Annotated in this window: 45 protein-coding genes and 1 pseudogene (1 of these 46 running past the window's edge); 21 read left to right on the top strand and 25 right to left on the bottom strand. The window is 61.8% G+C overall.

What is annotated here, in order from left to right; genetic code table 11:
- From HU715_RS25070 to HU715_RS25045, 6 genes are all read right to left on the bottom strand, one after another.
- On the bottom strand, positions 1 to 564 hold the 5' portion of the coding sequence (locus HU715_RS25070) for a PepSY domain-containing protein (RefSeq protein ID WP_186706017.1). It extends 1,962 nt beyond the left edge of the window; 564 of the gene's 2,526 nt are visible here — the first part of the coding sequence; the start codon lies at positions 562 to 564; its stop codon lies off the left edge, out of view.
- 724 nt (positions 565 to 1,288) lie between these two features.
- Entirely contained in the window at positions 1,289 to 2,452 is a 1,164-nt protein-coding gene (locus HU715_RS25065) for a type III PLP-dependent enzyme (protein WP_186706001.1), read from the bottom strand.
- 484 nt (positions 2,453 to 2,936) lie between these two features.
- Complete coding sequence (locus HU715_RS25060) at positions 2,937 to 4,094, bottom strand: osmoprotectant ABC transporter ATP-binding protein OsmV (protein ID WP_186706002.1); 1,158 nt, start codon at positions 4,092 to 4,094, stop codon at positions 2,937 to 2,939.
- Positions 4,091 to 4,744, bottom strand: a complete 654-nt coding sequence (locus tag HU715_RS25055) for an ABC transporter permease (RefSeq protein WP_030139812.1) — start codon at positions 4,742 to 4,744, stop codon at positions 4,091 to 4,093. The genes HU715_RS25060 and HU715_RS25055 overlap by 4 nt, the downstream gene beginning before the upstream one ends.
- Positions 4,745 to 4,759: 15 nt before the next feature.
- Positions 4,760 to 5,662 (bottom strand): glycine betaine ABC transporter substrate-binding protein, encoded by a 903-nt coding sequence (locus HU715_RS25050; RefSeq protein ID WP_186706003.1) that lies wholly within the window; start codon positions 5,660 to 5,662, stop codon positions 4,760 to 4,762.
- 24 nt (positions 5,663 to 5,686) lie between these two features.
- Complete coding sequence (locus HU715_RS25045; RefSeq protein ID WP_186706004.1) at positions 5,687 to 6,403, bottom strand: ABC transporter permease; 717 nt, start codon at positions 6,401 to 6,403, stop codon at positions 5,687 to 5,689.
- 332 nt (positions 6,404 to 6,735) lie between these two features.
- On the opposite strand from HU715_RS25045, the gene HU715_RS25040 reads away from it, so the two are divergent.
- Positions 6,736 to 8,319 (top strand): peptide chain release factor 3, encoded by a 1,584-nt coding sequence (locus HU715_RS25040; RefSeq protein WP_186706005.1) that lies wholly within the window; start codon positions 6,736 to 6,738, stop codon positions 8,317 to 8,319.
- Between the two features lie 84 nt (positions 8,320 to 8,403).
- Here HU715_RS25040 and HU715_RS25035 read toward each other — a convergent pair whose 3' ends face one another.
- The gene (locus HU715_RS25035; protein ID WP_186706006.1) at positions 8,404 to 8,766 is read right to left on the bottom strand and encodes a nuclear transport factor 2 family protein; all 363 of its coding nucleotides are present in this window, start codon (positions 8,764 to 8,766) and stop codon (positions 8,404 to 8,406) included.
- A gap of 492 nt (positions 8,767 to 9,258) precedes the next feature.
- Between HU715_RS25035 and HU715_RS25030 the strand changes: the two genes are divergently transcribed.
- Positions 9,259 to 9,510, top strand: a complete 252-nt coding sequence (locus HU715_RS25030) for a hypothetical protein (protein WP_186706007.1) — start codon at positions 9,259 to 9,261, stop codon at positions 9,508 to 9,510.
- Positions 9,511 to 9,702: 192 nt separating this feature from the next.
- Here HU715_RS25030 and HU715_RS25025 read toward each other — a convergent pair whose 3' ends face one another.
- The 9 genes and pseudogenes from HU715_RS25025 to HU715_RS24985 form a co-directional block, all read right to left on the bottom strand.
- A complete protein-coding gene (locus HU715_RS25025) occupies positions 9,703 to 10,683 on the bottom strand; it encodes a peptide ABC transporter ATP-binding protein (protein WP_039592281.1) in 981 nt (326 codons plus the stop codon).
- Positions 10,683 to 11,651 carry an ABC transporter ATP-binding protein gene (locus HU715_RS25020; protein ID WP_186706008.1) on the bottom strand — a complete coding sequence of 323 codons (969 nt, stop codon included), beginning with the start codon at positions 11,649 to 11,651 and terminating at the stop codon, positions 10,683 to 10,685. The genes HU715_RS25025 and HU715_RS25020 overlap by 1 nt, the downstream gene beginning before the upstream one ends.
- A gap of 10 nt (positions 11,652 to 11,661) precedes the next feature.
- Entirely contained in the window at positions 11,662 to 12,573 is a 912-nt protein-coding gene (locus HU715_RS25015; RefSeq protein WP_186706009.1) for an ABC transporter permease subunit, read from the bottom strand.
- A gap of 10 nt (positions 12,574 to 12,583) precedes the next feature.
- Positions 12,584 to 13,594, bottom strand: a complete 1,011-nt coding sequence (locus HU715_RS25010; RefSeq protein WP_030139822.1) for an ABC transporter permease subunit — start codon at positions 13,592 to 13,594, stop codon at positions 12,584 to 12,586.
- Between the two features lie 75 nt (positions 13,595 to 13,669).
- Positions 13,670 to 15,265, bottom strand: coding sequence for an ABC transporter substrate-binding protein (locus HU715_RS25005; protein ID WP_186706010.1), 1,596 nt, complete (start codon positions 15,263 to 15,265; stop codon positions 13,670 to 13,672).
- A gap of 74 nt (positions 15,266 to 15,339) precedes the next feature.
- Complete coding sequence (locus HU715_RS25000) at positions 15,340 to 16,755, bottom strand: OprD family porin (protein ID WP_186706011.1); 1,416 nt, start codon at positions 16,753 to 16,755, stop codon at positions 15,340 to 15,342.
- Between the two features lie 170 nt (positions 16,756 to 16,925).
- Complete coding sequence (locus HU715_RS24995) at positions 16,926 to 18,527, bottom strand: ABC transporter substrate-binding protein (RefSeq protein WP_186706012.1); 1,602 nt, start codon at positions 18,525 to 18,527, stop codon at positions 16,926 to 16,928.
- 395 nt (positions 18,528 to 18,922) lie between these two features.
- Positions 18,923 to 20,548: an ABC transporter substrate-binding protein gene (locus HU715_RS24990; protein ID WP_186706013.1), complete on the bottom strand. Its 1,626-nt coding sequence runs from the start codon at positions 20,546 to 20,548 to the stop codon at positions 18,923 to 18,925.
- A gap of 821 nt (positions 20,549 to 21,369) precedes the next feature.
- Positions 21,370 to 22,799 (bottom strand): annotated as a pseudogene (locus HU715_RS24985) (IS1182 family transposase).
- A gap of 1,077 nt (positions 22,800 to 23,876) precedes the next feature.
- Here HU715_RS24985 and HU715_RS24980 point away from each other — a divergent pair.
- Positions 23,877 to 24,260 (top strand): DUF6124 family protein, encoded by a 384-nt coding sequence (locus HU715_RS24980; protein WP_186710780.1) that lies wholly within the window; start codon positions 23,877 to 23,879, stop codon positions 24,258 to 24,260.
- Between the two features lie 186 nt (positions 24,261 to 24,446).
- On the opposite strand, the gene HU715_RS24975 is transcribed toward HU715_RS24980, so the two are convergent.
- On the bottom strand, positions 24,447 to 25,163 hold the full coding sequence (locus tag HU715_RS24975) for an SIMPL domain-containing protein (protein WP_186710789.1): 717 nt from the start codon (positions 25,161 to 25,163) through the stop codon (positions 24,447 to 24,449).
- 332 nt (positions 25,164 to 25,495) lie between these two features.
- Between HU715_RS24975 and HU715_RS24970 the strand changes: the two genes are divergently transcribed.
- The 4 genes from HU715_RS24970 to HU715_RS24955 all read left to right on the top strand — a co-directional run bounded on the left by HU715_RS24970 (position 25,496) and on the right by HU715_RS24955 (position 30,155).
- Complete coding sequence (locus HU715_RS24970) at positions 25,496 to 26,755, top strand: ATP-binding protein (protein ID WP_186710791.1); 1,260 nt, start codon at positions 25,496 to 25,498, stop codon at positions 26,753 to 26,755.
- Positions 26,752 to 27,312 (top strand): response regulator transcription factor, encoded by a 561-nt coding sequence (locus HU715_RS24965; RefSeq protein ID WP_003177957.1) that lies wholly within the window; start codon positions 26,752 to 26,754, stop codon positions 27,310 to 27,312. The genes HU715_RS24970 and HU715_RS24965 overlap by 4 nt, the downstream gene beginning before the upstream one ends.
- A gap of 91 nt (positions 27,313 to 27,403) precedes the next feature.
- Positions 27,404 to 29,131 carry an ABC transporter ATP-binding protein/permease gene (locus tag HU715_RS24960; protein ID WP_186710793.1) on the top strand — a complete coding sequence of 576 codons (1,728 nt, stop codon included), beginning with the start codon at positions 27,404 to 27,406 and terminating at the stop codon, positions 29,129 to 29,131.
- Positions 29,132 to 29,408: 277 nt separating this feature from the next.
- Complete coding sequence (locus tag HU715_RS24955) at positions 29,409 to 30,155, top strand: FadR/GntR family transcriptional regulator (RefSeq protein WP_186710795.1); 747 nt, start codon at positions 29,409 to 29,411, stop codon at positions 30,153 to 30,155.
- A 493-nt stretch (positions 30,156 to 30,648) separates the two neighbouring features.
- Here the strand turns inward: HU715_RS24955 and HU715_RS24950 are convergent, their stop codons facing one another.
- Positions 30,649 to 30,999, bottom strand: a complete 351-nt coding sequence (locus HU715_RS24950; RefSeq protein ID WP_186710797.1) for a hypothetical protein — start codon at positions 30,997 to 30,999, stop codon at positions 30,649 to 30,651.
- A 372-nt stretch (positions 31,000 to 31,371) separates the two neighbouring features.
- On the opposite strand from HU715_RS24950, the gene kdgD reads away from it, so the two are divergent.
- From kdgD to HU715_RS24925, 5 genes are all read left to right on the top strand, one after another.
- Complete coding sequence (gene kdgD, locus HU715_RS24945) at positions 31,372 to 32,283, top strand: 5-dehydro-4-deoxyglucarate dehydratase (protein ID WP_186710799.1); 912 nt, start codon at positions 31,372 to 31,374, stop codon at positions 32,281 to 32,283.
- 129 nt (positions 32,284 to 32,412) lie between these two features.
- Complete coding sequence (locus HU715_RS24940) at positions 32,413 to 33,858, top strand: aldehyde dehydrogenase family protein (protein WP_186710801.1); 1,446 nt, start codon at positions 32,413 to 32,415, stop codon at positions 33,856 to 33,858.
- A gap of 85 nt (positions 33,859 to 33,943) precedes the next feature.
- Positions 33,944 to 35,308 (top strand): MFS transporter, encoded by a 1,365-nt coding sequence (locus HU715_RS24935; protein WP_039592259.1) that lies wholly within the window; start codon positions 33,944 to 33,946, stop codon positions 35,306 to 35,308.
- Positions 35,309 to 35,320: 12 nt separating this feature from the next.
- Positions 35,321 to 36,874 (top strand): galactarate dehydratase, encoded by a 1,554-nt coding sequence (garD, locus tag HU715_RS24930; RefSeq protein WP_186710803.1) that lies wholly within the window; start codon positions 35,321 to 35,323, stop codon positions 36,872 to 36,874.
- Between the two features lie 583 nt (positions 36,875 to 37,457).
- Complete coding sequence (locus tag HU715_RS24925; protein ID WP_186710660.1) at positions 37,458 to 38,399, top strand: AEC family transporter; 942 nt, start codon at positions 37,458 to 37,460, stop codon at positions 38,397 to 38,399.
- 143 nt (positions 38,400 to 38,542) lie between these two features.
- On the opposite strand, the gene HU715_RS24920 is transcribed toward HU715_RS24925, so the two are convergent.
- From HU715_RS24920 to gatC, 6 genes are all read right to left on the bottom strand, one after another.
- Positions 38,543 to 38,923, bottom strand: a complete 381-nt coding sequence (locus tag HU715_RS24920) for a carboxymuconolactone decarboxylase family protein (protein ID WP_186710669.1) — start codon at positions 38,921 to 38,923, stop codon at positions 38,543 to 38,545.
- Entirely contained in the window at positions 38,920 to 39,981 is a 1,062-nt protein-coding gene (locus HU715_RS24915; protein ID WP_186710691.1) for a calcium/sodium antiporter, read from the bottom strand. The genes HU715_RS24920 and HU715_RS24915 overlap by 4 nt, the downstream gene beginning before the upstream one ends.
- A 49-nt stretch (positions 39,982 to 40,030) precedes the next feature.
- Positions 40,031 to 40,408 carry a septal ring lytic transglycosylase RlpA family protein gene (locus HU715_RS24910; protein ID WP_122568889.1) on the bottom strand — a complete coding sequence of 126 codons (378 nt, stop codon included), beginning with the start codon at positions 40,406 to 40,408 and terminating at the stop codon, positions 40,031 to 40,033.
- A gap of 184 nt (positions 40,409 to 40,592) precedes the next feature.
- Positions 40,593 to 42,038: an Asp-tRNA(Asn)/Glu-tRNA(Gln) amidotransferase subunit GatB gene (gene gatB, locus HU715_RS24905; RefSeq protein ID WP_186710671.1), complete on the bottom strand. Its 1,446-nt coding sequence runs from the start codon at positions 42,036 to 42,038 to the stop codon at positions 40,593 to 40,595.
- A gap of 10 nt (positions 42,039 to 42,048) precedes the next feature.
- On the bottom strand, positions 42,049 to 43,500 hold the full coding sequence (gene gatA, locus HU715_RS24900; protein WP_186710673.1) for an Asp-tRNA(Asn)/Glu-tRNA(Gln) amidotransferase subunit GatA: 1,452 nt from the start codon (positions 43,498 to 43,500) through the stop codon (positions 42,049 to 42,051).
- A 16-nt stretch (positions 43,501 to 43,516) separates the two neighbouring features.
- Entirely contained in the window at positions 43,517 to 43,804 is a 288-nt protein-coding gene (gene gatC, locus HU715_RS24895; RefSeq protein WP_039592252.1) for an Asp-tRNA(Asn)/Glu-tRNA(Gln) amidotransferase subunit GatC, read from the bottom strand.
- A gap of 214 nt (positions 43,805 to 44,018) precedes the next feature.
- On the opposite strand from gatC, the gene mreB reads away from it, so the two are divergent.
- The 8 genes from mreB (at position 44,019) to tldD (ending at position 55,453) form a co-directional block, all read left to right on the top strand.
- Complete coding sequence (gene mreB / locus HU715_RS24890) at positions 44,019 to 45,056, top strand: rod shape-determining protein MreB (RefSeq protein WP_002555108.1); 1,038 nt, start codon at positions 44,019 to 44,021, stop codon at positions 45,054 to 45,056.
- A gap of 141 nt (positions 45,057 to 45,197) precedes the next feature.
- Positions 45,198 to 46,340, top strand: a complete 1,143-nt coding sequence (mreC, locus tag HU715_RS24885) for a rod shape-determining protein MreC (RefSeq protein ID WP_186710693.1) — start codon at positions 45,198 to 45,200, stop codon at positions 46,338 to 46,340.
- The gene (mreD, locus tag HU715_RS24880; RefSeq protein WP_003197820.1) at positions 46,337 to 46,825 is read left to right on the top strand and encodes a rod shape-determining protein MreD; all 489 of its coding nucleotides are present in this window, start codon (positions 46,337 to 46,339) and stop codon (positions 46,823 to 46,825) included. The genes mreC and mreD overlap by 4 nt, the downstream gene beginning before the upstream one ends.
- Positions 46,826 to 47,027: 202 nt before the next feature.
- Positions 47,028 to 47,624: a Maf family protein gene (locus HU715_RS24875; protein WP_186710675.1), complete on the top strand. Its 597-nt coding sequence runs from the start codon at positions 47,028 to 47,030 to the stop codon at positions 47,622 to 47,624.
- A 56-nt stretch (positions 47,625 to 47,680) separates the two neighbouring features.
- Positions 47,681 to 49,138 carry a ribonuclease G gene (gene rng / locus HU715_RS24870; RefSeq protein ID WP_053118461.1) on the top strand — a complete coding sequence of 486 codons (1,458 nt, stop codon included), beginning with the start codon at positions 47,681 to 47,683 and terminating at the stop codon, positions 49,136 to 49,138.
- A gap of 60 nt (positions 49,139 to 49,198) precedes the next feature.
- A complete protein-coding gene (locus tag HU715_RS24865; RefSeq protein ID WP_186710677.1) occupies positions 49,199 to 53,002 on the top strand; it encodes a YhdP family protein in 3,804 nt (1,267 codons plus the stop codon).
- Between the two features lie 139 nt (positions 53,003 to 53,141).
- A complete protein-coding gene (locus tag HU715_RS24860) occupies positions 53,142 to 54,005 on the top strand; it encodes a carbon-nitrogen hydrolase family protein (RefSeq protein WP_186710679.1) in 864 nt (287 codons plus the stop codon).
- A gap of 5 nt (positions 54,006 to 54,010) precedes the next feature.
- Entirely contained in the window at positions 54,011 to 55,453 is a 1,443-nt protein-coding gene (gene tldD, locus HU715_RS24855; RefSeq protein ID WP_186710681.1) for a metalloprotease TldD, read from the top strand.
- A gap of 153 nt (positions 55,454 to 55,606) precedes the next feature.
- Here the strand turns inward: tldD and yjgA are convergent, their stop codons facing one another.
- Entirely contained in the window at positions 55,607 to 56,131 is a 525-nt protein-coding gene (gene yjgA / locus HU715_RS24850; protein WP_014336624.1) for a ribosome biogenesis factor YjgA, read from the bottom strand.
- Positions 56,132 to 56,239: 108 nt separating this feature from the next.
- On the opposite strand from yjgA, the gene pmbA reads away from it, so the two are divergent.
- A complete protein-coding gene (pmbA, locus tag HU715_RS24845; protein ID WP_186710683.1) occupies positions 56,240 to 57,586 on the top strand; it encodes a metalloprotease PmbA in 1,347 nt (448 codons plus the stop codon).
- Positions 57,587 to 57,671: the final 85 nt, after the last annotated feature.

Genomic DNA, 57,671 nt, shown 5'->3' with positions numbered 1-57,671 from the left:
CGAGTGCAGGTCCCAATTGAAGCCGCGGCCTTTTTTTCGCCAATCGAGGGTCAGCCAGGCGCGCCAGTTTTTCCACTGGCGCGGCCAGCGCAGGTACAACCCGGACAGGCAGAAGAACACCAGGATCAGCGTGCAGGCGCCGGTGATCTGCCGACCCACGTCGTCCAGGGTCAGGACGCGGTGCAGCCTGAGCATCAGGCCGAAGAAATCCTGGCCGGTCACCTCACCCATGAACTGTGCGGTGTAGGGGTTGAAATAGCGCATGGCGCCGCGCTTTTCCCCGGGGGGCGCGGCGAAGATCACCCGTGCGGCGTTGCCGCTGTCGGTCTCGACCCAGAGCATGGCGACGGTCTTACCGGCGGCGGCTTCGATCTGTTCCACCAGTTCGGCGGGCGGCAGGACGCCGGCCGGCTGTTTCGCCACCGTCAGCACCTGCGGGTTCAAGGCCCGCAGGATTTCATCCTGGAACGACACCACCGCCCCGGTAACGCCCATCAACGCCAGGACCAGCCCGGCACTGATGCCGAAAAACCAGTGCAACTGGAACAGGGTTTTCTTCAACACGTCGCCTGCCTTGTTCATTTACTGTTCATCACGGCGTGCATTATGCCGTGTGTTATCGAGAAGCATTCATAAACACACCTAAAAGCCTTGATCATTTGCATGAACGGGCAGGCGACGAAATCCTGTGGGAGCGGGCTTGCTCGCGAAGAGGCCGGCACATCCAACATCTTCGCCGACTGGAACACAGCATTCGCGAGCAGGCTCGCTCCCACATTGGATCTTCAGCAGACACAAAACCCATGTGCACCCAATCCCCCTGTGGGAGCGGGCTTGCTCGCGATGAGGCCGGCACATCCAACATTTTCGCCAACTGGGACACCGCCTTCGCGAGCAGGCTCGCTCCCACGATTGGATTTTCAGCAGACACAAAATCCAGGTGCACCCAATCCCCCTGTGGGAGCGAGCCTGCTCGCGATGAGGCCGGTACATCCAACATTTTCGCCGACTGGGAGATCGCCTTCGCGAGCAGGCTCGCTCCCACATTGGATTTTCAGCAGACACAAAACCCATGTGCACCCAATCCCCCTGTGGGAGCGGGCTTGCTCGCGAAGAGGCCGGCACATCCAACATCTTCGCCGACTGGGAGATCGCCTTCGCGAGCAGGCTCGCTCCCACGATTGGAGCGGAGTGCGACCGGAAAAAAAACGGCGCCTTTCATTTCTGAAAAGCGCCGTTTTTTATTACGCAACAGGGCAAGCGCTACGAGCTCAAACGCCCAAACACATCACACGTAAAACGATTTCAGCGGCGGAAAGCCATTGAATTCCACCGCGCTATAGCTGGTGGTATAGGCCCCGGTCGACAGCCAATACAGGCGATCACCAATGGCCAGGTTCAACGGCAACCCGTACTTGTAGTTCTCATACATGATGTCGGCGCTGTCGCAAGTCGGGCCAGCGATGACCACTTCTTCCATCTCGCCTTTCTTCTCGGTCCAGATCGGGAACTTGATGGCTTCGTCCATGGTTTCGATCAGGCCGGAGAACTTGCCCACATCCGTGTACACCCAACGCTCGACAGCGGTACGGGACTTGCGCGCCACCAGCACCACTTCGCTGACCAGGATACCGGCGTTGGCGATCAACGAACGGCCCGGCTCCAGGATGATTTCCGGCAGGTCGTCACCGAAGTCTTCCTTCAGGAAGCGGATGATTTCCTCGGCGTAGGTTTCCAGGCTGTTGGTGCGGGTGATGTAGTTGGCCGGAAAGCCGCCACCCATGTTGATCAGCTTCAGGACGATGCCGTCTTCTTCCTTCAAACGCTCGAAGATCACCTTGACCTTGGCGATGGCCGCGTCCCAGACGCTGATGTCGCGCTGTTGCGAGCCGACGTGGAACGAAATGCCGTACGGCACCAGGCCCAGGTCGCGGGCCAGGATCAGCAGGTCCATGGCCATGTCGGTCTGGCAGCCGAACTTGCGCGACAACGGCCAGTCAGCGGTGGTCGAGCCTTCGGTGAGAATCCGCACATAGACCTTCGAGCCCGGCGCGGCCTTGGCGATGTTGCGCAGGTCGGCTTCGGAGTCGGTGGCGTAAAGGCGTACACCCTTCTCGTAGAAGTAGCGAATGTCCTTGGATTTCTTGATGGTGTTGCCGTAGCTGATCTGCTCCGGGCCGACGCCACGGCTCATGACCTTGTCCAGCTCATAGATCGAGGCGATGTCGAAGTTCGAGCCTTTCCCCTTGAGCAGGTCGATGATTTCCACCGCCGGGTTGGCCTTGACGGCGTAGTAGACCTTGGCGAACTCGAAACCGGCGCGCAGGTCGTCATAGGCCTGGGAGATCATCGCGGTGTCGATCACCACGAACGGGGTTTCCTGCTTGTCGGCGAACGCTTTCATTTTCTGGAAAGTTTCGCGCGCGAAATAATCTTCGACCTGGATCGACATACTTGGGACTCCTACTGGCAAACATCAGGATCAATGGGTTTGAGGGCAGCAACCCTCGCGAACGTCCTCCGTATCCCCACTTTGGTTCGCCTACTTCCCAAGGCATGTCGCCGAAAGCAAAAAGGCCATGGGACGCTTGATTCCCTTGGCCTTGCTGTCTCGTCGTCAGTACTTGAGCCGGATGGATCGTTTCCAGCATGGACGTTCGGCGCGAACTTTAGGGCGTGAGGGGCCTGAGATCAACTAAAAATGTCGCGTTTTTGCACGTCTCCGTCGTGCGGCCCGCGACAGCTCATGATGTAACCGACCGGTGTGACAGGTTGATGTTCCCCCGGATTGGTATTCGAGCCTGCTCGATATGGCTTTTGCCTTTGTGGCGAGGGAGCTTGCTCCCGCTTGAGTGCGAAGCGCTCATCGCTTTTTTGGGGCCGCTGCGCGACCCAGCGGGAGCAAGCTCCCTCGCCACAATGGCAGTCGCCGTTGACTAGGCGGACGCAGTCTCAGCCGGCGAAACAATACTGGTCTTGCCCCCACGGGACTTACCGGAGCTCAAGTACTCGGCAATCGATTCCTGGGTCACTTCGCCAAGGAACACCCGCTCGGCGTCCAGCACCGGCAGCCACGAGCGGTTGAACTCGTACATGCGCGACAGCAGGATCCGCAGGTGTTCGTCGTAGGCGGCGGTGGCGTTGAATTCCCGCAGGTATTGTCCGCACGTGCCGGTCTGGCGGTGCAGGTCGCGACGGCGGACGTAACCCAGGGCCTTGTTCTCGGCACAGGTGACCACCACGTAGCGCCGGTCGTGTTCGTCCATCAGTTCCAACGCCTCGGCCACCGGCGTCTCGGGGCTGACCGACGGGGCGTTGTCCGCCGCGTCTTCGGCCTTGACCAGCAACAGCCGCTTGAGCGTGCTGTCCTGACCGACGAAGTTGCTGACGAACTCGTCGGCCGGATGCGCCAGCAGCGTGTCCGGGTGATCGCATTGCACCAGCTTGCCAGCGCGGAAGATCGCGATCTTGTCCCCCAGCTTGATGGCCTCGTCGATGTCGTGGCTGACCATGATCACGGTCTTGTTCAGCGCCCGTTGCATCTCGAAGAACTCGTTCTGGATCATCTCGCGGTTGATCGGGTCGACCGCGCCGAACGGTTCATCCATCAGCAGCAGCGGCGCATCGGCCGCCAGGGCGCGGATCACGCCGATTCGTTGTTGCTGGCCGCCGGACAACTCCCGGGGATAGCGATGCAGGTATTGCTTGGGTTCGAGCTTGATCATGCTCATCAATTCGCGGGCGCGGTCGTGGCACTTCTGTTTATCCCAGCCGAGCAGGCGCGGAACCACGGTGATGTTTTCCTCGATGGTCATGTTCGGGAACAGGCCGATCTGCTGGATCACGTAGCCGATGTTGCGGCGCAGGGTCACTTCGTCGAGGCCGGTGGTGTCTTCGCCGTTGATCAAGACCTTGCCCGAGGTCGGCGGGATCAGCCGGTTGATCATCTTCAGCGTGGTGCTCTTGCCACAGCCCGACGGCCCGAGGAATACGCAGATCTCGCCTTCGTTGACGGTCAGGTTCACCGAGTCCACGGCTTTTACATCCTTGCCGTTGCTCTTGAAGGTTTTGCTGAGGTTTTGAAGTTCGATCATTTCAGTAATCCTTTTGGGGTCAGCGAGCGTTGCAGCCATTGCAGGAGCAGGTCGGCGAAGATGGCCAGGAGGCTGACCAGCACGGCGCCGACGATCAGCATCGACATATCGCTGCGGCTGATGGAAGCGAGGATGAGCACGCCCAGGCCACCGGCGCCGATGGTGGCGGCGATGGTCATGACGCCGATGTTCATCACCACGGCGGTGCGCACGCCGGCCAGGATCACCGGCACGGCGATGGGCAGTTCGACCATGCGCAGGCGCTGGCCGAAGGTCATGCCGATGCCGCGGGCGGCTTCACGGATGCCCGGTTCGACGCCGGTCAGGGCCAGGTAGGTGTTGCGCATGATCGGCAACAGCGAATAGAGAAACACCGCGGTGATCGCCGGCATTGGCCCCAGGCCTTGGCCGAACTTGGAGTAGAACGGCAAGAGTAGGCCGAACAGCGCGATTGACGGGATCGTCAGCAGCACCGTGGCGCTGGCTTGCAGAGGGCCGGCAAGCGCCGGGAAACGGGTCATGAAAATGCCCAGTGGCACACCGATGACAATCGCCAGGGTCACGGCGATGCCCACCAGGGTGATGTGCTGCCAGGTCAGGTGCAGCACCAGCGGCCAGTCCAGATGGGAAAAGGCGTCAAGAAAATCCATGGCTTTTCCTCCAGGTCATTGGGTTGAGAGCAGCGAATGCTGGCGCAGGAAATCGGCGGCAACGGCGGAAGGGCTTTCATGATCGACGTCCACCCGGGCGTTGAGCTGGCGCATGGTTTCGTCGTCGAACAGTTCGGCCAGCGGCTTGAGCTGCGCGGCCAGCTGCGGGTGCGCGTCGAGGAATGCCTGGCGCACCACCGGCGCGGCGGTGTAGTCGGGGAAGTAATGCTTGTCGTCTTCCAGCAGCTTCAATTTGAACGCATTCAGGCGCCCGTCGGTGGTGTAGACCAGGCCGGCGAAGACTTGGCTGTTGCGCAGGGCGGTATAAACCAGGCCCGCGTCCATTTGCCGAATGTTCTTGCGGGTCAGGTTCATGTCGTACTGTTCGACCATGCCGGCCAGACCGTCGGAGCGATTGGCGAACTCGGTGTCCAGGGCCACCAGATGGTTCTCGTCGGCCTCGGCCTGCAAAACGGTGTTCAACTGGCTGATGGAGTTGATCTGCGGGTACTTCTTCGCGACTTTTTCCGGCAGGGCCAAGGCGTAGGTGTTGCTGAATTTCGACGGCGTGAGCCAGACCAGGCCTTTTTTCGCGTCGAGTTCTTTCACCCGAGCGTAGGACTGGGCGCTGTCGAGTTTCTCGGTGACATGGTTGTAGGCCACCAATGACACGCCGGTGTATTCCCACAGAAGGTCCAACTGCCCGGTTTCATGGGCGCTGCGGGCCAGGTTGCTGCCCAGGCCGCCGGTAATCTGCGCGTCGTAGCCTTTGCTGCGCAGGTATTGGGCGGTGATTTCCGCCAGTAAGGTCTGCTCGGTGAATACCCGGGCGCCGAGGCGGATCAGCGGTTTTTCTGCGGCTTGGGCAAACCCTGCAAACAGCAACAGGCAGCCCAGGATCAAGCTCAACTTCTTCATAACGACTCCTTTATCCAGCCAGGCTCAGGACGGGCGCAAGCCACGTTCCAGCCAGAGGCGGCTGGCGAGTGTCACCAGACCGTCGAGCAGCAATGCCAGCAGCGCCGTGCAAGCGGCGCCGAGCAACAATTGCGGCTGGTTGTTCAAGGCAATGCCAGGGAAGATCAGGCTGCCGAGGCTGTTGGCACCGATCAGGAAAGCCAGCGGGGCGGTGCCGACGTTGATCGCCAACGCTACGCGCACGCCACCGACGATGATCGGCACGGCGTTGGGCAGTTCGACTTTCCACAGCACCTGGCGCGGGGTCATGCCGATGCCGACGGCGGCTTCCTTGAGGGAGCCCTGGACGTTTTTCAGGCCTTCATAGGTGTTGCGTACGATGGGCAACAGCGAGGCGAGGAACAGGGCGAAGATGGCGGGCCCGCTGCCGATGCCCAGGATGCCGAGGGCGATGGCCAGCACAGCCAGGGGCGGCACGGTATTGCCGATGTTGAACACTTGCATGAAGCGTTCGGCGCGCCCGACCATGCCGGGGCGGCTAAGGGCGATGCCGGCGGGGATGCCGACCATCAGGGCCGCCAACATGGAAGCCAGTACAAGCATCAGGTGCGCTTGCAGGTAGAACAGCAGATCGTCGCGGTAGCGTTGGATCGTATCGATGCCGATCCAGTGGACCAACAGGGCCAGGAGGGCGACGACGACCGCACCCCCGATAAGCCCTTTGCCATAGCGGATAGCCACAGGCGGACTCCTTTGTCTTTCAGTCGGCGCACGCCTCCCCGGGCGGCAAACCATCACGGGTTGCCGGGAAAACGTTCGCGAGAAGCAGCTCTTTTCGAAGCCGGTAAAACGACCGTCGAAGCGAGCCATGAGCGCAGCCTCGTCAGGCTAACTTGCTGATTTTTCAGGCCCTGACGGTTGCTCGTATCAGGGTGGTGGACGCCTCCACCGGGCAAAAGGTTCCCATGCGGGGCAGCATTTGGCCACCCCGGATATGCTCAACGGTTCGGTTCCTGGCACAAGTTGAGCTATAATCGCCGCCCTTTTTTGAATCACCTGCCAGGCGATTTCCCATGACCAAACAGGCCGCCGAAGTCGCGAAACGCCGCACTTTCGCCATTATTTCCCACCCCGATGCCGGTAAGACCACCATCACCGAAAAGCTCTTGCTGATGGGCAAGGCGATTGCGGTGGCCGGCACGGTGAAATCCCGCAAGTCCGATCGCCATGCCACCTCCGACTGGATGGAAATGGAAAAACAACGGGGTATTTCCATCACCACGTCGGTCATGCAGTTCCCGTATCGCGAGCACATGATCAACCTGCTCGACACCCCGGGCCACGAAGACTTCTCCGAAGACACCTACCGCACCCTGACCGCGGTGGACTCGGCCTTGATGGTCCTCGACGGCGGCAAGGGCGTCGAGCCACGGACCATTGCGCTGATGGACGTCTGCCGTCTGCGGGACACGCCGATCGTCAGCTTCATCAACAAACTCGACCGTGACATCCGCGACCCCATCGAATTGCTCGACGAGATCGAAGCGGTCCTGAAGATCAAGGCCGCGCCGATCACCTGGCCGATCGGTTGCTATCGCGACTTCAAAGGCGTGTACCACCTGGCCGACGACTACATCATCGTCTACACCGCCGGTCACGGGCACGAGCGCACCGAAACCAAGATCATCGAGAAGCTCGATTCCGACGAGGCCCGCGCGCACCTGGGCGACGAGTACGATCGTTTTGTCGAGCAACTGGAACTGGTGCAGGGCGCCTGCCATGAGTTCAACCAGCAGGAATTCCTCGACGGTCAATTGACCCCGGTGTTCTTCGGGACCGCCCTGGGCAACTTCGGCGTGGACCATGTGCTCGACGCCGTGGTCGACTGGGCCCCGCGTCCGCTGGCCCGTGTCGCCAACGAACGCACCGTGGAGCCGGTGGAAGAGAAGTTCGCCGGCTTCGTGTTCAAGATCCAGGCGAACATGGACCCCAAGCACCGCGACCGCATCGCCTTCATGCGCATCTGCTCCGGCAAATACGAAAAAGGCATGAAGATGCGCCACGTGCGCACCGGCAAGGACGTGCGCATCGGCGACGCCCTGACGTTCTTCTCCTCGGAGCGCGAACAACTGGAAGAGGCCTTCGCCGGTGACATCATCGGCCTGCACAACCACGGCACTATCCAGATCGGCGACACCTTCACCGAAGGCGAAGCCCTGGGCTTCACCGGCATCCCGCACTTTGCCCCGGAACTGTTCCGCCGCGTGCGCCTGAAGGACCCGCTCAAGTCCAAGCAACTGCGCCAAGGTTTGCAGCAACTGGCCGAAGAAGGCGCCACCCAGGTGTTCTTCCCGGAGCGCAGCAACGACATCATCCTCGGCGCCGTTGGTGTGCTGCAGTTCGACGTCGTCGCCAGTCGCTTGAAAGAGGAATACAAGGTCGAGTGCTCCTATGAGCCGATTACCGTGTATTCGGCGCGTTGGGTCGAATGCGGCGACAAGAAGAAGCTCGAGGAATTCTCCAACAAGGCTGTGGAAAACCTTGCGCTGGATGGCGGTGGACATTTGACCTACCTGGCGCCGACCCGGGTAAACCTGGCGCTGATGGAAGAGCGCTGGCCGGATGTGAAATTCCGTGCGACGCGTGAGCATCACTAAGCATCAAGCGTTGAAACCGAAAACCCTGCTGCGAAAGTTGCAGGGTTTTTTATGGCCTGCGCTTTGTCTTGAGCATGGACAGTTTCACTGGGGAATGGGTGTTCCCTGATGGAATATCATTTCCCATTCTTCACCTCGCTTGCGCCAGATCGAACTGCGCAGGCTGTGGGTGGATGACTGTCTATCGGCGGACGGGTTGTGACAACGATAGGTGACCAACACGGTGTGTTCCGACAGCGGTTTGGCTGAAAACTCGCTGATGGTGCGTTGAGTGAAGGGTTGTTGGGGTAACTGCTCGACCACCTGAGCCTTGGCCCAGACGCTACCGCTGGCGCCGAATTCGATGAAGTCCTCGGCGATCAGGCGAGAGATTGCCGCTGCGTCACGCCGTGTGTCTTGGGACAAAAGGCTATGTTCCAGTTGCATCAGGGTTTGCGACAGATTCATGTCGGGGAGCCTTTGAAGAGTTTCGGCCTACCATAGCGCAGGCGGGGCCTTGCGCGGATGCGAACTCCCGTTAAAGAACTATGTGAGGTAACTGTGGGAGCAAAGCTTGCTCGCGATAGCGGAGTGTCAGCTTGCCAGGATGTTGAATGTGCCGCCGTCATCGCGAGCAGGCTCGCTCCCACACTGGATCTTCAGAGCACAGAAAATTTGTGTTTGGCGCAGATCCCTCTGTGGGAGCGAGCCTGCTCGCGATAGCGGTGGGTCGGCTTGCCTGGATGTTGAATGTGCCGACGTCATCGCGAGCAAGCTAGCTTCCCACAGGGATTTGCGTGGTTAGTTGGTTTGGAGATAAGGCTTATTCGAAACCAATCTGTAGAACGGCGGCATTTCTGGCTCTTCCGGGGCGTCTTATCTGGTGAACCGAGCTATTCATATATAGGTTCTCTTGAGCGCCGTCGGGCTCTGCTTTACCCGCAAAGAAGGAATTGGGCTATGAATAAGCTGCTGCGCATGATGTTTTTGCTAAAGGTATTGGTGATGCTTTCCTTAGGCTCTACGGCTGCGTGGGCCGAGTGCGATGAGCATGAAAAACATGCATCGAGCGGATCGGAGGTGCAGGGCGAGTTGATGCTTGCCGCGACCGATGCGGATGCAGGCGATCCGGATGATGGCGAGGATGATGATGGTTCGCCAATCGACACGCCGGATGACGATGAGGATGCAGAGGGCGATAGCCAGACGTAGATATCCAACATGAAAAAACCTCCAGCCTTGATCGGACTGGAGGTTTTTTATTGCCCGTGGCGAGGGAGCTTGCTCCCGCTGGGGCGCGTAGCGGCCCTTTTTGGGACTGCTGCGCAGCCCAGCGGGAGCAAGCTCCCTCGCCACAAGGGCTTTTCTGCCTTAAGTGCTTTGCTGCCTTTTAGCCTTTTAGCCTTACGCCGCGCCGTCGAGGAACCGCTCGGCGTAGTGACACGCCACCAGACGGTTATCAAGCGGGCGCAACGCCGGTTCTTCAGTTTTACAACGCTCGGTCGCGTACGGGCAGCGCTTGTGGAAAGCGCAGCCGGACGGCGGGTTGAGCGGGTTGGGCAGTTCGCCGACGATTTTTATCTTCGGCTTGTTCGGGTCCGGGTGGATGGTCGGGGTGGCCGACAGCAGCGCCTGGGTGTACGGGTGCAGCGGGCGGCTGTAGATGTTTTCGTTGGGGCCCATTTCCACCGGGCGACCGAGGTACATCACCATCACGTCATCGGCGACGTGTTGCACCACTGCCAGGTTGTGGGAAATGAACACGTAGGCGGTGTTGAATTCCTGCTGCAGGTCCATGAACAGGTTCAACACCTGGGCCTGGATCGACACGTCCAGCGCCGAGGTCGGTTCGTCCGCCACCAGCACCTTGGGTTGCAGCATCATGGCGCGGGCCAGGGCGATGCGCTGGCGCTGGCCGCCGGAGAACATGTGCGGGTAGCGCTGGTAATGCTCGGGACGCAAGCCCACCTGCTTCATCATCGCCTGGACTTTCTCGCGCCGCTCGGTGGCCGACAGGTTGGTGTTGATGAGCAGTGGCTCGGCCAGTTGATCACCGATTTTCTGCCGCGGGTTGAGGGACGCGTAAGGGCTCTGGAAGACCATCTGCACGTCTTTGCGCAGTTGCTTGCGTTCGGCCTTGTTGGCGCCGGCCACTTCCTGGCCAGCGATTTTCAAGGAGCCGGCGGACGGCTCTTCGATCAGCGTCAGGGCCCGGGCGAGGGTGGATTTGCCGCAACCGGATTCACCCACCACGGCCAGGGTCTTGCCGGCTTCGAGTTCGAATGACACGCCGTTGAGGGCGCGCACGGTCGCATGGCCCTTGAACATGCCACGGGACACTTCGTAATGACGGGTCAGGTCACGGGCGGTAAGTACGACGGCCATCACGCCACCTCCTGGTTCAGCGGGTAGAAGCAGCGGGCGAGGCTGTTGGATTTCGGATCGAGGCCCGGACGTTGTTGACGGCAGTTGTCCTGCACGTACGGGCAGCGCGGCGAGAGCAGGCAGCCTTGCGGACGGTCATAGCGACCGGGGACGATGCCCGGCAACGTCGCCAGGCGCTCGGCGCCCATGCTGTGCTCCGGAATCGCCGCCAGCAGCGCTTCGCTGTAGGGGTGGGCCGGAATGTCGAACAGCTCCGGCACCTGGCCCACTTCCACGGCTTGACCGGCGTACATCACGCACACGCGCTGGGCGGTTTCAGCGACGACGGCCAAGTCGTGAGTGATCAGCACCAGGCCCATGTTCTGCTCTTTTTGCAGGGCCAGCAGCAGATCCATGATCTGCGCCTGGATGGTCACGTCCAGGGCGGTGGTCGGTTCGTCGGCGATCAACAGTTTCGGCTCGCCGGCAATCGCCATGGCAATCGCCACGCGCTGGCTCATGCCGCCGGACAGTTGATGCGGGTAGGCGTCCATACGGCTGGCGGCGCCGGGGATCTCGACTTTTTCCAGCAATTCGATGGCGCGTTTGCGCGCGGCTTTGCCAGACATCCTCAGGTGCAGGCGCAGCACTTCTTCAATCTGGAAACCCACGGTGTAGCTGGGGTTAAGCGCGGTCATCGGGTCCTGGAAGACCATCGCCAGGTCCTTGCCGACGATCTGCCGACGCTGGCGGTTGCTCAGCTTGAGCATGTTCTTGCCGTCGAAGTTCAGCGCATCGGCGGTGACGATGCCAGGGTGCTCGATCAGCCCCATCAGCGCCATCATGGTCACGGATTTACCCGAGCCCGATTCGCCGACGATCGCCAATACTTCGCCTTTGTCCACGCTCAGGTCGAGGCCGTCGACCACCGGCACGGCGGTGGCGTCGCCGAAGCGGACGTTGAGATTCTTGATTTCTAGCAGTGACATGGGAATCTCCTCAGGCGGCATTCTTGAGTTTCGGGTCCAGCGCATCGCGCAGCCCGTCGCCCATCAGGTTGATTGCCAGCACGCTGAGCAAAATGGTCAAGCCAGGCAGGCTCACGACCCACCAGGCGCGTTCGATGTAGTCGCGGGCCGAGGCCAGCATGGTGCCCCACTCAGGGGTCGGTGGCTGGACGCCGAGGCCGAGGAAGCCGAGGGCGGCGGCGTCGAGGATCGCCGAGGAAAAGCTCAAGGTCGCCTGGACGATCAGCGGTGCCATGCAGTTGGGCAGCACGGTGATGAACATCAGGCGCGGCAGGCCGGCGCCGGCCAGGCGGGCGGCGGTCACGTAGTCGCGGTTCAGTTCGCCCATCACGGCGGCGCGGGTCAGGCGCACGTAGGACGGCAGCGAGACGATGGCGATGGCGATCACGGTGTTGATCAGGCCTGGGCCGAGGATGGCGACGATCGCCACGGCCAGCAGCAGCGACGGCAGGGCCAGCATGATGTCCATCAGGCGCATGATGGTCGGGCCGAGGATGCGCGGGAAGAACCCGGCGAACAGCCCCAGCAGGATGCCCGGAATCAACGACATCACCACCGACGACAAGCCGATCAGCAGCGACAGCCGCGAGCCCTGGATCAGGCGCGACAGCAGATCGCGGCCCAGTTCGTCGGTGCCCAGCAGAAACTGCATCTGCCCACCTTCAAGCCACGCCGGCGGCGTGAGCAGGAAATCGCGGTATTGCTCGCTCGGGTCATGCGGCGCGACCCACGGGGCGAAGATCGCGCAGAACACGATCAGGATCATGAACATCAGCCCGGCGACGGCGCCCTTGTTGCGGGAAAACGCCTGCCAGAATTCTTTGTACGGGGACGGGTACAGCAGGCTTTGATCGACTGCTACCGCGGTAGTTGGAGTACTCATGGTCTTGATCTCAGCGCTGGTGACGGATGCGTGGGTTGGCAAAGCCGTAGAGGATGTCCACGACGAAGTTGACCAGAATCACCAGGCAGGCGATTAACAGGATGCCGTTCTGCACCACGGGGTAGTCCCGGGCGCCGATGGCTTCGATCAGCCACTTGCCGATGCCCGGCCAGGAGAAGATCGTTTCGGTCAGGACCGCACCGGCCAGCAGCGTGCCGACTTGCAGGCCGACCACGGTCAGCACCGGGATCAGCGCGTTGCGCAGGCCATGCACGAACACCACGCGCGACGGCGACAGGCCCTTGGCCTTGGCGGTGCGGATGTAGTCTTCGCGCAACACTTCGAGCATCGAAGAGCGGGTCATGCGGGCGATCACCGCCAGCGGAATGGTGCCCAGCACGATGGCCGGCAGGATCAGGTGATGCAGGGCATCGAGGAACGCGCCCGGCTCATCGGCCAGCAGCGTGTCGATCAGCATGAAGCCGGTTTTCGGCTCGATGTCGTAGAGCAGGTCGATCCGTCCCGACACTGGCGTCCAGCCCAGGGACACCGAGAAGAACATGATCAGGATCAGGCCCCACCAGAAGATCGGCATCGAATACCCCGCCAGGGAGATGCCCATCACCCCATGGTCGAACAGGGATCCTCGCTTGAGTGCCGCGATCACCCCGGCCAGCAGGCCCAGGATACCGGCGAACAACAGGGCGGCCATGGACAGTTCCAGGGTCGCGGGAAACAGGGAGCTGAACTCGGTCCATACGCTTTCACGGGTGCGCAGCGATTCGCCGAGATCGCCATGGGCCAGTTTGCCGATGTAGTCCAGGTACTGGGCATACAGCGGTTTGTTGAGGCCAAGGCGTTCCATTGCCTGTGCATGCATTTCGGGATCGACCCGACGTTCGCCCATCATCACTTCCACGGGGTCGCCGGGGATCATGCGAATCAACGCGAAGGTCAGCAAGGTGATGCCGAAGAACGTAGGGATCAATAATCCCAGTCGGCGGGCAATAAAACTAAACATCTTCAGGTGTACCTCATCAGCCGGTTAGGCGTGCCCGGCAATCCCTGGGATCAGGGATGCCGGGCGTTTTCTTATCTACTTCACCTGGGTGGTGGCGAAGTTGTTGGTGGTGAGCGGGCTAATCACGTAGCCCTCTACGTTGTTGCGCATTGCCGTGAACATGCGGGTGTGGGCCATGCTGATCCATGGCTGGTCCTGGTTGAAAATTACCTGGGCCTGCTCATAGAGCTTCGCGCGCTCCTCGGGGTTCACTGTGGCGCGTGCCTGGTCGAGCAGCGCCTGGAATTTCTCATTGCACCAGCGCGCGTAGTTTTCGCCGTTCTTGGCGGCTTCGCAACTGAGCATAGGCGTCAGGAAGTTATCCGGGTCGCCGTTGTCGCCCGCCCATCCGGCGGACACCATGTCGTGCTCGCCGTTTTTCGCGCGCTTGAGCATTTCGCCCCATTCCATCACGCGGATGTCGACCTTGATCCCGACTTTTGCCAGGTCGGCCTGCATCATTTGCGCGCCGAGCATCGGGTTGGGGTTGGTCGGGCCACCGCCGTTGCGGGTGAACAGGGTGAACACGGTGCCTTCCGGCACGCCGGCTTCCTTGAGCAACTGGCGCGCCTTGTCCAGGTCGCGGGTCGGGTTCTTCAGGTCGTGGTTGAAGCCCAGCAGGGTTGGCGGGTACGGGTTGACCGCCGCGGTGGCGTTGCCCTTGCCGAACAATGCGTTGACGTAGGCCTCCTTGTCGAAGGCCAGGTCAATGGCTTTGCGCACCCGCACGTCGCTCATGTATTTGTGGCTGGTATTCATGGCGGTGTAGGAGACGGTCATCGCGTCCAACTCGGCGACTTTCAGGTTCGGGTCTTTCTTGATGCTGGGGATGTCATCGGGTTTGGGGTACAGCGCGATCTGGCACTCGTTGGTCTTGAGCTTCTGCATGCGCACGTTGTTGTCGGTGGCGATGGCCAGTACCAGCGCATCGGCCGGCGGCTTGCCACGGAAGTAGTCCGGGTTGGCCTTGAAACGAACTTGGGCGTCCTTGTTGTAGCGCTGGAACACGAACGGGCCGGTGCCGATCGGCTTGCTGTTGAGGTCGCCGGTCTTGTTGGCCTTGAGCAGCTGGTCGGCGTATTCAGCCGGGTAGATCGAAGAGAACGCCATGGCGATGTCGGCCAGGAACGGCGCTTCGCGGCGGGTCAGGGTGAACTTGACCGTGTGCTCGTCGACTTTCTCGACGTTTTTCAGCAGTTCCTTGAAGCCCATGCTTTCAAAGTACGGAAAGCCCACGCTCGACAATTTGTGCCACGGGTGGTTCGGGTCCAGCTGGCGCTGGAAGCTCCAGACCACGTCGTCGGCGTTCATGTCGCGGGTCGGCTTGAAATAGTCGGTGGTGTGGAACTTGACGCCCTTGCGCAGATGGAAGGTGTACGCCAGGCCGTCGTCACTGATGTCCCAGGATTCGGCCAGGGCCGGAATCACTTCAGTGGTGCCGGGCTTGAAATCGGCCAGGCGATTGAAAATGGTTTCCGCCACGGCATCGGCGGTGACTGCAGTCGTGTACTGGACCATGTCGAAGCCTTCCGGACTGGCTTCTGTGCAAACCACCAGGGGCTTGGCCGTGGCGCCAACGGCAACGCTCAGCAGCGCGGCGGCGATGGCGGCGCGTAGGGGAGTCATGTTCATCGTCAATCCTCTGCAATCGGGTAATGGCAAAAGACCGGGCGGACGACCTCGTGAGTCGCCCGCCCGGTGGCAGTTTAGAGAATGTTGAACGGAATGGTGGTGACCAGGCGGAACTCGTTGAGGCTGCCGTCGGCCTGGTTTTCGCTGGCGCGGTGTGCGGTGTAGGTCGCGCGGATCGCGGTGGCTTTCAGAGGGCCGCTCTGTACGGCATAGGACGCGCCGATGCCGTATTCATAGTGGTGCTCACCGTCCATGGCCCGCACGTCGCTGTAACCGGTGCTGTTGTAGTGCGTGCCGTCGATGCCCCAGCCGCGCGCCTGGTAGATGTTGAACTTCAGGCCTGGCACGCCGTATTCAGCCATGTTCAGGCCGTAGGCGATCTGGAAGGATTTCTCGTTCGGGCCGTTGAAGTCCGACAGCAGGGAGTTGGCCAGGTAGATGCCGTTGGTTTCGTGCAGGTAGTCGAAGTACTCGTTACCGTTCACTTCCTGGTACGAGAACGTCAGGCTATGGGCCTGGTGCGTCAGGCCGAACGACAGGGAGTAGGTGTCGTTGTCGATCTCGCCCAGCTTGCTTTTGCCCGAGTCCACGGTCTTGTAGTAGTTCAGGCCGGTGGTCAGGCTCAGCACCGAGCTGTCGCCCAGTTCATGGGTGGCGCCGAAGTAGTACTGGTTCCACATGTCCTCGGCTTCGGTCGCCCACAGGCTGGTCTTCAGGCTGGCCAGTGGCTGGTAGGTGATACCGGCCGTGTTGACGTGATCGGTCTCGACGCTGCTGTCACCGTATTCGGAGCGGAACTTGCGCTGGCTCTGTTCGGTACGCGGCGAGTTGCGGTCGAAGGTGGCGATGTCGAACGCCAGGTTTTCGAATTCTTCGCTGTGCAGGCTCACACCCTGGAAGCTGGAAGGCAGGGCACGGTTGCCGATCACGTCGACCATCGGGCTGCTGAAGTTCTGGCGGCCGGCGGTCAGGGTGGTGTTGGACACGCGGGCCTTGAGGTTGGCCAGGCCCAGTTTGCTCCACTGGCCCACGGCGTCGCCGCCTTCGCGGGTCAGGGTACGGTTGTTGCCGGCGCCAGGGCGGGTGGTCGGTGCACCGCCGTTGTTGGACGCCAGGTCCTTGCGGTCCTGGTCCAGGGCGATGGCGTTGTAGGCGGCCAGTTCGGTGCTGAAGCCCACAGTGCCTTCAGTGAAGCCCGAGTTGTACTTGATGATGGTGCCTTGCAGCCAGTTGATCCGGCGGTCGGTCTCGCGTGCTTCGCCGTTCTTGCGATAGGTGAGTTTCGTGCCGCGCTTGAATTGCTCGTTGGCGTACCAGTTGCGCGTGCTACCCGTGACGGATTGGCCGTCGATGAAGCCCTTGGCTTCGCTTTGCTCGCTGGTGCTCTTGAGGGTCACCGGGGTGACCGCCTGGCTCTGGGATTCTGCGAAAGCCGTTGCGGTAATGCTGCTGATGGCCAAGGCCAGTATCGCGGTGCTGCTCAGTTTCATCGGTAACGCTCCTTTTTCTTTTTTTTTGTGCCGATCCTTTTGGATGATTCGGCTAACGGTTTACAACTCATTCACAGCTAGCAAACGTTTGCATCGCGCCTGATCGACGAATTCAGGCAAGGCGTCTGCGTGAGGGCTTCCAGGGAAGCCCTCGCTGTGCGACTAGACGGTTATGGGTTCAGGCTGACGCCCGAGAACACGTTGCGACCGAAGGGGCTGACTTTGAACCCTTCGACTTTGGCACTCAGCGGCTGGTTGACCGTCGAGTGGGCAACAGGGGTGATCGGCACTTGCTGCTTGAGCAACTGCTGGGCCTGTTTGTAGAGCACGGTGCGCTGGTCGCGGTCGGTGACGACCTTGGCCTGCTTGATCAGCTTGTCGTAATCCTGGTCACACCACATGGAGTAGTTGTTGCCGCCAATGGCATCGCAGCTGTACAGCGTGCCCAGCCAGTTGTCCGGATCACCGTTGTCGCCGGTCCAACCGATCAGGCTGATGTCGTGCTCGCCGTTCTTGGTGCGCTTGATGTACTCGCCCCATTCATAGCTGACGATCTTCACCTTCAGGCCGATCTTCGCCCAATCCGCCTGGAGCATCTCGGCCATCAACTTGGCGTTGGGGTTGTACGGGCGTTGCACGGGCATGGCCCAAAGGGTGATTTCGGTGCCTTCCTTGACGCCGGCGGCCTTGAGCAACTCCTTGGCTTTTTCCGGGTTGTAGGGCGTGTCCTTGATGGTGTCGTCGTAGGACCATTGGGTCGGTGGCATGGCGTTCTGAGCCAGTTGCCCCGCGCCTTGGTACACGGCGTTGAGAATGCCTTGCTTGTTCACCGCCATGTCCAGGGCCTGGCGCACTTCGACCTGGTCGAACGGTTTGTGACGGGTGTTGTAGGCGATGTAGCCGAGGTTGAAACCAGGTTTTTCGATCAGTTGCAGCTTGGGGTCGTTCTTCAAGGCCGGCACGTCGGCCGGACGTGGATGCAGGGTGACCTGGCATTCGTTGGCCTTGAGCTTCTGTACCCGCACCGAGGCGTCGGTGTTGATGGAGAAAATCAGGTTCTTCAGTTTCACCCGTTCCGGCGCCCAATACTTATCGTTGGCGACGTAGCGGATGTTGGAGTCTTTCTGATAGCTCTTGAATTCGAACGGCCCGGTGCCGATCGGCTTCTGGTTGATGTCGCTCGGCTTGCCGCTCTTGAGCAGTTGGTCGGCGTATTCGGCCGACAGGATCGCGGCGAAGCTCATGGCGATGTTCTGGATGAACGCGGCGTCCACGCTGTTGAGGGTCATCACCACCGTCAGCGGCCCGGTCGCTTCCACCTTGGCGATGTTCTTGTTCAGGCTCATGCCGTTGAAGTACGGGAACTCGGTGGGGTAGGCCTTGCGGAACGGATGCTGCGGATCGAGCATGCGATTGAAGGTGAACAGCACGTCGTCGGCGTTGAAATCCCGGGTCGGCGTGAAGTAATCAGTCGTATGAAACTTCACTCCTTCGCGTAGGTGGAAAGTGTATTTCAAGCCGTCTTCGGAAATGTCCCAGCTCGTCGCCAGGCCCGGGACGACATTGGTCGCGCCTTTTTCGAACTCGGCCAGGCGGTTGTACAGCGGTTCGGCGGCATCGTTATCAGTCGCGGTGGTGTACTGCGCGGTGTCGAAACCGGCGGGGCTGCCTTCGGAACAGAACACCAGGCTGCCGCCGGCGGCTTGGGTGGCGGATGTCGCGGCCAACAGGCCGGTGCCCAGCAATGCGGATAAAACCAAGGTATGGCGCATGACGCTCCCTCTCTCGTTCGGGGTGTTTTACCAGTGAGCCGGTGTCTGTCCGAGGGCAGGTCCGGAGCACTGAGCTCATTCCATTGCGTAGCGATGCCGCAGGATCAGCAAGCCGTCCAGGCCCCGACGGTATGAGTCGTGGGCCTGGGGGTAAATGCGTAATGCCTGAAAGACTTGTGGGAAAAGGCGATACGTCCTAAACCAACTGCTGTGGTACGCAGTGCTTTTGGATGTAGGCGATTTCCTGAGTCTTGGCTTAAAGCAACGGCATGCCGTGGGAGCGAGCCCTGCTCGCGATGGTGTTGTTGGTACACCATCGCGCTTAAAAAAGGGGCCGCTACGCCCGAGGCGTCGGACCGGCCCAGCGGGAGCAAGCTCCCTCGCCACAGGTCACCTTATTTGCTGACGCTGACGCCGTAGAAGGAGTTCAAGCCAAATGGGCTGATCTTGAAGTCCTGCACGTTGGCGCGCATGGGTTGATACACCGTCGAGTGAGCGATAGGTGTCATCGGCACGGCATCCTTGAGGACGTGTTGTGCCTGTTTGTACAGTTCGGTGCGCTTGGCCTGGTCGGTGGTGCGCTTGGCTTCTTTCACGAGGCCGTCGAACTTCTTGTCACACCATTTGGAGAAGTTGTTGCCGGCCAGCGAGTCGCAGCCGAACAGCACGTTGAGCCAGTTGTCCGGGTCACCGTTGTCGCCGCTCCAGCCAATGATCATCGCCTGGTTCTCGCCACCTTTGGAACGCTTGATGTACTCGCCCCATTCGTAGCTGACGATGTTGACGTTCAGGCCGACTTTCTTCCAGTCGGACTGCAGCATCTCGGCCATCAGCTTGGCGTTCGGGTTGTAAGGACGCTGTACCGGCATCGCCCACAAGGTGATGTTGGTGCCTTCCTTGACGCCGGCTTCCTTGAGCAGCTCCTTGGCTTTCTCAGGATCGTACTTGGCATCCTTGATGGTGGTGTCGTAGGACCATTGGGTTGGCGGCATGGCGTTGACAGCCAACTGGCCGGCGCCCTGGTAGACCGAATCGATGATCTGCGGCTTGTTGACCGCCATGTCCAACGCCTGGCGGACTTTCAGGTCTGCCAACACGTTCGGCTCGTTGCTGCCCTTGATCTTGTCCATCACGTTGTAGGCGATGTAGCCCAGGTTGAAACCCGCCTGGTCAGGCATCTTCAGTGCCTTGTCTTCCTTCAGGGCCTTGAGGTCGGCCGGGCGTGGGAAGAGGGTGATCTGGCATTCGTTTTTCTTGAGTTTCTGCATGCGCACCGACGGGTCGGTGGTGATGGCGAAGATCAGGTTGTCGATCTTCACGTCTTCAGGCTTCCAGTAGTCCTTGTTCCCGGTGTAGCGGATGTTGGAGTCTTTCTGGTAGCTCTTGAACACGAATGGGCCAGTGCCGACCGGCTTCTGGTTGATGTCCGGGGCCTTGCCATCCTTGAGCAGCTGGGCAGCGTACTCGGCGGACTGGATCGAAGCGAAGCTCATGGCCAGGTTCTGGATGAACGCAGCGTCGACATCTTTGAGGGTGAACTTGACGGTGTGGTCGTCGACTTTATCGATCTTGGTGATGTTGGTGTCCATCCCCATGTCGGTGAAGTACGGGAATTCGGTCGGGTACGCCTTACGGAAAGGGTCGTCCTTGTTGATCATGCGGTTGAACGTGAACAGCACGTCGTCGGCGTTGAATTCGCGGGTCGGCTTGAAGTACGAGGTGGTGTGGAACTTGACGCCTTCACGCAGATGGAAGGTGTAGGTGAGGCCGTCTTCGGAAATGTCCCACTTGGTGGCCAGGCCAGGAATCACGGCGGTGCCGCCGCGCTCAAACTGGGTCAGGCGGTTGAACATGGTCTCTGCAGAGGCGTCGAAGTCGGTTCCGGTGGTGTACTGACCAGGGTCGAAGCCGGCCGGGCTGCCTTCGGAGCAGAACACCAGGTTAGTCGCGGCGGAAGCGAAGGGAGCGCTGGCTAACAAGCCTGCACCGACTAAAAACGGAATGACCGCGTGTTTAAGCATGTTGGCCTCATGATTTGTTGTCATTTTTGGATTTGAGGGCGACCTCGTGAGTCGTCCTGCGGATACTTATGCAGGCCCCATACCCAATGCAAGATCCAGAGCGGTTTCAAGTCTGAAACAGTCGCACGAACGTACCTTAATGTCGCATCTGTGTAACTTCTGACGCATTTGATCGTTTGCGCGCGTTTTTTAAGGGCGATTGGCGCCCTTTCCCGGTGCGCCGCGTGGCTTTGGCGCACCGGGAAAGGGCGGGTTTTACCTCTTCAAACCCACGTCGTAGAGGGGGATAGGGCTGAATGGGCTGAGTTTGAGATCCGGCCTTTTTTGTTTATTGCTGTTGGATGCGCCGTTATCTTCGGCCCAGGGTTCAATCGATGCACCGGCATTGCCCATGGGTCGAGGGTGGCGCCTGGCGCAACCTTTGGCTTTCTGGAGTGGCGCCTGGGGGGCGTTTGCTTCGGGCGAGGCCTATTGACGGGGTACATATCCGTTGCTGCGGTAACGGCTACTTAGGGTTCCGCCCTTACGGCGGCTCACTTTTTTTCAAACGCCAAAAAAAGTAAGCAAAAAAGGCTTGCCCCACCACTTGGTGCCTCGCCTAGGCTCGGCATGCCCGAACGCAGGCATTGCTCCGTGGGCCGCCGCGAAGGGCCATCCATGGCCCAGAGTGTGTAAAAACCGATAAAAACATCGTCGGCACGTCGTGCCGACAGGTGTTGGCCAACTGATAAAAACCTAAAGCGCTCCTGTACCTCCAAACGGCCCCTACAAGCGCTAGCAAGGCTCAGTAGGCTTGATTAACGGGGCAAAACCGCAGGCTTTCAGGCCGTCAGCGCCTTCATCAGACCTTGCGCACCTAGGATTTCCATCACTCTTTTCCAATTGTAAGCGAGCACATTCAAGCTCATTTCGGTGCTCACCCCAGCCAGCCGTCGCGTCAGAAAATGAGTCGCCCCCATCCATTGCTTCAGCGTCCCGAAGGGGTGCTCGACCGTTCTCTTGCGGATGATCATCATCTGCGGCTCATTGTTCAGGCGGGCCTGCATTTCCTCCAGTACCGCCTCGTGTTCCCAGCGCCGAATCTTTCTCTCTCTGGCCGGTGTGCATTGCGCCTTTGTTGGGCAGGCTCTGCAGTTGGAGTGCCAGTAAACGTCCAGCTTCTTGCCCTTGTCGACGTAAAAGTTGCGCCAGATCAGCACTTGCTTGGCGGGGCAGACGTACACATTTTTTCCGCGTCGTAAACAAACTCGTCATTGCCGAAGCGGCCATCAAATTTGGCCCGCGAGCTCAGCGTTTTCGGCACATAAGCTGTGATTCCTGCCTCGTGACAGGCCAGGATTTCTCCGCTTTTGTAATACCCTCGGTCCGCCACCACCGACAACGATTCGATTTGCATCGCCTCACGGGCTTGCTGGGCCATCGAGCTAAGCTGATCACGGTCGTGACCGACATTGGTCACCTCGTGCGCGACGATTAAATGGTGTTTGGTATCGACTGCTGTCTGCACGTTGTAGCCCACGATGCCATGACCGCTCGTCATCATCATCGAGCGCGCGTCCGGGTCGGTCAGCGAGATCTGTTTGTCCGGCGATGCTTCAAGCTGTATTTCAATCGCCTGGAGCGCCTTCATCTGTTCCTTTAATTTGGCAATTTTTTCTTCCAGGCCGCCTTTGGGCCCTGAAGACTTGGGCTCTTCCCGATCAGCCTCATCCAGGGCCTTCAGATAACGGGCGATGCTTGACTCGATGTCTTCCATCCGACGCTTCAGCTTGGCGCTGGTAAAATTGCGGTCGCGGTTGTTCACCGCCTTGAATTTACTGCCATCGATGGCAACGAAGTGTTCCGAGAAGAGCCCCAGTTGTTGACACAACACGACGAACTGCCGACAGACTCCTCGAATGGCCTTCCCATTGTCTTTGCGGAAGTTGGCGATGGTCTTGAAATCCGGCATCAGGCGACCGGTCAGCCACATCAGCTCGACGTTGCGCTGCGCCTCGCGCTCAAGGCGCCGGCTTGACTGGATACGGTTGAGATAGCCGTAGATGTAGATCTTCAGCATGACTGCAGGATGATAAGCCGGTCGGCCTGTTTTAGCGGGGACAGCGCTTTCAAAACCCAAGTTGATCAGGTCGAGCTCATCCACGAAGACATCGACAACGCGCACCGGATTGGTATCGCTGACGTAGTCGTCCAAGCTCTCGGGGAGCAAGGTAGTTTGATCTCGGTGTTCACCTTGGATGAAGCGTTTCATGGGCAGCCCTTGCAATGAAGTCCTGGGGAAATCATAGCAAGGGTTGGCTTCGGAGTTTTTACACACTCTGGGCCCAGCGCGGCTATCCCGGCATCCATGCCGGGATGCCCACTGCGCAATGCCTGCGTTCGGCCATCGTGGTTAACGGGGCCTCCAGATCAAAAGCCGGGCCGAGGCGGCCTTATAGCGACCTGGCTCTTCCGCTCGTACACCCGTCAGATCTGTGGGAGCAAAGCTTGCTCGCGAGGCGGCCTGGTAGCCGACCTGGCTCTCCCGGTCATACCCCAATCCATTGTGGGAGCGAGCTTGCTCGCGAAGGCGGCCTAGTAGTCGGCCTACCTCTCACGGATGTACCCGATCAGTTATGTGCGAGTTTGTTCGCGAAGAAGGCCTGAAAGCGCAGGTGTGAAGGCTGGTCATTTCATGCCTAAGAAAAATATTTTGACTTTTCAAGGAAGCCTAATCTTTCGCTGTCCACATTCCATAAAACGTGGACAGTGCTCTCGTGCTGTTTTTGGAGATGTCAAAACTATTGTGTAGAGGTCGAAGCAATATGCCTATTTCCCGCCGACCACCAAACCCGTGGCGAGGGAGCTTGCTCCCGCTGGGGCGCGAAGCGGCCCCAACAGCAGCGACTGCATCCATCTGACGTACCGAGGCGTCAGGTTTGGGGGCTGCTTCGCAGCCCAGCGGGAGCAAGCTCCCTCGCCACGGGGGGTGCAGCGCCAGTAAGTGTGATGAGTTATGCATTTATGTCGGAAGGATCACCGGCCCCGAAACGAAACATCCCACAGCTTTTTAAGGTTGCCGCTCGGAAGTGGGCTCTCTAACCTTTGAATGTCGCTGCCTAATCAGCGACCGGGTGTGGAAACCTGAACCTTTAGCAGTGGCATGGCTGTATTCGTGTTGCCGATGTCTGGTTTCGTCTGCAAACTGCGTCTTGGCGGCTGTGCGTGGGCAGACTTCGGTCTGGCCGGGTCCTGCTAACCGGTATTTCCACCCCGCGTACCGCTGCCACCTTTTGTCGCGTGGAAACGACACAAGAATGGCTCCAACTTTTAAGCAGGAGTATTGAATATGGATAAGTCAGTCCCCGACCCACCCTTCAACAAAACCAACCCCCTTTCCGGCTTCGACTCCATCGAAGACCTACTCAAAGACCGCGCCGCCGCCGAGCGCGCCCTCAATCATTACCTCAACCCCAAACCTCCAGAACCAAGCACCGATCAGCGAATCGACAGCCTGTTTTCCGTCACCGCCAAGGCCGACGCCGACACACTACTGACCAGCACCTCCGAAACCCTGGCCTCGATAAAAGCCATGGCCGAGGACCTCGCTTTCGAAGTGGAGGGCACGCGGCGCAGCGTGGCGCTGGGGATTCATCAGTTGGTGGAGTTGTGCCAGTTGCTGGTGGACAAGGCGTTGGATCAGCTCGAAGCACCGGCCAGCCCTGCACCGTGACAACCCCCTGTGGCGAGGGAGCTTGCTCCCGCTGGGGCGCGAAGCGGCCCCAACAGCGGCAACTGTATCCATCTGATACACCGAGGTGTCAGGTTTGGGTCTGCTGCGCAGCCCAGCGGGAGCAAGCTCCCTCGCCACAGAGCAAGGGTTTCAGCCAGTAACGAACTGGCTGAAACCCTGCCAACTTTATTGCATCAACACCTCAATCGCCCCATCCGCCGTCATCGTCACCTTGCTGGTGCCCGCTTCCACCTCAGGCGTCACCGACTCGGCATCCATCGACGCCGCTTTCATCATCATCTGCGGGCGCATGTACGGTTGTGGATAACCGGTGGAGTTGAGGTTCAGGTTGACGATCTTATAACCCTTGCCACCCAAGGCTTCAGTGGCCAGTTGGGCGCGGGCCTTGAAGGCGTTGACGGCGTCCTTGAGCAGGGCGTCCTCGCTGGTCTGACGGGTGGCGGTGGCGATGGCGAAGTCCATGCCGGCCATTTTCATGTCGGTGAGCAATTCGCCGGTGAGTTTGGACAAGGCGGCGAAGTCGGCGCTTTCCAGGCGCAGTTCCGCGCGTTCGCGCCAACCGGTGATTTTCCCACCTTTGTTGTCGTAGATCGGGTAGCTGTTGCGGCTGCCCTGGCTCAAGTTGATGCCCTTGACCTGTTTGGCCTGGCCGATGGCTTTGTTCAGGGTGGTGCTGACGGCGGCGGCGAGTTTGGCCGGGTCGGTGTTCTGTTCTTCGGTGTAGAGGGTGACGATCATCAGGTCGCGGGCCACTTCCTGGCTGGCTTCGGCGCGCAGGGAGATCTGGTTGTAGTGCAGCTCATCGGCGGCCAGGGCCGGCAGGCTGGCGACGGTGCCGAGGCTGAGGGCGAGCAGGGCGGCGGGGCGACTGAACGTGTGCATGAAAGCTCCTTGGGATGATGCGCAGGGGTAAGGTCCGGGCCTGCGTGAACGATAAGACTCTAGCGTTTATGGTTGGGTTCGCACAGTTACAACTTCTATACAGATGCGAAGGTCCGTGGGGCTCTTGTGGCGAGGGAGCTTGCTCCCGCTCGGCTGCGTAGCAGTCGTAGTCTTTTGGGCCTGCTGCGCAGTCCAGCGGGAGCAAGCTCCCTCGCCACAGGGGGTTATAGGTAGCATGCGGGGCTGTGGCGCTTTGCCGCATATCTGCCGCTGCAACCCCCGCCTTGGTTATACTCCGTGCGATTCGCCTGGAGCGCTCATCAGGAGAGCTCATGCTCGCCCCCTTGCAAATGACTTCCGCCTCTCGCCAGAACCTCTGGCGCCTGACATTCATCCGCATCCTGGTCCTGGCGGCCCAGGCCGGTTCCGTGGGGCTCGCCTATTGGTTCGACCTGCTGCCGCTGCCCTGGCTGCAACTGGCGATCACCCTGGTCTGTTCCAGCGTGCTGTGCGCGCTGACGGCGATTCGCCTGCGCGCCTCGTGGCCGGTGACCGAGTTGGAATATGCCGTACAGCTGGCCTGCGATTTGTTTATCCACAGTGCGCTGCTGTATTTCTCCGGCGGCTCCACCAATCCTTTTGTCTCCTATTACCTGGTGCCGCTGACCATCGCCGCCGTGACGTTGCCGTGGCGGTATTCGCTGATCCTTTCCGGCATCGCCTTGGCGCTGTACACCTTGCTGCTGGCGCGTTTCTATCCGCTGGAAACCTTCCCCATCGCCCGGGAAAACCTGCAGATCTACGGTATGTGGCTGAGTTTCGCCCTGGCCGCGGCGGTCATCACGTTTTTTGCCGCGCGCATGGCCGAGGAGCTGCGTCGCCAGGAGGAGCTGCGGGCGATCCGCCGCGAAGAAGGCCTGCGGGACGAGCAACTATTGGCCGTAGCGACCCAGGCCGCCGGTGCCGCCCATGAGTTGGGCACGCCGCTGGCGACCATGAGTGTGCTGCTCAAGGAAATGCGCCAGGATCATAAAGACCCGGCGTTGCAGGAAGACCTCGGCGTGTTGCAGGACCAGGTCAAGCTCTGCAAGGAAACCCTGCAATACCTGGTGCGCGCCGCCGAGGCCAACCGCCGGCTGGACATCGACATGCAGGCGGTCACCTTCTGGCTCGATGATGCCCTGAATCGCTGGCATTTGATGCGTCCGGAGGCCAGCTACCGCTTCCAGTGCCTGGGCAAGGGTACGGTGCCGCGCATGGCGCCGCCGCCGGACTTGACCCAAGCGCTGCTGAATCTGTTGAACAATGCCGCCGACGCCTGCCCCGAAGGCTTGGAAGTGGTATTGGATTGGGATGCCTATGAATTGACGATCTGTATCCGCGACCACGGCGCCGGTGTGCCGCTGGCGATTGCCGAGCAGATCGGCAAACCGTTTTTCACGACCAAGGGCAAGGGTTTCGGCCTGGGCCTGTTCTTGAGCAAAGCCAGCGTGACACGCGCCGGCGGCTCGGTGAAACTCTACCCCCATGAGGAAGGCGGCACGCTCACCGAGCTGCGCCTGCCCCATGCCGACCGAGGAGACGAAACATGAGTGACGAGATCCAAGTCGACGGCGAAGAACTGCCGCACCTGCTGCTGGTGGATGACGACGCCACCTTCACCCGCGTCATGGCCCGGGCCATGTCCCGTCGCGGTTTTCGCGTGAGCACTGCAGGTTCTGCCGAGGAGGGCCTGACCATCGCCCAGGCCGACCTGCCGGACTACGCCGCCCTCGACCTGAAGATGGACGGCGATTCGGGCCTGGTACTGCTGCCCAAACTGCTGGAGCTGGACCCGGAGATGCGCGTGGTGATCCTCACCGGTTATTCGAGCATCGCCACCGCGGTCGAGGCCATCAAGCGCGGCGCTTGCAATTACCTGTGCAAACCAGCGGATGCCGATGACGTGCTGGCGGCGCTGCTGTCCGAACACGCCGACCTCGACACCCTGGTGCCGGAAAACCCCATGTCGGTGGATCGCCTGCAATGGGAACACATCCAGCGCGTGCTGACCGAGCACGAAGGCAATATCTCCGCCACCGCCCGCGCCTTGGGCATGCATCGGCGGACCTTGCAGCGCAAATTGCAAAAGCGCCCGGTACGTCGCTGAACCTGCGCTGAACAAATGCTGTCCACCCTCGCGACACATCGGGCCGTTGCTTTATGATCGGCCCGAGTTTTTTCTCCTATGAGCCTTAACCATGAATCAGAACGCTGAATATTCCGCGGTCAATGACGCGGTGCGCGGCCAGTTTTTCCGCCGTGTCTGGCAGATGACCACGCCGTACTGGCGCAGTGAGGAGAAGGGCAAGGCCTGGACGCTGTTGATTGCCGTGATCGCGCTGTCGTTGTTCAGCGTGGCAATCTCGGTGTGGGTCAACAGTTGGTACAGGGACTTCTATAACGCCCTCCAAGAGAAGGACACTGCGGCATTCTGGCGGTTGATCCTGTATTTCTGCGGCATTGCGGCGGTGGCGATCCTCGGCGCGGTGTACCGTTTGTACCTCACGCAGATGCTCACCATCCGCTGGCGGGCCTGGCTCACCGAGCAGCATTTTGCCCGCTGGCTCAACAACAAGAATTACTACCGGCTGGAGCAGGGCGGCTATACCGATAACCCCGACCAGCGGATTTCCGAAGACCTCAACAGTTTCACCTCCAACACACTGGAACTGGGCTTGGGGCTGCTTCGCACGGTCGTCAGCCTAGTGTCGTTCTCGATTATCTTGTGGGGCGTGTCGGGCAGCATCGAAGTGTTCGGCTACACCATCCCCGGCTACATGTTCTGGGCTGCGTTGGTGTATGCGGCGGTGGGCAGTTGGCTGACGCACCTGATCGGCCGTCGCCTGATCGGCCTGAACAACAACCAGCAGCGTTTCGAAGCCGACCTGCGTTTCTCCATGGTGCGGGTGCGCGAGAACGCCGAGAGCATTGCGCTGTATGGCGGCGAGCCCAACGAGAATCGTCGCCTGAGCGGTCGTTTCGGCCTGGTCTGGCACAACTTCTGGGACATCATGCGCGTGTCCAAGCGCCTGACGTTCTTCACGTCCGGCTACGGCCAGATCGCGATCATCTTCCCGTTCATCGTCGCCGCGCCGCGTTATTTCGCGGGCAAGATCCAGCTGGGCGAGCTCATGCAGATCAACTCCGCGTTCGGTAACGTGCAGGAGAACTTCAGTTGGTTCATCACCGCCTACGCCAACCTCGCCGCGTGGCGTGCCACCTGTGATCGTCTGCTGAGCTTCCGCCAGGCCATGAGCGACAACGAAGACCGCGTGCCGGCCATCGATGTGCAGAACCAGGGCGACGCGTTGGCGGTCCACAACCTCGGGTTGGACCTGGCTGACGGGCGTCATCTGCTCGACAACGCCGATATGAATGTGGAACCTGGCGAGCGGGTCATGCTCAGCGGTCGTTCCGGCAGCGGCAAATCCACCCTGTTGCGCGCAATGGGGCATTTGTGGCCTGCGGGGCACGGGACGATCCGGCTTCCGGCGGCGCGCTACTTGTTCCTGCCGCAAAAACCCTACCTGCCGATTGGCAGCCTGCGGGAAGTGTTGAGTTATCCACAGGCCGGCGACGTCTACCCCAACGAACGTTATGCACAGGTGCTGGAAACCTGCCGCCTGCCGCACCTGATCCCGCGCCTGGACGAAAGCAACCACTGGCAGCGCATGCTCTCGCCTGGCGAGCAACAACGCCTGGCCTTTGCCCGCGCATTGCTTTATGCGCCGCTTTGGTTGTACATGGACGAAGCGACCTCGGCGATGGATGAAGAAGACGAGGCGACGCTGTATCAGGCGCTTATCGACCAGTTGCCGGGCCTGAGCATTGTCAGCGTTGGTCACCGAAGCAGTTTGAAACGGTTCCATCCGCGACATGTGCGTATCGAAAATGGCCAACTGGTGGAGCGCACCGTAACCGCCTGACCACCGAAAAACCTGTGGGAGCGGGCTTGCTCGCGAAGGCGGGGTGTCAGTTGACATTGATGTATCTGACCCGCCGCCTTCGCGAGCAAGCCCGCTCCCACAAGGGTTTGGGGTGAACCGGGCGTTTAGGTCTACAACCGATCCCATGTGGGAGCGAGCCCGCTCGCGATGCAGCCGACTCGGTGCCAGCACCCGACTCGCCACTGCACCCCCGGTGATCGTACAACCACGTTGCGCTATGATGTTGCCATTCAGCCGTTTACCGAGACACAGCCCCATGGAAACCCCGATCGAAGTACCACGCTTTCCCCGCAAGCGCCGCAGCCTGGCGCAGGAGCTGGTGACGGTGCTGACCGAGCAGATTCGCGACGGTCTGCTCAAGCGCGGTGATAAATTGCCCACCGAGTCGGCGATCATGGAAGCCCATGGCGTCAGCCGCACCGTGGTGCGCGAGGCGATTTCCCGGTTGCAGGCGGCCGGCCAGGTGGAAACTCGCCATGGCATCGGCACCTTCGTGCTGGACACGCCCAGCCCGAGCGGTTTCCGCATCGACCCGGCTACCGTGGTTACCTTGCGGGATGTGCTGGCGATCCTGGAATTGCGCATCAGCCTGGAAGTGGAATCCGCTGGGCTCGCGGCGCAGCGTCGCAGCGACGAGCAACTGGCGGCGATGCGGGCGGCGCTCGACGCCTTGAACGAAAGCGCGGCCCATGCCAGCGACGCGGTGGCCTCGGACTTCGCCTTCCACCTGGAAATCGCCCTGTCCACCGGCAACCGCTACTTCACCGACATCATGACCCACCTGGGCACCAGCATCATCCCGCGTACCCGGCTGAACTCGGCGCGCCTGGCCCATGACGACCACCAGCACTACATGGATCGCCTGAGCCGCGAGCACGAGGAAATCTACGAAGCCATCGCTCGCCAGGACTCCGACGCGGCCCGTGCGGCCATGCGTTTGCACCTGACCAACAGCCGCGAACGGCTGCGCCAGGCCCATGAAGAGGCGCAGGCGCAGGGTTAAGGCGCTTCGCTATTCTATGTGGCAGGGGCGTTTTTGTGGCGAGGGAGCTTGCTCCCGCTGGGGCGCGAAGCGGCCCCGACAGCAGCGACTGCAATTTATCTGATCCACCGAGGAGTCAGGTTTGGGTCTGCTGCGCAGCCCAGCGGGAGCAAGCTCCCTCGCCACAAAGAAATCCACTCGCCACAGGGGAAATGGTGTCTGGCGTTATGTCTGTTTGCCTGTCTGACGAATCGTAGGCGCACTGGCCGCAGGCGCAGGGCTGAAGTCGCTCACTGCTCTGCTGGCAAAGATGCTGTCGTGGCAAGCAAGGATGCTGTTGTGGCGAGGGAGCTTGCTCCCGCTGGGCTGCGAAGCGGCCCCCTCAGCTCTTTCGATCAATCGAACCTCTACAGGTTGGCGACTGCTTCGCAGTCGAGCGGGAGCAAGCTCCCTCGCCACAGGGAAGTGGTGACTGGCTTTGTATCTGTGTGCCCGTCTGACGAATCGTAGGCGCTTAGCGCGACGCCTCGATCCGCAACTTTTGCGGCTCGGATCTATCGATATCCCCGCTGCTCTCGTAAGTAACCTCGTAACGAAGCTCAACCAATTTGTCGATGTAATCTGCCAGCTCAAAGTTGGTTATAGTCACCGTTACATCTTTACGTGGCGTACCTTCCTCGCCCTCGGTCAGAGGTGTAAACGCGCCTACCGGCGAGCCCTCGTCCAGAATCAGTCGGGCATTCGAGTACGGGTCGAAATCTGCATCCGGAATCTCCACGGTCAATGTCTTTCTTTCTGACAAGTCGACCGTGATTTCCTCAGCAAGTGGAAGATCTCTGAGCGCGGGCTTCGCATACGTCTTCATGATGTCACTCCCTGTGAGGCAGCCCCGATCATCGCGTACGGGCGGCTCACTTAAAAGATTGTGAAAGGGACTACGGCCGTGCGCAGCACAGCCATGCCTGGGTTATGCCCCCTCGCCGTAACGGCGCCTACTGGCAGAGTTGACAGTGGCGACGAGCGGTCGTGGTGGCCAGGTCGGCAAGTTTTCATCCGTCTCCCCATCCCCCAGAAGCCCCGATCTACAAGGCCCCGCGCCAAACCTCCAAGTCCCGACACCCGACAAAAGACGAAATGCAGTTGACGTTCACATTTTAAGTTGTACGATGACCTACAACTTCACATGAAGCTGAACCGTTTCCTACAACACAACATTTGCGTCCAGGGTGTTCGAATAATGAATCCACAAGAACTGAAGTCCATCCTCTCGTCTGGCCTGCTGTCGTTCCCGGTCACCGATTTCACTGCCAATGGCGATTTCAATCGCGACAGCTACATCAAGCGCCTTGAGTGGCTGGCCCCGTACGGCGCCTCTGCATTGTTCGCAGCGGGCGGCACCGGTGAATTCTTCTCCCTGGCCGCCAGCGAGTACTCGCAAGTCATCAAGACGGCCGTCGATACCTGCGCCACCAGCGTGCCGATCCTCGCCGGCGTCGGCGGTGCCACCCGCCAGGCCATCGAGTACGCTCAAGAAGCCGAGCGCCTGGGCGCCAAGGGCCTGTTGCTGCTGCCGCACTACCTGACCGAAGCCAGCCAGGACGGCGTTGCCGCCCACGTTGAAGCCGTGTGCAAATCGGTAAAAATCGGCGTGGTGGTGTACAACCGCAACGTCTGCCGCCTGAATGCCACTCAGTTGGAACAACTGGCCGAGCGCTGCCCGAACCTGATCGGCTACAAGGACGGCCTGGGCGACATCGAACTGATGGTGTCGATCCGTCGTCGCCTCGGCGATCGTTTCAGCTACCTGGGCGGCCTGCCGACCGCTGAAGTCTACGCCGCGGCCTACAAGGCCCTGGGCGTGCCGGTCTACTCCTCGGCGGTGTTCAACTTCATCCCGAAAACCGCGATGGACTTCTACCACGCCATTGCCCGTGACGATCACGACACCGTCGGCAAGATCATCGACGACTTCTTCCTGCCTTACCTGGACATCCGCAACCGCAAGGCCGGTTACGCAGTGAGCATCGTCAAGGCCGGCGCGAAGATCGTTGGCTATGACGCGGGCCCTGTGCGCACGCCGTTGACCGACCTGCTGCCAGAAGAATACGAAGCCCTGGCCGCGCTGATCGACAAGCAAGGCAAGCAGTAACAGACCCGACAAGGCCGCTGAGCAATCAGCGGCTTTTTGCGTAAGGCTTGATCGTTCCTACGCTCTGCGTGGGAACGCAGCCAGGGACGCACTGCGTTCCTAGACAGCTTTTGTGAGAGGAGAAGCTCCGTGGCAGATGCAAAGCGTTTCGATAACTACATCAACGGTGAGTGGGTGGCCGGTGCTGACTATTGCACCAACATCAACCCGTCTGACTTGTCCGATGTCATCGGTGAATACGCCAAGGCTGACGCAGCGCAAGTCAACGCCGCCATCGAAGCCGCCCGCGCCGCGTTCCCGGCCTGGTCGACCTCGGGCATCCAGGCCCGCCATGATGCGCTGGACAAAGTCGGCACCGAGATCCTCGCCCGCCGTGAAGAACTCGGCCAACTGCTGGCCCGGGAAGAGGGCAAGACCCTGCCCGAAGCCATCGGCGAAGTGACCCGCGCCGGCAACATTTTCAAATTCTTCGCCGGTGAATGCCTGCGCCTGTCTGGCGACTACGTGCCATCGGTGCGCCCGGGCGTCAACGTCGAAGTGACCCGCGAAGCCCTCGGCGTGGTTGGCCTGATCACCCCGTGGAACTTCCCGATCGCCATTCCCGCGTGGAAAATCGCCCCGGCCCTGGCCTACGGCAACTGCGTGGTGATCAAGCCCGCCGAGTTGGTACCGGGCTGCGCCTGGGCCCTGGCCGAGATCATTTCCCGCGCCGGTTTCCCGGCCGGTGCGTTCAACCTGGTGATGGGCAGCGGCCGTGTGGTCGGTGACATCCTGGTCAACAGCCCGAAAGTCGACGGCATCAGCTTCACCGGTTCCGTGGGCGTAGGCCGGCAGATCGCCGTCAACTGCGTGGCGCGCCAGGCCAAGGTGCAGTTGGAAATGGGCGGCAAGAACCCGCAGATCATCCTCGACGACGCCGACCTCAAGCAGGCCGTCGAACTGGCGGTGCAGAGCGCGTTCTACTCCACCGGCCAGCGTTGCACCGCGTCGAGCCGCCTGATCGTCACCGCCGGCATCCATGACAAGTTCGTCGCGGCCATGGCCGAGCGCATGCAGTCGATCAAGGTCGGTCATGCGTTGAAGGCCGGCACTGACATCGGCCCGGTGGTTTCCGAAGCCCAGCTCAGCCAGGATTTGAAGTACATCGACATTGGCCAGAGCGAAGGTGCGCGGCTGGTCAGCGGTGGCGGCCTGGTGACGTGCGACACCGAAGGTTATTTCCTGGCACCGACCCTGTTCGCCGACAGCGAAGCCTCGATGCGCATCAGCCGCGAGGAGATCTTCGGCCCGGTGGCCAACGTCGTGCGCGTGGCCGACTACGAGGCGGCGCTGGCGATGGCCAACGACACCGAGTTCGGTTTGTCGGCCGGTATCGCCACCACCTCGTTGAAATACGCCAACCACTTCAAGCGCCATTCCCAGGCGGGCATGGTGATGGTCAACCTGCCCACCGCCGGCGTGGATTACCACGTGCCGTTCGGCGGGCGCAAAGGTTCGTCCTACGGTTCGCGTGAGCAAGGCCGCTACGCGCAAGAGTTCTACACCGTGGTGAAGACCTCCTACATCGGCTCGTAATACGCAACACCGGTCGGCGCCGGGCTCCGGCGCCGACCGTACAATTTGATTTCCCGCATAAAAATAAATAGTGGAAGTAGATTACATGCAAGAGACCAAGCCGACGCACGTCCGCTATTTGATCCTGCTCATGCTGTTTTTGGTGACAACGATCAACTACGCCGACCGTGCCACCATCGCGATCGCGGGTTCCAGCCTGCAAAAAGACCTCGGCATCGACGCCGTCACCCTCGGTTATATCTTCTCCGCCTTCGGCTGGGCCTACGTGGCCGGGCAGATTCCTGGCGGCTGGTTGCTCGACCGTTTCGGGTCGAAGAAAATCTATGCCTTGAGCATTTTCACCTGGTCGCTGTTCACCGTGCTGCAGGGTTATGTCGGTGAATTCGGCATGTCCACGGCCGTGGTTGCGCTGTTCATGCTGCGCTTTCTGGTCGGGCTGGCCGAAGCGCCTTCGTTCCCGGGCAACGCCCGGATCGTCGCCGCCTGGTTCCCCACCGCTGAACGCGGTACCGCCTCGGCGATCTTCAACTCGGCGCAATATTTCGCCACCGTGTTGTTCGCACCGCTGATGGGCTGGATCGTCTACCGCTTCGGCTGGCAGCACGTGTTCATCGTGATGGGCGTGATCGGCATCGTGTTCTCGCTGGTCTGGCTGAAAGTGATCTACAGTCCGCGCCAACACCCGATGATCAACGAGGCCGAGTTCAATCACATCGCGTCCAACGGCGCGATGGTCGACATGGACCAGGACAAGGGCAAGGAAAAGAAAGCCGACGGTCCGAAGTGGGATTACATTCGCCAACTGCTGACCAACCGCATGATGCTCGGCGTATACCTGGGCCAATACTGCATCAACGGTATTACCTACTTCTTCCTGACCTGGTTCCCGGTGTACCTGGTCCAGGAACGCGGCATGACCATCCTCAAGGCCGGTTTCATCGCCTCCTTGCCGGCCATCTGCGGGTTTATCGGTGGCGTCCTCGGCGGGGTGATTTCCGACTACCTGCTGCGCAAGGGCCACTCGCTGACCTTTGCCCGCAAGGCGCCGATCATCGCCGGTTTGCTGGTATCGAGCAGCATCGTGGCGTGCAACTACGTCGACATCGAATGGATGGTGGTGGGCTTCATGGCCCTGGCGTTCTTCGGTAAAGGCGTCGGTGCCTTGGGCTGGGCGGTGGTGTCCGACACCTCGCCGAAACAGATTGCCGGCTTGAGCGGCGGCCTGTTCAACACCTTCGGCAACCTGGCGTCGATCACCACGCCGATTGTCATTGGCTACATCATCAGCTCCACAGGCTCGTTCAAATGGGCACTGGTGTTCGTCGGTTGCAACGCGTTGATGGCGGTGTTCAGCTACTTGGTCATCGTGGGCCCGATCAAGCGTGTGGTGCTCAAGGAGCCAGCGGCCAAGGAAGCCGACCTCTCCAGCCTGTCTGAAGCCAAATCCTGAGGAATGGCGTCCATGAATCTGATTGAACATGCCGATTCGCCCCGTTACATCCGCCTGCACGAGCGCGACAACGTGGTGATTGTTGTCAACGACCAGGGCGTACCGGCCGGGACCGAATTCCCGGACGGCCTGGTCACCGTCGACTTCGTGCCGCAGAGCCACAAAGTCACCTTGGTGGACATTCCCGAGGGCGGCGAGGTGATTCGCTACGGCCAGGTCATCGGCTACGCGCTGCAACCGATCCCTCGTGGCAGCTGGGTCAAGGAAGACCAGTTGCGCATGCCCACCGCACCGCCGCTGGACAGCTTGCCGCTGTCCACCGACGTGCCGGCGGCCGATGCGCCGCTGGAGGGCTACACCTTCGAAGGTTACCGCAACGCCGACGGCACCGTCGGCACGCGCAACATCCTGGGCATCACCACCACGGTGCAGTGCGTGACCGGTGTGCTGGACCATGCGGTCAAGCGCATCAAGGACGAACTGTTGCCCAAGTACCCGAACGTCGATGACGTGGTGGCGCTGACCCACAGCTATGGCTGTGGCGTGGCGATCACCGCCACCGATGCCTACATCCCGATTCGCACCGTGCGCAACCTGGCGCGCAACCCGAACCTGGGGGGCGAGGCGCTGGTGATCAGCCTGGGCTGCGAGAAATTGCAGGCCGGGCAGGTGATGCATGAAGGCGACAGCTCGGTGGACCTCAGCGAGCCGTGGTTGTATCGCTTGCAGGATTCCAGTCACGGCTTCACGGAAATGATCGAGCAGATCATGGAATTGGCCGAGACCCGCCTGAAGAAACTCGACCAGCGTCGCCGCGAAACCGTGCCCGCCTCCGAGCTGATCCTGGGCATGCAATGCGGCGGCAGCGATGCGTTTTCCGGTATCACCGCCAACCCGGCCCTGGGTTATGCCTCGGACCTGTTGCTGCGGGCTGGCGCGACGGTGATGTTTTCCGAAGTCACCGAAGTGCGCGACGCGATCTACCTGCTGACCTCCCGGGCGCAAACCGAGGAAGTCGCCCAGGAGCTGGTACGGGAAATGGACTGGTACGACCGTTACCTGGCCAAGGGCGAGGCTGATCGCAGTGCCAACACCACGCCGGGCAACAAGAAGGGTGGGTTGTCGAACATCGTCGAGAAGTCCCTGGGCTCGATCGTCAAGTCCGGCAGCAGCGCAATCAACGGCGTGCTTGGCCCGGGCGAGCGCTTCAAGCAAAAGGGCCTGATTTTCTGCGCCACACCGGCCAGCGATTTTGTCTGCGGCACGTTGCAACTGGCGGCGGGGATGAACTTGCATGTGTTCACCACCGGCCGGGGCACGCCTTATGGCCTGGCGATGGCGCCGGTGGTGAAAGTCTCGACCCGTACCGAACTGGCCCAGCGCTGGCCGGACCTGATCGACATCGACGCCGGCCGCATCGCCACTGGACGGGCGACCATCGAGGAACTGGGTTGGGAGTTGTTTCACTACTACCTGGACGTGGCCAGCGGCAAGAAACAGACCTGGGCCGAGCGGCACAAGCTGTACAACGACATCACGTTGTTCAACCCAGCGCCGATTACCTGATCCGGCGCTGATCGCGAGCAGGCTCGCTCCCACAGGGATGTGGGGGGAGTGTGGGTTTTGCGATCGCAGGAGAACCAGTGTGGGAGCGGGCTTGCTCGCGAAAGCGGTGGTTCAGCTGGCATTGGTGGTGGATGTGCCGCCGCCTTCGCGAGCAGGCTCGCTCCCACAAGGATGTGGGGGTGAATGTGGATTTTGCGATCGCAGGAGAACCAGTGTGGGAGCGGGCTTGCTCGCGAAAGCGGTGGTTCAGCTGGCATTGGTGGTGGATGTGCCGCCGCCTTCGCGAGCAGGCTCGCTCCCACAGGGATGTGGGGGGAGTGTGGGTTTTGCGATCGCAGGAGAACCAGTGTGGGAGCGAGCCTGCTCGCGAAAGCGGTGGTTCAGTTGGCATTGATGTTGGATGTGCTGCCGTCTTCGCGAGCAAGCCCGCTCCCACAGGGGGATGTGGAGTGAATGTGGATTTTGTGTTCAGCGCAGAATAAATGTGGGAGCGAGCCTGCTCGCGAAGAGGCTCGACCAGACGCCCATGCCGTGAGTGGCTTATCATTAGCCACCTAACGACACCCTTCTCAAGGTCCCCGGCATGCTGGCAATTTTCCTCGAAACCCTGAACGTCACCGCGCCGGTGTTCGCCATGCTGTTTCTGGGGACGCTGCTCAAGCGCATCGACTGGATCAACGACAACTTCATCCACATCGCCTCGTCCCTGGTGTTCAACGTCACCATGCCGGCGCTGTTGTTCCTTGGCATCCTGCACGCCGACCTGCACGCGGCGTTGCAGCCTGACCTGCTGATTTATTTCTCCATTGCCACCCTGGTGAGCTTTGCAATGGCCTGGGGCTGGGCCATCTGGCGTTGCCCGCGCGAAGACCGCGGCATCTACACCCAGGGCGCGTTTCGCGGCAACAACGGTGTGATCGGCCTGGCGCTGGCGGCGAGCATGTATGGCGACTACGGGATTTCCCTGGGGTCGATTCTCGCGGCGCTGGTGATCTTGTTCTACAACACCTTGTCGACCATCGTGCTGGCGGTCTACAGCCCGGTGATCAAGTCCGATCCGTGGAGCATCTGCAAAAGCGTGATCAGCAACCCGCTGATCATCAGCGTGATCGCCGCCGCGCCGTTCGCCTATTGGCAGATCGGCCTGCCGAACTGGTTCGAGACCTCGGCCAAATACCTGTCACAAATGACCTTGCCCCTGGCGCTGATCTGCATCGGCGGCACGCTGTCCCTGGCGGCCCTGCGCAAGAGCGGCAAGATGGCCCTGAGTTCGAGCCTGGTGAAAATGGTCGGCCTGCCGCTGGTGACCACCCTCGGTGCGTGGCTCTGGGGCTTTCGCGGGGCGGAACTGGGGATTCTCTTCCTGTACTTCGGCAGCCCCACCGCGGCGGCCAGTTTCGTCATGGCCCGGGCGGCCGATGGCAACCATGAGCTGGCGGCGGCGATCATCGTCATCACCACCTTGATGGCGGCGATTACCACCAACCTGGGGATCTTTGTGTTGCAGTGGGGTGGGTGGATCTAGCCTCGGATTTGCAGCGCTCTTTCGTTCCATTCGCGAGCAAGCCCGCTCCCACATTCGATCGCATTTCCATGGAAGAACGCAGTCAATGTGGGAGCGGGCTTGCTCGCGAAGAGGCCTGGCCTGTCACCGCAAGGCTTGGGCCTTCACTCAGGTTTCTGGTAGCTATCGATCACTTCCTGCGCCGCCCGAAACGCATCGATCGCCGCCGGCACGCCCGCGTACACCGCGCAATGCAGCAACGCCTCGCGGATCTCTTCCACGGTGCAGCCATTGTTCAGCGCGCCGCGCACGTGGCCCTTTAGTTCCTGCGGGCACTTGAGGGCAGTGAGGGCGGCGAGGGTGATCAGGCTGCGGGTCTTCAGCGGCAGGCCTTCGCGGCTCCAGACGCTGCCCCAGGCGTGCTCATTGACGAAATCCTGCAGCGGCTGGGTGAAGTCGGTGGCATTGCCCAGGGCGCGGTCGACGAACGCATCGCCCATCACTTGGCGGCGCATGTCGAGGCCGGTCTTTGGAGTGTCGGTCATGGCAAATCCCTCTTGTGGTGTTGGCGGCGCCAGGCGCGCAGGGAGGTGAACAGCAAAAACGCGAGCAGGGCCGGCAGCACGTAGAACAGCATCAGTCGTTCCAGTTGGCCGGCCAGGGGCATGCCGGTGGTGAACGACACCACGTGCAGCCCGTAGACCGCGTACAAGCCCAGCAACAGCAAGCCTTCGGCACGGGTGACGCGGTAGCCTGAATAGAACACCGGCAGGCAGAGCACCGCCACGCCGAGCATCACCGGCAGGTCGAAATCCAGGGCATTCGGCGACACCGACAGTGGCGTGGGCGCGGCCAGGGCGGTCACGCCGAGCACACCCAGCAGGTTGAACAGGTTGCTGCCGATCACGTTGCCCACCGCAATGTCCCGCTGGCCGCGCAGGGCGGCGATCAACGAGGTGGCGAGCTCCGGCAGCGAGGTGCTGACGGCGACGATGGTCAGGCCGATGATGCGCTCCGAAAGGCCGAGGTCCGTCGCCACTTCCACTGCCGCGCCCAGCAACAGGTGGCCGGCGAAGATCAGCATGGTCAGGCCCGCTGCAATCATCAGCACACTCTTGACCCAGGACATGTGGGCCACGTCGCCGCCCACCGGGTGCGGCCGCGCCGAATGCCGGGACTGGCGCAACAACAGCCCGAGGTACACCGCCAGGGCCAGCAGCAGCCAGGCGCCATCCAGGCGGGTCAGTTCTTCATTCAATGCCAGCACGAACACCAGCAGGCTGGCGCCGATCATCAACGGGATGTCCAGGCGCACCAACTGGCGCGAGACGCGCAACGGAATGATCAGCGCCGACAGCCCCAGCGTGACGAGGATGTTGAAGATGCTGCTGCCGATCACACTGCCCACGGCGATGTCGGCGTTTTGCGCCAGGGTCGCCTGCAGGCTGACGGCCATTTGTGGCGCGCTGCTGCCGAACGCGACGACAGTCAGGCCGATGATCAGCGGCCGTACCTGCAGGCGTGCCGCCAGGCCCACGGCGGCGCGCACCAACAGTTCGGCGCCGCCGATCAGCAATAGCAGGGCGCCGAACAACTCGATCAGGCTGAGCAGCGGTAGGGCGGTGAGTAGGGAAATGGCCGGGCTCCGTCTATCAGTCGTCGAGGGCTTGCACACGCACCCGGGCAGTGCCGCTGCGCAACATGCCCAGTTGCTCGGCGGCTTCGCGGGACACGTCGATCAAACGGCCACGAGTATACGGGCCGCGGTCGTTGATGCGGACCACGACGCTGTCGTTGTTTTTCAGGTTGGTGACTTTCACCCGGGTGCCGAACGGCAACTGGCGATGGGCGGCGGTCAGGCCATGCTGGTTGAAACGCTCGCCGCTGGCGGTGCGCTTGCCATGGTGCCGGGCGCCGTAATAAGAAGCGACGCCGGTCTGGTCGTAGCCGTGTGGATCGACCGTCCCGCTCTGGCTGGCGCAACCGGCCAACAGGGACAGCAGGGCGCAGGCGCCGAGGAGACGCTTCATGTGAGGGATTCCACATCAGTGTGGTTGTGAAAATTATTGTGGCGAGGGAGCTTGCTCCCGCTGGGCTGCGCAGCAGCCCCCTGAATCTGGCAGCAGATTGTTGGGGGCCGCTTCGCGACCCAGCGGGAGCAAGCTCCCTCGCCACAGGGGATTGAGCCAGATTGGAAGACTGGCTCCATGGCCATCAGCCTTCGAGCTTGCTTTTGAGCAGTTCGTTGACCTGTTGCGGGTTGGCCTTGCCCTTGGAGGCTTTCATGGCCTGGCCGACGAAGAAGCCGAACATCTTGCCGCGCTTGGCTTCGTCTGCCGCGCGGTACTGTTCGACTTGCTCGGCGTTGGCCGCGAGCATTTCATCGAGCACGGCGGAAATCGCGCCGGTGTCGGTGACCTGCTTCAAGCCGCGCTTCTCGATGATCTCGTCGGCGCTGCCTTCACCATTGGCCATGGCTTCGAACACCATCTTGGCGATCTTGCCGGAAATGGTGTTGTCCTTGATCCGCACCAGCATGCCGCCCAATTGCTCGGCGGAAACCGGCGACTCATCGATTTCCAGGCCCTGCTTGTTCAACAGACTGCCCAACTCGACCATCACCCAGTTGGCCGCCAGCTTGGCGTCGCCACCGATGCTCACGACTTTCTCGAAGTAATCGGCCTGTTCGCGGCTGGTGGCCAGGACGTTGGCGTCATAGCTCGACAGCCCGAACTGCGCCTGGAAGCGCTCGCGTTTCTGCGGCGGCAGCTCCGGCAGTGTGGCGCGCACTTCATTGAGGAACGAATCCTCGATGACCACTGGCAGCAGGTCCGGGTCGGGGAAGTAACGGTAGTCGTTGGCTTCTTCCTTGCTGCGCATCGGACGGGTCTCGTCCTTGTTCGGGTCGTACAGGCGGGTCTGCTGGATGACCTTGCCGCCGTCCTCGATCAGTTCGATCTGGCGCTGGATCTCGCTGTTGATCGCCTTCTCGATGAAGCGGAACGAGTTGACGTTCTTGATCTCGCAGCGGGTGCCGAATTCGGCCTGGCCTTTTGGACGGATCGACACGTTGCAATCGCAGCGCAGCGAGCCCTCGGCCATGTTGCCATCGCAGATGCCCAAGTAGCGCACCAGGGCATGGATCGCCTTGACGTAGGCCACGGCTTCCTTGGCGCTGCGCATGTCTGGCTCGGAGACGATTTCCAGCAGCGGCGTGCCGGCACGGTTCAGGTCGATGCCGGTAGCACCGTTGAATTCTTCGTGCAGGCTCTTGCCGGCGTCTTCCTCCAGGTGCGCCCGGGTGATACCGACGCGCTTGACCGTTCCATCTTCCAGGGCGATGTCCAGGTGGCCCTTGCCGACGATCGGCAGCTCCATCTGGCTGATCTGGTAGCCCTTGGGCAGGTCCGGGTAGAAGTAGTTCTTGCGGGCGAACACGTTGTGCTGGCCGATCTCGGCGTCAATCGCCAGGCCGAACATCACCGCCATGCGCACCGCTTCGGCGTTGAGCACCGGCAGCACGCCGGGCATACCCAGGTCCACCAGGCTGGCCTGGGTATTGGGCTCGGAACCGAATGTGGTGGAGCTACCGGAAAAGATTTTCGACCGGGTGGTGAGCTGGGTATGAATCTCCAGCCCGATCACGACTTCCCATTGCATGTGTTTCTCCTCAGAAGCCGGTTGGGGTGCGGGTGTGCCAGTCGGTATTGAGCTGGTACTGGTGCGCCACGTTGAGCAGGCGGCCTTCCTGGAAATACGGCGCGAGCAACTGCACGCCCACCGGCAGGCCATCGACGAAACCGGCCGGCATGGACAGGCCCGGCAAGCCGGCGAGGTTGGCGGTGATGGTGTAGACGTCTTCCAGGTACTCGGCGACCGGGTCGCTGTTCTTGGCGCCGAGTTTCCAGGCCGGGTTCGGCGTGGTCGGGCCGAGGATGATGTCGACCTCGTTGAAGGCGGTCATGAAGTCGTTCTTCACCAGGCGGCGGATTTTCTGCGCCTTGAGGTAATAGGCATCGTAGTAACCGGCGGACAACGCGTAGGCGCCGACCATGATCCGGCGTTGCACTTCGGCGCCGAAGCCTTCGCCACGGGAGCGCTTGTACAGGTCGATCAGGTTTTCCGGGTTCTCGCAGCGATGGCCGAAGCGCACGCCGTCGAAACGCGACAGGTTCGAGGACGCTTCCGCCGGGGCGATCACGTAGTACGCCGGAATGGCGTGCTGCATGTTCGGCAGGCTGATCTCCTTGATGACCGCGCCGAGCTTCTCCAGCTCCTTGACGCTGTTGTGGACCAGCTCGGCGATGCGTGGGTCGAGACCGGCGCTGAAGTATTCCTTCGGCACGCCGATGCGCAGGCCCTGCAGCGAGCCGTTGAGGCTGGCGCTGTAGTCCGGCACGGGCTCATCGATGCTGGTGGAGTCGTTCGGGTCGAAGCCGGCCATGCCTTGCAGCAGGATCGCGCAGTCTTCGGCGGTGCGCGCCAGTGGGCCGCCCTGGTCGAGGCTGGAGGCGTAGGCGATCATGCCCCAGCGCGAAACGCGACCGTAGGTCGGCTTCAGGCCGGTGAGGTTGGTGAACGCCGCCGGCTGGCGGATCGAGCCGCCGGTGTCGGTGGCGGTGGCGGCTGGCAACAGGCGCGCGGCCACGGCGGCGGCGGAACCGCCGGACGAGCCGCCCGGTACGTGCTCCAGGTTCCACGGGTTCTTCACCGCGCCGTAGTAGCTCGACTCGTTGGCCGAGCCCATGGCGAATTCGTCCATGTTGGTCTTGCCCAGGGTCACGGTGCCGGCGGCGGCCAGCTTGGCGACCACGGTGGCATCGTACGGGGCCTTGAAATTGTCGAGCATCTTCGAGCCGCAGCTGGTGCGGATGCCTTGGGTGCAGAACAAGTCCTTGTGGGCAATCGGCGCACCGAGCAGGGCACCGGTCTCACCGTTGGCGCGCCGGGCGTCGGCGGCCTTGGCCTGGCTCAGGGCCAGTTCTTCGGTGAGGCTGATGAAACTGTTGAGCTGCGGGTCGAGCTGGGCGATGCGCGCCAGCAGGACTTGGGTCAGCTCTTCAGAGGAAAACTTTTTATCGGCGAGTCCGCGGGCGATCTCGGCCAGGGTCATGTGATGCATGAGAGGCTCTTTCCCTTTAGTCGATGACTTTCGGAACCAGGTACAGGCCGTTTTCGACCGCTGGCGCGATGGACTGGTAGGCCTCGCGATTATTGGACTCGGTCACGACGTCGGCGCGCAGGCGCTGACTGGCTTCCAGTGGGTGGGCCAGCGGTTCTATGCCGTCGGTATCGACCGCCTGCATCTCGTCGACCAGCCCTAGAATGCTGTTCAGGGCAGAAGTGATGTGTGGAAGATCGGCTTCATTGAGGCCCAGACAGGCCAGATGAGCGATTTTTTCCACGTCGGAGCGTTCAAGCGCCATGGGATTCTCCAGTGGAAAACAAAACGGACGCAGTCTGTCCGTGTGTTAGATTGTCGGAACACTACCGCATTTCTACGGTCCTACGGCCGCGATCTCGGTGTTTGGTGCACAGAAAAGCGGCCAATTTAACATATTGGCGCCTTGCCCAAAATCCCTGTCGTTGTTAGAGTTTGCCGCACTTTTTTACCCACGCGTTGCCTAGGGTCCCTTTCCCATGTTCAAGAAACTGCGTGGCATGTTTTCCAGCGATCTTTCCATCGACCTGGGCACTGCCAACACCCTTATTTACGTGCGCGAGCGCGGTATCGTCCTGAATGAACCCTCGGTCGTGGCCATCCGCACCCACGGTAACCAGAAGAGTGTCGTGGCTGTCGGTACGGAAGCCAAGCGCATGCTGGGCCGTACACCGGGCAACATCGCAGCCATTCGCCCCATGAAGGACGGCGTGATCGCCGACTTCAGCGTCTGCGAAAAGATGCTGCAGTACTTCATCAACAAGGTTCACGAAAACAGTTTCCTGCAGCCCAGCCCTCGTGTGCTGATCTGCGTGCCATGCAAGTCCACCCAGGTAGAGCGTCGTGCCATCCGTGAATCGGCCCTCGGTGCCGGTGCTCGCGAAGTGTTCCTGATCGAAGAACCGATGGCCGCTGCCATCGGTGCCGGCCTGCCGGTGGAAGAAGCTCGCGGCTCGATGGTCGTCGACATCGGTGGCGGTACCACTGAAATCGCGCTGATCTCCCTCAACGGTGTGGTCTACGCCGAATCCGTACGTGTGGGCGGCGACCGTTTCGACGAAGCGATCATCACCTATGTGCGTCGCAACTACGGCAGCCTGATCGGCGAATCCACCGCCGAACGCATCAAGCAGGAAATCGGCACGGCCTACCCGGGCGGTGAAGTACGGGAAGTCGACGTACGCGGTCGCAACCTGGCCGAAGGCGTTCCACGGGCCTTCACCCTCAATTCCAACGAAGTGCTCGAAGCGCTGCAAGAGTCGTTGGCGACCATCGTCCAGGCCGTCAAGAGCGCCCTGGAGCAGTCGCCGCCGGAGCTGGCCTCGGACATCGCCGAGCGCGGCCTGGTGCTGACCGGTGGTGGCGCGCTGTTGCGTGACCTCGACAAGCTGCTGGCCCAGGAAACCGGCCTGCCGGTGATCGTTGCCGAAGACCCGTTGACCTGCGTTGCCCGCGGCGGTGGCCGTGCGCTGGAAATGATGGACAAGCACACCATGGACCTGCTCTCCAGCGAATAAGTCTGGCTGAGTGGTCTATGTTGTTTGCGCCCGGGCAGCACTTTGCAGTGCTGCCCGTTGGCGTTTATCTTCTGTCATTCGTATCCAGGCCGGTTTGATGCCGTATGAATAAAGAAAACATTTGCCTGGGAGGAGCGGCCTATTAAACCGCTTTTCGCCAAAGGCCCCTCATTGGGCGTGCGCCTGCTGGTGCTGACCGTGCTATCGGTCGCGCTGATGGTGGTCGATGCCCGCTTCACGCTGCTCAAGCCTGTACGCAGCCAGATGTCGCTGGTGTTGATGGAATCCTATTGGATCACCGACCTGCCGCAGCGCTTGTGGCAAGGTGTCGCCAGCCAGTTTGGCAGCCGGACCGAACTGGTCGCCGAAAACGAAAAACTCAAGACCGAAAACCTGCTGTTGCAGGGGCGCATGCAGAAACTGGCGGCCCTCACCGAGCAGAACGTGCGGCTGCGCGAGTTGCTCAACTCGTCCGCGCTGGTCAACGAAAAGGTCGAAGTGGCCGAGTTGATCGGCATGGACCCCAATCCGTTCACCCACCGCATCCTGATCAATAAAGGCGAGCGCGACGGCGTGGTCCTCGGCCAGCCGGTGCTCGATGCCCGGGGCCTGATGGGGCAGGTGGTGGAGTTGATGCCCTACACCTCGCGGGTGCTGCTGCTGACCGACACTACCCACAGCATCCCAGTACAGGTCAACCGCAACGGCCTGCGGGCGATTGCCAGTGGTACCGGCAACCCGGAACGCCTGGAGCTGCGGCACGTAGCCGACACCGCCGACATCAAGGAAGGCGACCTGCTGGTCAGCTCCGGCCTCGGCCAGCGTTTCCCGGCCGGGTACCCGGTGGCGACGGTCAAGGAAGTCATCCATGACTCCGGCCAGCCGTTCGCGATCGTCCGCGCGGTGCCGACGGCAGCATTGAATCGCAGCCGCTATCTGCTGCTGGTCTTCAGCGACAACCGTACGCCCGAAGAGCGCGCCAACGACGCCGCCGTGGCCCAGGAAGCCCAGGACCGGCAGGGCGGCGAGTCGGTTACGCCGGTTACGCCGGTTGCGCCCGCGCCTGCACCCGCTGCGCCGGCCACGGTGCCCAAGCCTCAAGCGGCAACACCCGCTACGAGCGCACCGGCCACCACACCGTCGACCGCACCCGCCACGCCTGCCGCGGCACCCGCCAGGCCAGCCACCCACGCCCCGGCGTCCCAGCCTGCCAGACCTGCGGCTCGACCACCGGCCTCGACACCCGCCGCTTCACCGGCGCCCAGGGGAGCACGAGAAGAATGAGCAGTACCCAATCCGGTAACGGCTGGATGGTCTGGCTGACCTTCGCCATCGGCCTGTTGCTCAGCGTTTCGCCGCTGCCGCAGTTCATGGAAATCCTGCGTCCCCTGTGGCTGGCCTTGTTGCTGGCCTTCTGGGCGCTGGCCTTGCCCCACAAGGTCGGCATGGTCACCGCCTGGTGCCTGGGCCTGGCCGAGGACGTGCTCTACGGCACGTTGCTGGGGCAGAACGCATTGATCCTGACGCTGATCACGTTCCTGGTGCTGTCGCTGCAACAACGCCTGCGGATGTTCCCCATGTGGCAGCAATGCCTGGTGATCCTGGTGATCTTCGGCCTGGCGCAACTGGTGCAGCTGTGGCTCAGCGCACTGACCGGCAATCGCCAGCCGACCCTGGCGCTGGTCTTGCCAGCCCTGGTCAGCGCGTTGCTCTGGCCATGGGTCAGCTTCGGTTTGCGTGGCCTGCGCCTGCGTTTCAAAATCAACTGATTCGCGCAGGATATCGACACTTTTTTTGATGACTTACATCCCTGTGGCGAGGGGATTTATCCCCGCTGGGCTGCGTAGCAGCCCCAAGCCAGGCAACTAGGTGTGCCAGGAAGATTGAGTTCACTGCTTTAGGACTGCTGCGCAGCCCAACGGGGATAAATCCCCTCGCCACAAAAGCCGGTCGCGTTAGGGAGATGTCTTGATGAAACCGCTTTACCTCGCCTCAGGCTCGCCGCGTCGGCGTGAGCTGCTCACGCAGATTGGCGTGCCCTTTACCGCCGTCGGCGCGGACATCGACGAAACTCCCCTGGACCACGAAACCCCATCGGCCTATGTCGAGCGTCTGGCGCGTGGCAAGGCCGAGGCTGGGCTACGTGCGCTGCAACCCGGTGTGGATGGCTGCGTGCTCGGGGCGGACACCGCCGTGGTGCTGGAGGGGCGGATTCTCGGCAAGCCCATGGACCAGGCCGACGCTTTGTCGATGCTGCTGAGCCTGTCCGGTCGCGAGCATGAGGTGCTGACCGCCATTGCCGTGCTGGACGGCTTGCGCTGCGAGTCCCGGGTGGTGCGCAGCCGGGTGCGTTTCCGACCCATTACCGAGCAGGAAGCGCTGGCCTATTGGGCCAGCGGCGAACCCCGGGACAAGGCGGGCGGCTATGGTATCCAAGGGCTGGGCGCGGTGTTCGTCGCCGGGCTGGAAGGCAGTTATTCGGCCGTGGTCGGCCTGCCGCTGTGCGAAACCGCAGAACTGCTGGGCCATTTCGGCATACCCTGTTGGCAAACCTTGAGCGTGCGCTGAGCGCCGTCCGACTTGATGCGGCCATTATCGTGAACATGCCTGAACGAGACCCTGCCATGAGTGAAGAGATCCTGATCAACATCACGCCGATGGAATCGCGCGTGGCGGTGGTTGAAAACGGCGTGTTGCAAGAGGTTCACGTCGAGCGCACGCAAAAACGTGGCATCGTCGGCAACATCTACAAGGGCAAGGTCGTGCGGGTGCTGCCGGGCATGCAGGCGGCCTTCGTCGACATCGGCCTGGACCGCGCGGCATTTATCCACGCCTCGGAAATCTCCATGCGCGAAGGGCCGGCCGTGGAGAGCATCAGCGCGCTGGTGCATGAAGGCCAGAGCCTGGTGGTGCAGGTCACCAAGGATCCCATCGGCTCCAAGGGCGCGCGCCTGACCACGCAACTGTCGATCCCGTCGCGCTACCTGGTGTACATGCCGCGTACCGCCCATGTGGGTATTTCCTTGAAGATCGAAGACGAAGCCGAGCGCGAGCGCCTCAAGCAGGTGGTCAGCGACTGCGTGGAAAAAGAGGGCATCAAGGAAACCGGTGGCTTCATCCTGCGCACCGCCGCTGAAGGGGCCGGGGCCGATGAGATCCTCATGGACATCCGTTACCTGCGAAGGCTCTGGGACCAGATCGCCGCGCAGATCAAGACCATCGCCACCCCCAGCGTGATCTACGAAGACCTGGGCCTGGCGCTGCGAACCTTGCGTGACCTGGTCAGCCCCAAGATCGAGAAGATCCGCATCGATTCCCGGGAAACCTTCCAGAAAACCACCCAGTTCGTCGCCGAACTGATGCCGGAGATCGCCGACCGTCTCGAGCATTACCCTGGCGAGCGGCCGATTTTCGATCTGTACGGCGTCGAGGACGAAATCCAGAAGGCCCTGGAGCGCAAGGTGCCGCTCAAGTCGGGCGGGTACCTGGTGGTCGATCCAGCCGAAGCCATGAGCACCATCGACGTCAACACCGGGGCGTTCGTCGGCCACCGCAACCTGGAAGAAACCATCTTCAAGACCAACCTGGAAGCCGCCACGGCCATCGCCCGGCAACTGCGCCTGCGCAACCTGGGGGGGATCATCATCATTGACTTCATCGACATGGAAGATGAAGAGCATCAGCGCCAGGTACTGCGGACCCTGGAAAAACAACTCGAACGCGATCACGCCAAGACCAACATCATCGGCATCACCGAACTGGGCCTGGTGCAGATGACCCGCAAGCGTACCCGCGAAAGCCTCGAGCAGGTGCTGTGCGAGCCGTGCAGCAGTTGCCAGGGGCGCGGCAAGCTGAAGACCCCGGAAACCGTGTGTTACGAAATCTTCCGGGAAATCCTCCGGGAGGCGCGCGCCTACCAGGCGACCGGTTATAGAGTGTTGGCGAACCAGAAAGTGGTGGACCGTCTGCTCGATGAGGAGTCAGGCAATGTCGCGGAGCTGGAAGCGTTTATCGGACGCACGATTCGCTTCCAGGTCGAAACCATGTACTCCCAGGAACAATACGACGTGGTGTTGCTCTGAAGAGCTTGGGAAGCGGCGGGCCCGCGGATTTGATTGTCTTTGCCAGGGGAGCCCACTGACATGGAGCGTCTGACACGCTTGATCGCGACGCTGACTCGTTGGGGCTTGGGGCTTTGCGCGCTGCTGCTGGTGCTGCTGGCGTTGTACGTCAGCCTCGGTCGCGAGCTGGTCCCGCTGGTGGCCGAATACCGCGCCGAGGTCGAGGCCCGCGCCGGCGCGGCCATGGGCATGCCCGTGCACATCGGCAGTCTCGACGGCAGTTGGGACGCCCTGGCGCCGATCGTGGCGGCGCGCGACGTGGTGGTTGGCGAGGGCCCCAACGCCTTGCACCTGGATCAGGTGCGGGCCGTGCCCGGCCTGTGGGACAGCGTGTTGGCGCGGCAGGTGCGCATCGCCCACCTGGAAGTCAGCGGCCTGAAGATCAGCCTCAAGGAAGGCGCCGACGGCAAGTGGGCCCTGGAAGGCCTGCCGGTGAAGGACGATCAGCCCCTCGATCCGCAGCAATTGCTCGAACGCATGCAAATGGTTTCAAGGCTCTCGGTGCTCGATAGCCAGGTGACCTTGCAACCCGTCGAGCAGCCCCCACTGACCCTGACCTACGTCGGCTTGAGCCTGCGCACCGGCGCCTCCCGCCAGCGCCTGGACGCACGCCTGACCCTGCCCGACGGCCAGCCGGTGGCGATCAACCTGCGCACTCGCCTGCGCGCCAGCGACTGGAAGAATGGCCAGGCCGACGCCTACTTGAGCCTGCCGCAAAGCGACTGGTCCAAATGGCTGCCGAAGCGCCTGACCCAGCAATGGAATTTTTCCCGGATCCAGGCCGGCGGCGAATTCTGGCTCAGTTGGGGCGAGGGCACGGTGCAAAGCGCGGCCATGCGCCTGAACGCGCCGCAGCTCGACGGCGCCTATGGCGAGCGCAAGCCGGTGCAGATCCACAACCTGGCCCTCAATGCGTACTTCCAGCGCGGCAGCCAAGGGTTCACCGCGACCTTCGACTCCCTGGCGATGAACCTGGGCGAAACCCGCTGGGAATCGCACCTGCAACTGCAACAAAGCGCCGCCACCGAGCAGGCCGAGGAGCGTTGGCACCTGCAGGCCGATCGCCTGGACCTGACTCCGCTTACGCCGTTGCTCAACGCCCTGGCGCCTTTGCCCGAAGGCCTGGCCACGACGATTGACCGGCTCAAGGTGACCGGCGCCCTGCGCAACGTGCTGTTGGACTATCGGCCGCAGAACACCGGCGCCCAGAAAATCAGCTTCGCCACCAACCTGGACACTGTCGGTTTCAATGCCTATCGCGGCGCCCCGGCGGCGCGCAACGTCTCCGGGAGCCTGAGCGGCGACCTGGGCGGCGGCGAGCTGCGCATGGACAGCAAGGACTTTTCCCTGCACCTGGACCCGATCTTCGCCAAGCCCTGGCAGTACCTGCAAGCCAACGCCCGGCTGACCTGGAAGCTCGACAAGCAAGGCTTCACCCTGATCGCGCCGTACCTGAAAGTGCTGGGCGAGGAGGGCCGGATTGCTGGCGACTTCCTGATCCGCCTGCATTTCGACCATAGCCAGGAGGACTACATGGACCTGCGGGTCGGCCTGGTGGACGGCGATGGGCGCTACACCGCCAAGTACCTGCCGGCTGTGCTCAGCCCGGCGCTGGATGAGTGGCTGCGCACGGCCATCGTCAAGGGCGCGGTGGACGAGGGTTTTTTCCAGTACCAAGGCTCGTTGAACAAAGGTGCCGGGGACGCGGACCGCAGCATCAGTCTGTTTTTCAAGGTGCATGACGCCGAGCTGGCGTTCCAGCCGGGCTGGCCTTCGGTCAGCAAGGTCAGCGGCGATGTCTTCGTCGAAGACAGCGGCGTGCGCATCTTCGCCAGCCAAGGGCAGTTGCTCGATACTCAGGTCAGGGATATTTCGGTGAACATTCCCCACGTACCGACCGGGCAGAGTTCCCATCTGCTGCTGGACGGCGGGTTCGCCGGCGGGCTGGGCGACGGCCTGAAAATCCTCCAGACCGCGCCCATCGGTACGGCGGAGACGTTCGCCGGCTGGGAAGGCGAGGGCGACCTGAACGGCAGCGTGAAGCTCGATATCCCGCTGGTCAAAGGCGAGCAGCCGAAGATCCAGGTGGATTTCGCCACCGACAAGGCCCGGCTCAAACTCAGCGAACCGGCGTTGGAGCTGACCCAGCTCAAGGGTGATTTCCGCTTCGACAGCCACAAGGGCCTGAGCGGCAAGGGCATCAGTGCCCGGGCATTCGACCGCCCCGTGACCGCGCAGATTTTCGCCGAGGGCCGTGCTGGTGCGCTCAATACGCGGGTCACCGCGTCTGGGCAAGTGGAGGTCAAGAAACTCACCAGTTGGCTGAATGTCACCCAACCGCTGCCGGTCTCCGGCGTCGTGCCCTACCAGTTACAAGTGATCCTCGACGGCGCCGACAGCCAGTTGTCGGTCAGTTCCAGCCTCAAGGGCGTGGCCATCGACCTGCCGGCCCCCTTCGGCATGGCCGCCGACGTCGGGCGTGACACGGTGTTTCGCATGACCTTGCAAGGGCCGGAGCGGCGTTATTGGGCCGACTATGGCGACCTCGCCAGCTTCACGTACGCCGCGCCAAGCGGGAAAGTCGCTGACGGTCGCGGCGAATTGTTGCTGGGCGCCGGCGATGCGGTGTTGCCGGGCGCCAAGGGCCTGCGGCTGCGTGGCACGTTGCCGGAACTGGACGTCAGCCCCTGGCAGGACCTGGTGAACAAGTACGCCGGCCACGACCCAGGCGGCAGTGCCAAGCAACTGCTCAGCAGCGTCGACCTCACCGTCGGCAAACTCACGGCCATGGGCACTACCCTCGACCAAGCCTCGGTGCAACTGGACCGCAAGCCGGACGCCTGGGCCTTGCAGCTCGCCAGCCAGCAGGCCAAGGGCAACGTCAACCTGCCGGACGCCAAGGCCGCACCGATTGGTATCAAGCTTGATTACGTTCGCCTGCCGGCCACAGACCCGACGGTCCAGGCGGATGAAAATGCGCCGGACCCGCTGGCCTCGGTCGATCCCGGCAAGATCCCGGCCATGGATATCGCCATCGACCAACTGTTCCAGGGCCCCGATCTGATCGGCGCGTGGTCGTTGAAAGTGCGACCGACCGCCAAGGGTATCGCGCTGAACAACTTGGACATGGGCCTCAAGGGCATGGTGTTGAACGGCAGTGGCGGCTGGGAAGGCGTGCCCGGTGCCACCAGCAGTTGGTACAAGGGCCGGATCAGCGGCAAGAACCTGGGCGATGTGCTCAAGGGCTGGGGGTTTGCGCCAAGCGTGACCAGCCAGGCGTTCCGCCTGGATGTCGATGGCCGTTGGCCGGGCTCGCCAGCATGGGTCGCCACCAAGCGCTTTTCCGGCAGCCTCGACGCGTCGTTGAGCAAGGGCCAGTTCGTCGAAGTCGAAGGCAGCGCCCGGGCGTTACGGGTGTTTGGCCTGCTGAACTTCAACTCCATCGGTCGACGCTTGCGCCTGGACTTCTCCGACCTGTTCGGCAAGGGCTTGAGCTACGACCGGGTCAAGGGGCTGCTGGTGGCGAGCGACGGGGTGTACGTGACCCGCGAACCCATTACCCTGACCGGGCCGTCGAGCAACCTGGAACTCAACGGCACGCTGGACATGGTGGCCGACCGGGTCGACGCCAAGCTGTTGGTGACGCTTCCGGTGACCAACAACCTGCCGATTGCCGCGCTGATCGTTGGCGCGCCGGCGGTGGGTGGGGCGCTGTTTCTGATCGACAAGCTAATCGGTGACCGCGTGGCGCGCTTTGCCAGCGTAAGATACGACGTCAAGGGGCCGTGGAAAGAGCCGAAGATCACCTTTGACAAGCCGTTTTGACGAGTTGGCGCGAATCCCCTGTGGGAGCGGGCTTGCTCGCGAAAGCGTCGGCACAGTCAATATTGATGTGACAGACATACCGCCTTCGCGAGCAAGCCCGCTCCCACAGGTGAGTGATACGAGAAGTGAGGGAAGTACCATGCCAGTCGCCGTGATTCAAATGGTCAGCCAAAGCGATGTGCTCGCCAACCTGGCCCGTGCCCGGGTGCTGCTGGAGCAGGCTGCCGCTGGCGGTGCGAGGCTGGCGGTGCTGCCGGAGAATTTCGCGGCGATGGGGCGGCGGGACGTGGCCGACATCGGGCGTGCCGAAGCCTTTGGTCAGGGACCGATCCTGCCCTGGTTGAAACAGGCCGCCCGTGACCTCAAGTTATGGATTGTGGCCGGTACGCTGCCGTTGCCACCCAAGGACCAGCCCGAGGGCCGGTCCCATGCCTGTTCGTTGCTGGTCGATGACCAGGGCCAGATCGTGGCGCGCTACGACAAGCTGCACCTGTTCGATGTGGACGTGGCGGACAATCGCGGGCGTTATCGGGAATCGGATGACTATGCTTATGGTGCCAACGTGGTGGTGGCCGATACCCCCGTCGGCCGCGTTGGCCTGACGGTCTGTTATGACTTGCGGTTCCCGGAGCTCTACAGCGAACTACGCGCTGCCGGGGCCGAGCTGATCACGGCACCGTCGGCGTTTACCGCGGTGACCGGCGCGGCCCATTGGGACGTGCTGATCCGCGCCCGGGCCATCGAGACCCAGTGCTATGTGCTGGCGGCCGCCCAGGGTGGCGTGCATCCGGGGCCTCGGGAAACCTTTGGCCATGCCGCGATTGTCGACCCGTGGGGCCGCGTGCTGGCGCAACAGGATCAAGGCGAGGCCGTACTGGTGGCCGAGCGCGACAGCAGCGAACAGGCGTCCATCAGGGCGCGCATGCCGGTGGCCAGCCATCGGCGCTTTTTCTCGCAGGGCGCTCGACAGCGGCCTGTCCAAGACGACGAATTCAAGGCGTAAAACATATGAGCGGGTTGTTGTCCTCAGTCAGTGAACACCTTTTAGCCCCCGGCGGCGTGACCCTCGAAAGCCTGCAAGGCGTGCTGGGCGACCTGGCCGGCCCGGGTATCGATGCCGCCGACCTGTATTTCCAAGGCCAGATCTCCGAGTCCTGGTCGCTGGAAGACGGCATCGTCAAGGAGGGCAGTTTCAACCTCGACCAGGGCGTGGGCGTGCGTGCCCAGTCCGGCGAAAAAACCGGTTTTGCCTACAGCAACGCCATCACCCTCGAAGCCCTCGGCGCAGCGGCCCGTGCGGCCCGCTCGATCTCCCGGGCCGGGCAGAACGGCACGGTCCAGGCATTCAGCAGCCAGGACGTGGCGCAGCTCTATGCCCCGGACAACCCGCTGGAAGTCATGAGCCGCGCCGAAAAAGTCGAGCTGCTCAAGCGCATCGACGTCGCCACCCGCGCCCTCGACCCGCGTATCCAGCAAGTGTCGGTCAGCATGGCCGGGGTCTGGGAACGGATCCTGGTGGCCTCCACCGACGGTGGCCTGGCGGCGGACGTGCGGCCATTGGTTCGTTTCAACGTCAGTGTGATCGTCGAGCAGAACGGCCGTCGCGAGCGCGGCGGCCATGGCGGTGGCGGGCGCACCGACTACCGTTATTTCCTCAGTGAAGACCGCGCCATGGGCTATGCCCGCGAAGCGCTGCGCCAGGCGTTGGTCAACCTCGAAGCCATCCCGGCCCCGGCCGGTACATTACCCGTGGTGCTCGGCTCCGGCTGGTCCGGCGTGCTGTTGCACGAAGCGGTGGGCCACGGCCTGGAAGGCGACTTCAACCGCAAGGGCAGCTCGGCCTACAGTGGGCGCATGGGGGAAATGGTCGCCTCGAAGCTCTGCACCATTGTCGATGACGGCACCCTGGCCGGGCGTCGTGGCTCCCTGAGCGTCGACGATGAAGGCACACCGACCGAATGCACCACGCTGATCGAAAACGGTGTGCTCAAGGGCTACATGCAGGACAAGCTCAACGCCCGATTGATGGGTGTGGCCCGCACCGGCAACGGTCGCCGTGAGTCTTATGCACACCTGCCGATGCCGCGCATGACCAACACCTACATGCTGGGTGGCCAGAGCGATCCGGCGGAGATCATCGCCTCGGTGAAAAAAGGCATTTATTGCGCCAACCTCGGCGGTGGCCAAGTGGACATCACCAGCGGCAAATTCGTGTTCTCCACCAGCGAGGCCTACCTGATCGAAGACGGCAAGATCACCGCACCGGTCAAGGGCGCGACCCTGATCGGCAACGGGCCGGAGGCGATGAGCAAGGTGTCGATGGTGGGTAACGACCTGTCGCTGGACAGCGGGGTGGGTACGTGCGGCAAGGACGGGCAATCGGTGCCGGTGGGCGTCGGCCAGCCGACCCTGAAGATCGATGCGATTACCGTGGGTGGCACGGGCGCTTGAAGACATTCGGGGACTTGCTTGAGTCGTGGCGAGGGAGCTTGCTCCCGCTCGGTTGCGTAGCAACCGCATTTGGGCTACTGCGTAGCCCAGCGGGAGCAAGCTCCCTCGCCACGGTAACAGTCACCCCGTGGAGGGGCGTGAAGCGGGTGAAGCTCAACGCAGGCCGCGTTGAGTCTCGTCCAGCTCACGGATGTACTTGAAGATTTTACGGCTCGAGGCCGGTGGCTTGTTCTGCGCCAGTTCGTGCTGGGCCTGACGGATCAGGGAGCGCAGTTGCTGGCGATCGGCCTCCGGGTAGTCGATGACGAACTTTTCCAGGGTGCCGTCGTCGCCTGCGATCAAGCGATCGCGCCAGCGTTCCAGGTTGTGGAAACGTTCGTTGTACTGTCGGGTGGAGGCATCGAGTTGATCGAGCAGCACCAGGATGGCGTCAGTGTCCTGATCGCGCATCAGTTTGCCGATGAATTGCAGGTGCCGTTTACGCGCGATATTCGCGGTGTGCTTGGGCGCATCGGCCAGGGCCCGGCGCAAGGCGTCGGTCAAAGGCAGTTTGGCCAGCAAGTCAGGCTTGAGTGTTGTCAGGCGCTCGCCGAGGTCAACCAGAGCATGCAGCTCGCGTTTGACCTGGGATTTGCTTTTTTCACCCTCGTAGAGGGAGTCGTCGTAAGAATCAACCATGGTGGCAGTCCGCAAAGAAACGCCGCCATGATAACCAGTCGGGGGCCGCTTGTCCGGCCCGGTCGCTCGATGGCCATCACCGAAAACAGAATTTGAGTGGAGAACACCATGAGTGCAGTTCAAAGCGTCGGCCCGCAAGCATTGCCGGCACTGCAGGAACAGGTCGAGCAGATCCTCGCCGAGGCCAAGCGCCAGGGTGCCAGTGCATGCGAAGTGGCGGTGTCCCTGGAGCAGGGCCTGTCGACGTCGGTACGCCAGCGCGAGGTGGAAACCGTCGAGTTCAATCGCGACCAGGGGTTTGGCATCACCTTGTACGTGGGCCAGCGCAAGGGCTCGGCCAGCACCTCGGCCAGCGGCCCAGACGCCATCCGCGAAACCGTCGCCGCCGCGCTGGCGATTGCCCAGCACACCTCCGAAGACGAAGCTTCGGGCCTGGCCGATGCTGCGCTGATGTGCAAGGAACTGAAGGATTTCGACCTGTTCCACGCCTGGGACATCACCCCAGAGCAGGCCATCGAGCAGGCACTGCGTTGCGAAGCGGCGGCATTCGAGGCCGACAGCCGGATCAAGAACGCCGACGGCACGACGCTCAATACCCACCAGGGCTGCCGGGTCTACGGCAACAGCCACGGTTTCATCGGCGGTTATGCATCGACCCGTCACAGCCTCAGTTGCGTGATGATCGCCGAAGCCGACGGCCAGATGCAGCGCGACTACTGGTACGACGTGAGCCGCCAGGGCACCTTGCTGGCGGACCCGGTGAGCATCGGCCGCAAAGCCGCGCAACGGGCGGCCAGCCGTCTGGGCGCGCGGCCGGTGCCGACCTGCGAAGTGCCGGTGCTGTTTTCGGCCGAGTTGGCCGGTGGACTGTTCGGCAGCTTCTTGTCAGCGGTGTCCGGCGGCAACTTGTACCGCAAGTCGTCGTTCCTCGAGGGCGCGCTGGGCCAGAAGCTGTTCCCGGAATGGATGACCATCGACGAGCGTCCGCATCTGATGCAGGCCATGGGCAGTTCGGCGTTCGATGGCGATGGCCTGGCCACCTATGCCAAGCCGTTCGTGGAAAACGGCGAACTGGTGTCCTACATCCTCGGCACCTATTCGGGCCGTAAGCTCGGCATGCCGAGCACCGCCAATGCCGGTGGCGTGCATAACCTGTTCGTGACCCATGGCGAAGAAGACCAGGCTGCCTTGCTGCGCCGCATGGGTCGGGGCCTGCTGGTGACGGAACTGATGGGCCACGGCCTGAACATGGTCACCGGGGATTATTCCCGTGGCGCGGCGGGTTTCTGGGTCGAGAACGGCGAGATCCAGTTCCCGGTCCAGGAAGTGACCATCGCCGGGAACATGCGCGACATGTTCAAACAGATCGTGGCCGTGGGCAACGATCTGGAATTGCGCAGCAACATCCGCACCGGCTCGGTGCTGATCGAGCGGATGATGGTGGCGGGGAGCTAACGCCTCACCGTGTAAAAAAGGCGCGTCATCCACTGGGGGTGACGCGCCTTTTTTGTGCCCGACGATCCTGTGGCGAGAGCGCTTT

The sequence above is a fragment of the Pseudomonas zanjanensis genome (genome assembly GCF_014268745.2).
GTDB lineage: Bacteria > Pseudomonadota > Gammaproteobacteria > Pseudomonadales > Pseudomonadaceae > Aquipseudomonas > Aquipseudomonas zanjanensis.
Note: the sequence above shows the minus strand (reverse complement) of the source record. Positions and strands in the feature narration are given on the sequence as shown.

Excerpts from the sequence above, each read along its gene's own strand:
- HU715_RS25000 (WP_186706011.1), bottom strand. The coding sequence starts at position 16,755 with ATGAAACTGAGCAGCACCGCGATACTGGCCTTGGCCATCAGCAGCATT.
- HU715_RS25030 (WP_186706007.1), top strand. The coding sequence starts at position 9,259 with ATGAATAAGCTGCTGCGCATGATGTTTTTGCTAAAGGTATTGGTGATG.
- HU715_RS25010 (WP_030139822.1), bottom strand. The coding sequence starts at position 13,594 with ATGTTTAGTTTTATTGCCCGCCGACTGGGATTATTGATCCCTACGTTC.
- HU715_RS24955 (WP_186710795.1), top strand. The coding sequence starts at position 29,409 with ATGGAAACCCCGATCGAAGTACCACGCTTTCCCCGCAAGCGCCGCAGC.
- HU715_RS24990 (WP_186706013.1), bottom strand. The coding sequence starts at position 20,548 with ATGCTTAAACACGCGGTCATTCCGTTTTTAGTCGGTGCAGGCTTGTTA.
- tldD (WP_186710681.1), top strand. The coding sequence starts at position 54,011 with ATGAGCGGGTTGTTGTCCTCAGTCAGTGAACACCTTTTAGCCCCCGGC.
- HU715_RS24865 (WP_186710677.1), top strand. The coding sequence starts at position 49,199 with ATGGAGCGTCTGACACGCTTGATCGCGACGCTGACTCGTTGGGGCTTG.
- HU715_RS24950 (WP_186710797.1), bottom strand. The coding sequence starts at position 30,999 with ATGAAGACGTATGCGAAGCCCGCGCTCAGAGATCTTCCACTTGCTGAG.
- HU715_RS24860 (WP_186710679.1), top strand. The coding sequence starts at position 53,142 with ATGCCAGTCGCCGTGATTCAAATGGTCAGCCAAAGCGATGTGCTCGCC.
- HU715_RS25035 (WP_186706006.1), bottom strand. The coding sequence starts at position 8,766 with ATGAATCTGTCGCAAACCCTGATGCAACTGGAACATAGCCTTTTGTCC.
- gatC (WP_039592252.1), bottom strand. The coding sequence starts at position 43,804 with ATGGCGCTTGAACGCTCCGACGTGGAAAAAATCGCTCATCTGGCCTGT.
- HU715_RS25060 (WP_186706002.1), bottom strand. The coding sequence starts at position 4,094 with ATGATCGAACTTCAAAACCTCAGCAAAACCTTCAAGAGCAACGGCAAG.
- HU715_RS24910 (WP_122568889.1), bottom strand. The coding sequence starts at position 40,408 with ATGAAGCGTCTCCTCGGCGCCTGCGCCCTGCTGTCCCTGTTGGCCGGT.
- rng (WP_053118461.1), top strand. The coding sequence starts at position 47,681 with ATGAGTGAAGAGATCCTGATCAACATCACGCCGATGGAATCGCGCGTG.
- HU715_RS24925 (WP_186710660.1), top strand. The coding sequence starts at position 37,458 with ATGCTGGCAATTTTCCTCGAAACCCTGAACGTCACCGCGCCGGTGTTC.
- kdgD (WP_186710799.1), top strand. The coding sequence starts at position 31,372 with ATGAATCCACAAGAACTGAAGTCCATCCTCTCGTCTGGCCTGCTGTCG.
- HU715_RS24970 (WP_186710791.1), top strand. The coding sequence starts at position 25,496 with ATGCTCGCCCCCTTGCAAATGACTTCCGCCTCTCGCCAGAACCTCTGG.
- HU715_RS24980 (WP_186710780.1), top strand. The coding sequence starts at position 23,877 with ATGGATAAGTCAGTCCCCGACCCACCCTTCAACAAAACCAACCCCCTT.
- gatA (WP_186710673.1), bottom strand. The coding sequence starts at position 43,500 with ATGCATCACATGACCCTGGCCGAGATCGCCCGCGGACTCGCCGATAAA.
- mreD (WP_003197820.1), top strand. The coding sequence starts at position 46,337 with ATGAGCAGTACCCAATCCGGTAACGGCTGGATGGTCTGGCTGACCTTC.
- HU715_RS25055 (WP_030139812.1), bottom strand. The coding sequence starts at position 4,744 with ATGGATTTTCTTGACGCCTTTTCCCATCTGGACTGGCCGCTGGTGCTG.
- HU715_RS25005 (WP_186706010.1), bottom strand. The coding sequence starts at position 15,265 with ATGAACATGACTCCCCTACGCGCCGCCATCGCCGCCGCGCTGCTGAGC.
- HU715_RS24975 (WP_186710789.1), bottom strand. The coding sequence starts at position 25,163 with ATGCACACGTTCAGTCGCCCCGCCGCCCTGCTCGCCCTCAGCCTCGGC.
- gatB (WP_186710671.1), bottom strand. The coding sequence starts at position 42,038 with ATGCAATGGGAAGTCGTGATCGGGCTGGAGATTCATACCCAGCTCACC.
- HU715_RS25015 (WP_186706009.1), bottom strand. The coding sequence starts at position 12,573 with ATGAGTACTCCAACTACCGCGGTAGCAGTCGATCAAAGCCTGCTGTAC.
- HU715_RS24995 (WP_186706012.1), bottom strand. The coding sequence starts at position 18,527 with ATGCGCCATACCTTGGTTTTATCCGCATTGCTGGGCACCGGCCTGTTG.
- HU715_RS24965 (WP_003177957.1), top strand. The coding sequence starts at position 26,752 with ATGAGTGACGAGATCCAAGTCGACGGCGAAGAACTGCCGCACCTGCTG.
- garD (WP_186710803.1), top strand. The coding sequence starts at position 35,321 with ATGAATCTGATTGAACATGCCGATTCGCCCCGTTACATCCGCCTGCAC.
- HU715_RS24935 (WP_039592259.1), top strand. The coding sequence starts at position 33,944 with ATGCAAGAGACCAAGCCGACGCACGTCCGCTATTTGATCCTGCTCATG.
- HU715_RS25050 (WP_186706003.1), bottom strand. The coding sequence starts at position 5,662 with ATGAAGAAGTTGAGCTTGATCCTGGGCTGCCTGTTGCTGTTTGCAGGG.
- HU715_RS25065 (WP_186706001.1), bottom strand. The coding sequence starts at position 2,452 with ATGTCGATCCAGGTCGAAGATTATTTCGCGCGCGAAACTTTCCAGAAA.
- yjgA (WP_014336624.1), bottom strand. The coding sequence starts at position 56,131 with ATGGTTGATTCTTACGACGACTCCCTCTACGAGGGTGAAAAAAGCAAA.
- pmbA (WP_186710683.1), top strand. The coding sequence starts at position 56,240 with ATGAGTGCAGTTCAAAGCGTCGGCCCGCAAGCATTGCCGGCACTGCAG.
- HU715_RS24875 (WP_186710675.1), top strand. The coding sequence starts at position 47,028 with ATGAAACCGCTTTACCTCGCCTCAGGCTCGCCGCGTCGGCGTGAGCTG.
- HU715_RS24960 (WP_186710793.1), top strand. The coding sequence starts at position 27,404 with ATGAATCAGAACGCTGAATATTCCGCGGTCAATGACGCGGTGCGCGGC.
- HU715_RS24920 (WP_186710669.1), bottom strand. The coding sequence starts at position 38,923 with ATGACCGACACTCCAAAGACCGGCCTCGACATGCGCCGCCAAGTGATG.
- HU715_RS25020 (WP_186706008.1), bottom strand. The coding sequence starts at position 11,651 with ATGTCACTGCTAGAAATCAAGAATCTCAACGTCCGCTTCGGCGACGCC.
- mreB (WP_002555108.1), top strand. The coding sequence starts at position 44,019 with ATGTTCAAGAAACTGCGTGGCATGTTTTCCAGCGATCTTTCCATCGAC.
- HU715_RS25025 (WP_039592281.1), bottom strand. The coding sequence starts at position 10,683 with ATGGCCGTCGTACTTACCGCCCGTGACCTGACCCGTCATTACGAAGTG.
- HU715_RS25040 (WP_186706005.1), top strand. The coding sequence starts at position 6,736 with ATGACCAAACAGGCCGCCGAAGTCGCGAAACGCCGCACTTTCGCCATT.